Origin of the sequence: Arthrobacter sp. UNC362MFTsu5.1 (assembly GCF_000685965.1) — a bacterium.
Classification (GTDB): Bacteria; Actinomycetota; Actinomycetes; order Actinomycetales; family Micrococcaceae; genus Arthrobacter.
In genome coordinates, this window is the sequence record NZ_JMLE01000023.1 from 1 (window position 1) to 55741 (window position 55741).

Genomic DNA, 55741 nt, shown 5'->3' on the forward strand with positions numbered 1-55741 from the left:
GATGCCTAGCTTCGGCTCAGCCCGCTTGCCGATTTCACTTCCTGACGGGGGCTTGCTAGGCTAGTACCCGCTTCATTCCTCCTTAGCTCAATTGGCAGAGCATTCGACTGTTAATCGAAGGGTTGCTGGTTCAAGTCCAGCAGGAGGAGCGCACAGTCCCCGTTCCGGGTCACCGGGACGGGGACTTTTTTATACCCGGGAGGGGTATTGGGCTGCGCTGCCGGAGCCGATTTCACATTGGGGCAAAACCTTTGCTAATGTCATACCTGCTTCATTCCTCCTTAGCTCAATTGGCAGAGCATTCGACTGTTAATCGAAGGGTTGCTGGTTCAAGTCCAGCAGGAGGAGCGGACAGGCCCCGCGGCCGGCGAGCAGCCGGCTGCGGGGCCTTTTTTATTGCGGGTTAGTCAGACGAAGTCCATCTCCACCTGCAGGAAGCGCTCCGCCTCTGCGATGGCGGCCCGGAAGGCCTCGTCCTCGGTGGGTGACTTCCGCGGCTCGCGCGGGTGCCATTCGTGCGGCGCTGAGTGCACCCTGGTGAAGCCGCTGTTGGGCGGGGCGTAGAAGATGCCAAACCGCTGTACAGGCCATTCAGGGGATGTCTCAGGGGCCACCAGGAGCGCGGCGTTGAACGCCGGGTTGAACCACTGGGCGATGGGGCGGCGCCGGTCCTCCGTGAAGAGCCCGGCGGCATACAGCGCTGCCGACTGCGGGCTTGTCTGGGAGCATAGCCGTTCCCACCACAGGGGCAGGATGCCGGCGTCGTCGCAGCGCTGCCATGTGGCCGGAAGGGGCGGGTGATGCTTCTGCCAGTCGGGCACAGAACAACTTTATCGCGCGGGCAATTGCCGGAACAGGGCCACTCAGCCCGTGCCCTGCCTCTGGAGGAGATTGCCCGCCGGGGCGTTCGTCAGGGCCGGTTCCACGGACCGGGGTTGACCCGGAAGAGCAGCGCGGAGCCGGCGATCGCCCCCAGGATGATGCCCATTGCCGGGTTCCCCATCGCCCGGCCGGCGAAGTAACCGGCGACGCCGCCGATCACCGCGCCGAGGAACAGTCCCCTGCGGTTGCGGTGCGGTCTCTTGGCCATGGTTCCAGCCTACCGGGGTGGATCGGGGGCACTCGGTGGATGGCGAGAGCTCAGTGGATCGAGGGCACCGTGCGCGGGCGCACCACCAGCCATAGGGCAGCTGCTGCCAGCAGGATGCTCGTGGCCTGGACCCCGCCCATGACGGTCGCCGAGATGTCGCCGAACCAGCCCACCACGGGGGACACGATGCCGGCCATCATGAACGTTGCCGCTCCCAGCAGTGACGCCGCGGTTCCGGCCTGGGCGCCGTGCTTGGACAATGCCAGGACCTGGACGCAGGGGAACGTGAAGCCGGTGCCGAGGATGTAGAACCAGAGCGGCACCATCACGCCCCAGAGCCCGAAGCCGAGCTGGTCGAAAATAACGATCAGCACGGCCATTACAAACATCCACGCCGTCGAACAAGCCAGGATCCATTGCGGCGGTACGCGCCGGATCACCCGGGAGCTGGTCTGCACGCCGGCCACGATGCCCAGCGAATTGATGCCGAAGAGCAGGCCGTACTGCTGGGGTGTGAACCCGTAGACGTCCTGGAACAGGAACGGGGACGCGGACAGGTAGGCGAACAGGCCGGCGAAGTTCATGCCGCCCAGCAGCAGCAGGCCCACGAAGATCCGGTCCGAAAAGAGCAGCTTGTAGCGCTGGCCCGCCGTCAGGCCTGACGTGCCCCGGAGCTCGCGGGGGAGCGTTTCGCGCACCAGGAGGATGGCGGCAATAATCACCAGCGTGCCGTAGCCGGCCAGGAAATAGAAAATGCCCGGCCACGGCATGATCAGCAGCAGCTGGGAGCCGATCACGGGCGCCAGGATCGGAGCCAGGCCGTTGACCAGAGCCATCCGGGAGAACATCCGCACCATGGCGTACCCGGTGAAGAGGTCCCGCACCATGGCCATGGCCACCACGCCGCCGCCGGCCGCACCGATGCCCATCAGCACGCGGAAGAGTCCCAGGGTGGCAAGGTCCGTGGACAGCGCCGCGCCGAGCGAGGCGGTGATGTGCAACGCGGTGGCAAGGATCAGCGGGAGCCTCCGGCCGAACTTGTCGCTCAGCGGCCCGACTACCAGCTGTCCCAGGGCGAAGCCGATGGTGGTGCCGGTCAGCGTGAGCTGGACTTCCGCCTCCGACACCCCGAGGCTCGCCTCCAGCGCCGGAAAGGCAGGCAGGTAGAGGTCGATCGTAAAAGGGCCCAGTGCCGTCAGGGCGCCGAGCAGGAGGATGTACAGGAGTTTCCGGTTGCGGCTCAGGGAGTCGCCCGGATTAGCGGGAATGCTCACAGGGACCAATCCTAGGGCCCTTGGATCATACTTTTACAGCGTTGGAGGGCGCGCCACGGCTTATTACCCGAAGGAGGTGCCGAAGCTGAATGATAGTTTTGACAACGGGGAGTGTGTGAAGCCGCGCAGGCCCCCGGAATCCACCGGAATCCGAATCAAAGATGGAACCAGTTAGGCGGGATCGATGAGCGGACGACACAGCGGCCGGACAACAGGCGGACTGAGTATTGCGGCGCTGCCCAAAACTCTGAGGCTTGTTGCCAAGCTGGCACCACGGCAGCTCAACGACGAAATTGCGCTCGCGAAGATCGAGATCAAGCGCAAGGGCATCCAGGTCGGGGTGGCTGCAGCGTTTTTCGCCGTCGCACTGGTGTTCCTCGCCTTCCTCGTCACCGGGCTCATCGTGGCGGCCATCATGGGGCTCGCCACCATCATGCCGGCCTGGCTTGCAGCCCTCCTGGTGTGCGCCGTGTTCCTTGTCATCGCCCTCATCGGAGCCCTGATCGGAATGCGCAAATTCAAGAAGGCCATGCCGCTGGTGCCCGAGGAGACGATCCGCGGCCTCAAGCACGATCTCGGCATCGCCAAGGAAGGCTCGGAATTCAACCCGGCCGTCCTGGATCCGGCCTCCGACGAGGCCAAGGCCGCCAAGGCCGCCAAGGAAGCGAAGGCAGCCCGGGAGAAGGCGGAGAAGGAAGCCAAGGAAGCGGCAAAGCCGGACCTTGGTCCCGCCCCCACCGAAGCTGAACTGAAGAGCCGCCTCGACAAGCGCCGCCGGCACCTCACGGGCGTCCGCGACGAGCTCGGCGAGGAGCTTGACGTCAAGACCCAGGCCCAGCTCCTGCTGGGTGCCGCTGAAGTGCAGCTGAAAGCCGGCAAGGAACGCGCGGGCCACAAGGCTGAATCCCTCAGCCGCTCTGCCTCCAGCCTCCTGAACCGCGCCGGCGAGAGCGAGCTGGGAACCCGCTGGAAGCCGCTGGCTGCCCTGGTCGCATCGGCCGCCGTCCTGGCCGTCCTTCTCCGCAAGCTCCTCAAGGGCTAGGACTTACCGGCACTGCCCAGGTAGCCGTAGCGGAAGGGAAGGAGGTGGGGGATGAAGTTCATTAATGCAGGTGCGCGTCCGGGCCAGCGGCACGTAGACAGTGACGCCGTCTTCACCATCCCCAACATCCTGACGGTGGTCCGCTTCATGGGTGTGCCCCTCTTCATCTGGCTGGTCCTGGGGCCAAAGGAGTACGCACTGGCCACGATCGTGCTGGTGGTCATGGGCAGCACCGACTGGGTGGACGGGTATATCGCCCGCCGCTTCAACCAGACCTCCAGGCTGGGCCGGATCATGGATCCGATTGCCGACCGGATGGCGCTCATTGCCGTGGCCGTCACCCTGGTGATCGCCGGCGTCGTGGAATGGTGGTACCTGACCGCACTGGTGGTCCCGGACGCCATCCTGATGGCCGTCTCGCTGTACTACTTCCACAGCCACCCGGACCTCCCGGTCAGCCGGATCGGAAAGATCCGCACTGCGCTGCTCCTGGTGGGCACCCCGTTGCTGGTGCTCGCCAAACTTCCCATCCCGCTGACTGACGTCTACTTCGTGGCGGCATGGATCTTCCTCGGCCTGGGACTGCTCGGCCACTGGGTGGCCGGCTACAACTATTTCCGCGCCATCATCCGTAAGGGCCGGCTCAGGATCTCGAACGACGGCGGACGCGGCTGATGGTCTGGCTCGCCGTCTTCCTGGCGGTGCTGGGCGCATTTTGCCTGGCCATCGGTGCGCAGCGCCAGGGCAGCGCCGTCAAGGCGGACACCGGCGGCCTTGCGCTCAGCTCGCACGGCCTCCTGCGGCTGATCCGCAATCCGCGGTGGGTTTTCGGGCTGTTGCTGCTGTGCGCCGGCATGGCGATGAACGCCGTCGCCCTCGTATCGGCGCCCCTGACGGTGGTGCAGCCGATCGGGGCCATCGCCCTGGTGATCACCACAATCGTCAATGCCAAGGACCAGGGACTAAGCATCAACCGCGCCACCGTGGTGGCCATCTCGGCGTGCGTCACCGGCTCGGCCGTCTTCGTCCTGCTGGCGGTGAACGTGACCCAGGAAAACCACCACGTAAGTTTCGACGACGAACTCACCATTGTGCTTCTGCTCACCCTTGCGGTGGGCCTCTTCGGCACGCTGGCCCTGGTGTTCAAACACCGGATGAGCGCTTTCATCTACATCCTCGGGGCCGGAGTGCTGTTCGGTTTCGTGGCAGTGCTGACCCGCATCATCGGCAAACACCTGCTCGACCCGAACGGGCTGGCCCTGCTCAACGTGCAGTGGTATTCGGTGGTGGCGATCGCCGCGGCGGGCGGGCTGGGTTCATGGTTCGTCCAGTCGGCGTACTCCGGCGGGCCGCCGGATCTTGTCATCGCCGGGCTGACGGTCATCGACCCCATTGTCGGCATCGCCATCGGCATCGCCATCCTCGGTGAACTGCGGCCCGATGTCCACGCCGTGCTGGCGATTGCCATGGGGGCGGCCGCTTCCCTTGCTATCGTGGGGGTAATCGCCCTCTCGCGGCACCATCCCGAAGTGACCAAGCGCAAGAAGGACGCGCGCAAGGCCGCAGGGCGGGTGTCTTAGGGCGGGTGATACCCAGACTTCACCAGAAGTCCCGGCGCGCTACTGCGCCGAGGGACAGCCGGCCGCCACAGCCAGCGCTGACCGCACCGTGACCACCAGGAGCTCTCCACGTGACCATGCCCGACAGCCAGCAACCACTCACCATCCTGATTGCTGCGGACACCTACCCGCCCCACGTCAACGGAGCCGCTCAATTCGGATACCGCCTGGCCAAGGGCATGACGGCACGGGGACACGACGTCCATGTGCTCGCGTGCCGGCCGGACAAGGGCAAGAGCTTCACCGAGTTCCGCACGGAGGGCACCGTGCACCGGATCCGCTCGCACTCAGTTCCCACGCACGAGTATTTCCGAATCACGTTTCCCTGGGAGATCAAGAAGGAGATCAGCCTCCTGTTTGACCGCGTCAAGCCGGACGTCGTGCACATCCAGAGCCACTACATGATCGGCGAACACGTGCTCTACGAAGCCGAACGGCGCGGAGTGCGGATCGTGGCCACCAACCACTTCATGCCGGAGAACCTGAACCCCTTCCTGCCGTTTCCGCAGTGGTTCAAGGACATCGTCGGGCGCATCTCCTGGAAGGACATGGGCAAGGTCATGGGCCGGGCCGACGTCGTCACGACGCCGACGCCGCTTGCCGCCAAGGCCATGCACCAGCACGCCTTCCTGCGCAAGGTCCTGCCGCTCTCCAACGGCATCGATTCGGCCGCTTATGAACTCCGGGAGGGCGAGGTGATGGAGCGCCACCCGCACCCCACCGTGCTGTTCGCAGGCCGCCTTGCCGAGGAGAAGCACGTCAACGTCCTGATCGATGCCGTGGCGAAGACTCCTGCCGAGTTGAACGTCCACCTGGAAATCGTCGGCGGAGGCGAGGTCCGCGCTGCCCTGGAAGCCCAGGTGGCACGGCTCGGGCTGGAATCGCGGGTGAAGTTCCTGGGCCTGGCCAGCGACGACGAACTGCGCGAGGCCTACATCAAGGCAGACCTGTTCTGCATGCCGGGAACCGCCGAGCTCCAGTCCCTGGTCACCCTGGAAGCCATGTCGGCATCAACACCGGTGCTGCTGGCGGACGCCATGGCGCTGCCGCACCTGGTGCGCGACGGTGAGAACGGTTACCTCTTCACGCCCAACGACAGCGACGACCTCGCCGCGAAGATCACCCGGGTGCTGAAGCTCCCGGCCGAGGATCTTGCGGCGATGGGCAAGGCCAGCCGCTGCATGGTGGAGCCGCACAGCATCCAGGGGACCCTTCAGACGTTTGAAGACCTCTATCGCGGGGCCACCTACGACGACAAAGTGGTGTAGTCCCCGGATGGGTCATCCCGCTGCGCCGCCGGCCGCCGGAAGGCTGGTGCGCAAATCAGGCCGCTACTATTGCTAGAGTGTTTTTGCCCCGGAACTGCGGAGGCTCCCGGCGGAGCCGCGAGTCCGCCAGTCCGCGGGGCGCACGGGGCTATAGCTCAGCTGGTTAGAGCGCGGGACTCATAATCCTAAGGTCCTCGGTTCAAGTCCGAGTAGCCCTACCTCCACGGGAGCCGTGGCCGATGCGATGACATCGGCCGCGGCTCCCTTTTTGCTGTCCTGCGCTTGCCCGGCACCTCGCCCTGCGGTATGTTACTCGTGAGTAACTTAACCGCCGGTGCGACGTCCGCGCCCGTGGTCGCTGCTGATCACACGTGAAGGAACAACATGTCCAAAGCTGCAATCGACATCAACAACCTGCCGTACGCCGATGGCGACTTCTTCGCGTTTGAGCAGCTGCTCAGCGGCAAGGAGCAGGACCGGCTGGCCGAGGTCCGGGAGTTCCTGGCCCGCGAGGTCAAGCCGATCGCCGTTGACTGCTGGAACCGGGCCGAATTCCCGATGGACCTGATCCCCAAGCTTGCCGAGATCGACCTCGTCAGCCCCGTCCGGCGCCAGGGCTACTCCAACCTCTTCGCCGGGATCCTGCACGCAGAGGCCACCCGCGCTGACACTTCCATCGCCACCTTCCTGGGTGTGCACGACGGACTCTTCACCGGTTCCATCGAGGCCCTCGCTTCACAGGAACAGCAGGAAGCCTGGCTGCCCGACATCTACTCGCTGAAGAAGATCGGCGCCTTCGGCCTCACCGAACCGCTGGGCGGTTCCGATGTTGCCGGCGGCACGCGCACCACGGCGCGCCGCGAGGGCGACAGCTGGATCCTCAACGGCGCCAAGCGCTGGATAGGCAACGCCACGTTCTCCGACTGGGTGGTCATCTACGCCCGCGACCTCGCGGACAACCAGGTCAAGGGCTTCCTCGTCGACACCACCACCGAGGGCTACAGCGCCACCAAGATTGAAAACAAGATCTCGCTGCGCACCGTCCAGAACGCCGACATCACGCTCGAAAACGTCGTGGTGCCGGACTTCTTCAAGCTTGCCAACGCCAACAGCTTCCGGGACACCAACAAGGTCCTGAAGGTGACCCGTCTCGCCGTGGCCTGGCAGGCGGTGGGCCAGCAGCTCGCCGCCTTCGACGTCGCCCGCCGTTACGCCGTGGAACGAAGCCAGTTCGGCCGTCCGATCGCATCCTTCCAGCTCGTCCAGAACCAGCTCGTGCAGATTCTTGGCAACGCTGTCAGCTCCATGGGCATGATGGTCCGCCTCTCCCAGCTTGAAGACGCCGGCGAGGCGAGGGATGAGCAGTCGGCCCTGGCCAAGGCCTTCACCACGGCACGGATGCGCGAAAGCGTGGCCATCGGCCGCAGCCTCCTCGGCGGCAACGGCATCGTCACGGACTTCGAGATGGCCAAGATCTTCTCCGACGCCGAAGCGATCTACTCCTACGAGGGCACGCATGAGATCAACACGCTGGTGACGGGTCGTGCAATCACGGGGATCTCAGCAATCGTGTAGCCGGTCCGGGCGGCCGTTCGCCAGCCGCCCGCCGCTGGTCCGCCGCGGCCCTTCATCCTGAGCCCCCTCCACCAACGGGAAGCAGGATGGAGGGCCGCAGGTCTGTCACCAGGGAGAGCGGGTTGAGGTACTCCTCGCCCCGCCGCACTCCCCAGTGAATGCACGGCAGTGACGCGCAGTGTCCCTGCACCACCGTCCCGACGACGTCGCCCTTCGACACCGCGGCCCCGGCCGCCAGGCTGCTTTCGACGGGCTCGAAACTGCTGCGCAGGCCGTTGCCGTGATCGATGGTGATCACGGGCCGGTCCACCACGACGCCCACGAAGCTGACGGTTCCTGACTCCGGAGCGGTGACCGGGCCGCCGTCGGCCGCTGCCTGCAGGTCCACCCCGCGGTGCCCGCTCAACCACGGCTTGTCCGGGGGATCGAACGCGCGGAGTACGGCCGGCCTGGGTGCCAAAGGCCAGTCCCAGGTGCCGGGGGCGGTGGTGCCGGGGGCTGCGGCAGGCGTGACCCCTGCGCCAACTGTGCCCGCTGCGCCAATTGTGCCCGCTCCGCCGGCGGAGGGTGTGATGGCAGAGACGGAGAGCAGGGCGGCGGCCGTGATGGTTCGGAATTTCATGCCTCCAGCCTGTTATCCCGATGCTGCGGCAGGAAGGGCTTTTCACCGCTATGTGGACAAGGCTGCGGTCCCGGAATTGGTCAGATTCGGGGGAGCTGCTGTAGTACACTTGACGGAGCAGTTTGCTGTGCCCTCAACTATGCCCGGCTAGCGGTTCAAGCCACTTTTGGTCGCTTGGTCCTCAACGCCGTTTAGTCAGCACGTCTCATTCAGAGGTGTGGGGGAGCAGTGGCTGACTACGCGTATCCAGCCCTCCACAGACGAAGCCTGAAACTTCTGCTGCGGGGGACTGTGCCTCCTGCGGTCCGTGCCTAGGCCCGGATGGGAAGCGCAGTGGATGCCAGGAGCAATGCCCATCCCGGGCGAAGCTAATCAACCGTCAACTATTGGCAGGGTAAGAGAGCCAGGGGCTCTCTCATGAATGACCTGCCGGAAGGAGCGTCGGCATGCCCGTCGTAACTATGCGCCAGCTGCTTGACAGCGGCGTCCACTTTGGACACCAGACCCGTCGTTGGAACCCGAAGATGAAGCGATTCATCTTCACGGAGCGCAACGGCATCTACATCATTGACCTGCAGCAGTCACTGTCCTACATCGACCGTGCCTACGAGTTCGTGAAGGCCACCGTTGCACACGGCGGCACCGTTCTCTTCGTCGGCACCAAGAAGCAGGCTCAGGAATCCATCGCCGAGCAGGCCACCCGCGTCGGCCAGCCGTACGTCAACCAGCGTTGGCTCGGCGGTATGCTGACCAACTTCCAGACGGTCTCCAAGCGCATCCAGCGCATGAAGGAACTCGAAGAGATCGACTTCGACGACGTCGCCGGTTCCGCTTACACCAAGAAGGAGCTGCTGCTCCTTCGCCGTGAACTCACCAAGCTGGAAACCAACCTTGGCGGTATCCGCAACCTGACCAAGGCACCGTCCGTGCTCTGGATCGTGGACACCAAGAAGGAACACCTCGCCGTTGATGAGGCCAAGAAGCTGAACATCCCGGTTGTTGCCATCCTGGACACCAACTGCGATCCGGACGAAGTCGACTTCCCGATCCCGGGCAACGACGACGCCATCCGCTCCGTCAACCTGCTGACCCGCGTTGTTGCCGACGCCGTTGCTGAGGGCCTGATCGCCCGCAACCAGCGCGCAACCGGCACCACGGAAGCACCGGAAGAGCCGCTGGCCGAGTGGGAGCGCGAGCTCCTCGAAGGCAGCAAGGCTGAAGAGGCTGCCGCTCCGGCCGCCGCAGAAGCTGCTGCTCCGGCTGCCGAGGAAGCCCCGGCCGCTGCCGAGGCTCCCGCCGCAGACGCGGACAAGTAAGACAAATAAATCCGGACTCCCGGTGCTGCCAGCAGCGCCGGAACTGCTGACAGGATGGCCGCTCACTCGGTGAGCTGCCGTCCTGTCAGTCCGTACACCACATAAAATTTCTAGACAGAGGGGTTCACATGGCGAACTACACTGCCGCTGATATCAAGGCTCTGCGTGAGCGCACTGGCGCCGGCATGATGGATGTCAAGAAGGCTCTTGACGAAGCCAACGGTGACGCCGAAAAGGCCATCGAGATCATCCGCATCAAGGGCCTGAAGGGCGCTACCAAGCGTGAAGGCCGCTCCACCGCGGAAGGCCTGGTTGCTGCCAAGGTCGCCGGCGGCGTCGGCGTGATGATCGAAGTCAACTGCGAGACCGACTTCGTTGCCAAGGCTGACAAGTTCATCCAGCTGGCCGACAAGGTCCTGGCCGTTGCAGTCGAGTCCGGCGCTGCCGACCTCGAGACCCTGCTGGCCACCGACGTTGACGGCAAGCCGCTGTCCGAGGTTGTCGTCGAAGAAGGCGCCATCCTGGGCGAAAAGGTTGTTGTCCGCCGCATCTCCCGTATCGAGGGTGCAACGGTCGACGCTTACCTGCACAAGACCTCCAAGGACCTCCCGGCCCAGGTCGGCGTCCTGTTCGCTGTCGACGGTGAAGGCGAAGCCGCCGCCACCGCAGCGCACGACGTCGCCGTCCACATCGCCGCGATGTCCCCGAACTACCTCTCCCGCGAGGATGTTCCGGCCGAGCTCGTCGAATCCGAGCGTCGCATCGCCGAGGAAACGGCCAAGGCTGAAGGCAAGCCCGAGGCTGCAATGACCAAGATTGTGGAAGGCCGTGTTACGGGCTTCTACAAGGGCGAGGTCCTCCTCGACCAGGCATTCGCCAAGGATGCCAAGAAGTCTGTCGCGCAGGTCCTCGAAGAGGCCGGCGTCAAGGGCACCGCGTTCACGCGTTTCCGCGTCGGTTCCTAGTTAGGCACGCAAAGGGGTGGTCACTTCGGTGGCCGCCCCTTTTGCATGCAACCGCTGCCTTAAGGGCTGCACCTATGGCCGGGGGGAATGACACCTTTGGCCATCCGGCACGATAACCTAGCTCAGAGCTCATTTACGGGAAGGCACCATGGAAACCGTCAACAATTCTGTCCAGTCAGAGAAGAGCCGGCGTCGCGTCCTCCTGAAACTCTCCGGCGAGGTCTTCGGCGGCGGAAAGCTGGGCGTGGACCCGGACACCGTCCGCGGGGTCGCCAAGCAGATCGCCGCAGCAGTACCCGACGTCGAGGTTGCAATCGTTGTGGGCGGCGGTAACTTCTTCCGCGGCGCCGAACTGTCCCAGAGCGGCATGGACCGGTCCCGCGCCGACTACATGGGCATGCTGGGTACCGTGATGAACTGCCTCGCCCTGCAGGACTTCCTGGAACAGGCCGGCGTCGAGACCCGCGTGCAGAGCGCCATCACCATGGGCCAGGTGGCCGAGGCCTATATCCCGCGCCGCGCCATCCGCCACATGGAAAAGGGCCGCGTCGTGATTTTCGGCGCCGGTGCCGGGCTGCCGTACTTCTCCACCGACACCGTGGCTGCCCAGCGTGCGCTGGAAGTCCACGCCGACGTCGTCCTGATGGCAAAGAGCGGAGTGGACGGCGTCTACACCGCCGACCCCAAGAAGGATCCGGGCGCTGAAAAGCTGGACCGGCTGAGCTACGACGACGCCCTGCGCCGCGACATCCGCGTGATGGACCAGACCGCCATGACCATGTGCAAGGACAACAACCTCACCATGGTGGTGTTCGGCATGGAAGGCGAAGGCAACGTGACCCGGGCGATCCGCGGAGAGCAGCTGGGCACCGTAGTCACCCCCTAGCAACAGCTAGGATGATTTGAGGAAGGCCGGCCCGCAGGGCGGGCCGCAAAGACGGAACGAACCGTGCATTCCGGCCAGCCGGAATGCACCAATTTCTGAGGAGAGACCGTGATCGAAGAGACCTTGCTCGAAGCCGGGGACAAGATGGACAAGGCAGTCGAGGTAGCCAAGGAAGACTTCGCCTCGATCCGGACCGGCCGCGCCACGCCAGGACTCTACAACCGGGTGCTGGTGGACTACTACGGTTCACCCACCCCGCTGCAGCAGCTGGCATCGTTCGCCGTTCCCGACGCGCGGACCATCCTGATCACCCCGTTCGACAAGACGGCCCTCCGCGACATCGAGCGGGCCCTCAGCGACTCCGAGGTGGGCGCCAACCCGTCCAACGACGGCAACGTCATCCGGATCACCATTCCGGAGCTGACCAAGGAACGCCGCAAGGAATACGTCAAAATCGTCAAGGCAAAGGGCGAGGACGCCAAGGTGTCCATCCGGAACATCCGCCGCAAGGCCAAGGAAACCCTGGACAAGCTGGTCAAGGACGGCGAAGCAGGCGAGGACGAGGGTGCGCGCGGCGAGAAGGAACTCGACGCCATGACCAAATCGCACGTTGACGGCATCGACGACCTGCTCAAGCGCAAGGAAGCCGAGCTGCTCGAGGTCTGATGGATCAGGCACAGCAGGCGCCCGGACCCAGGGTCCGGGCCCGGGGGAAGCAGCGCTCCAACCCAACGCCCAAGGCCGGCAGGAATCTTCCGGCCGCCACCGTGGTGGGTCTCGCAATGCTTTTCGCCGTCTTGGGGGGTCTCCTGTTCCTGCCGCTCGGATTTGTGCTGGTCACTACCACCTTCGCGGTGTTCGGTGTCTGGGAGATCTTCCGTGCCCTTGAAGTAAGCGGTACCCGCCTGCCCATCGTTCCAGTGATGGTGGGCACGGTGGGAATGCCGCTGGCCGCCTACTTCGGCGGTCTGGAGAGCCTGCTGTTTGCGCTGTTGGCCAGCAGCGTGGCGGTCCTGCTGTGGCGGACCATTGAGAGCGCCGCCGGATCGGCCCGCAGCATCTTTGCCGGCGTCTTTACGCTGGCCTGGGTGCCGTTCTTCATCAGCTTTGCGATCCTGCCGCTGCACGGGGTGGGCAGCGTGACGCCGGTGGGCCTGTGGCCGGGCGGCGTGATTCCGGCCGGCGCATGGCAGATCGCCACCATGCTCCTGCTGGTCGTTTCCAACGACACCTTCGGCTACCTTGTCGGCGCGTCCTTCGGGAAGCACCCCATGGCGCCCAAGATCAGCCCCAAGAAATCGTGGGAAGGGTTCGCCGGATCCATCGCCGGCGCCATTGCCGTGGGTGTCCTGGCCTGCATTTTCCTGCTGGACAAGCCCTGGTGGGTCGGCGTGGTGCTGGCCGTGGGCATGGTGGCCGCGGCCACCATCGGCGACCTCTCCGAATCCATGGTCAAACGGGAACTCGGCATCAAGGACATGAGCAGCATCCTGCCCGGCCACGGCGGCGTGATGGACCGCCTGGACTCAATCGTCTTCGCCTCGCCGGCAGCGTTTATCCTGTTCACAGCTGTTTCGGGAGCCTGAGGCATCCTGCCCGGCAACAGATCCGCACCTTAGACTGGTGCGGAGCAAAACAGCTGAACAGCACTGAAGGAAGCAAAGTGACAGTGGACATTCAACGGCAGATACCTGCGTCATTTGACCGCGTGCAGCGGAATGAATACGGCTACAACGCCAAGCAGGTGGATGAGTTCCTCCAGCGGGCGCGGGTTTCGTTCGAGAATCCGGGAGCGGCCGGCCAGGCCATCAAGAGCGCCGACGTCCGGGCTGTCTGCTTCGATCCTGTCAAGGGCGGCTACGCCGCGGCCGGTGTGGACGCGGCCCTGGACCGCCTGGAGGACGCCTTCGCACGGCGGGAGCGGGACGAGCTCATCGGCGCCCGCGGCGAGGAGGCCTGGCTCCGCGAAATCGGCAAGCTGTCCGGGCTGCTGCGGGGCAGGTTGCACCGTCGCGACGGTGAGCGGTTCCGCCGGCCCGCAGGCAGCCGGGGCCGGAGCTACAACACCGTGGACGTGGACAACCTGTGCCATGACCTCATCGGCTACCTCGAGGCGGACCAGCCGCTCAGCGTCGACAATGTCCGCCGCGCGGTCTTCCGTCAGGCCAAGGGCAAGGACGGCTACGAAGAAACCCAGGTGGACGCGTTCCTGGATCGCGTGGTCGAACTCATGGCAGCCATCGACTGACAGCTTCTCCTGGCGGCCCGCAACGTCCTTAGCGGTCTGAGTGTCCCTGCCGTTCGGTGGCCAGCGGTCGTTCCGGCGTGTGGAGCCTGGTCATCACCTTCGTGAGCGTCCTCGGCACGCGGCCCTTCGTGGCACGGGAGACCAGGACCATCACGGCGAACGCCGCCGGGACTGTCCAGGCCGCCGGCTGTGCAAGCCACTGCGGCATCGCGGCGCCGGACGCCGCCGGACCGGACAGGGCGCCCGCAACCAGGGCGCCGCCGCACAGCACGCCGCCGGTCACCATCCCGGCGATCGCTCCTGCGTCCGTGAGGCCGCGCCACCAGATCCCCAGCAACAGGGCGGGGCAGATTGTTGAGGCTGTGAACGCGAAGACGAGGCCCACGCTGCCGGCCAGGGCCAGGGAATCGGTCATAAAGGCAAAGCCCAGGGGAACAGTCGCCGAAATCAGCGCGGCCAGGCGGAAGCCGCGGACGCTCCCGCCCAGGACATCCTGGCTGATGACGCCTGCGAGCGAGACCACCAGCCCCGAGGTGGTGGACAGGAACGCCGCGAACGCTCCCGCCACCACGAGTGCTGAGAGCATGTCCCCGGCCGGGCCGCCGATCAGGCGGCCGGGCAGGAGCAGGACCAGCGCATCGGAGCGTTCGCCCTGGGCCAGACCCGGGGCGAACATCCGCCCGAGCAGACCGTACGCGGTGGGAAAGAGATAGAACACGGAGAGCAGCCCCAGCACGATCAACGTGGTGCGGCGGGCCGACTGCCCGTCCGGGTTGGTGTAGAACCGCACCAGGACGTGCGGCAGACCAAGCGTGCCAAAGAGCAGCGCCACCAGCAGCGAGATGTTCTGGTAGGGCCCGTTGGGGGCCAGCCCGGTGGGGTTCGTGTTGGCTTCGGCCAGGGCCGGTGTCCCGTTGCCCGCCAGCACGAGGGCGATGAACACAATGGGCACGGCCAGGGCTGTGAGCTTCAGCCAGTACTGGAAAGCCTGCACAAAAGTGATGGAACGCATCCCGCCCGCCACCACCGTCAGGCACACCACAATGACGACCGCCACGGACCCCACCCAGGACGGCAGTCCGGTGGTGATGCGGATCGTCAGGGCGGCGCCGTGGAGCTGAGGCACAATGTAAAGCCAGCCCACCACCACAACCACCAGGCTGGTCACGCGGCGGACCGCCCGGGAATCCAGCCGCACCTCGGTAAAGTCCGGGAGCGTATAGGCGCCTGATCGCCGCAGCGGAGCGGCAACGAAGAGCAGCAGCATCAGGTATCCCGCGGTGTAACCGATGGGAAACCAAAGCGCATCGGTACCGGACAGCAGGACCAGTCCCGCCACGCCCAGGAAGCTCGCGGCAGAGAGGTACTCGCCGCCGATCGCGGACGCATTCCACCAGGGCCGGACCGTCCGGGACGCCACGTAGAAGTCGCCGGTGGTGCGTGAAATCCGCAATCCGTAAAACCCGATGACGGCGGTGGCCACGGAAACACCAACCAGCGCCGCGATGCCCACCACCGGGTTCACCGCCGCCTCACCTGTCCTCCGCCAGGTCCCGGTACCGGGCCTCGTTGCGGCTGGCCGACCGGATGTAGAGCCACGCGCTGAGGCCGATCACGGGGTAGATCCCGGCACCCAGGAGCAACCAGCCGAAGGGGATGCCCGCGATGGTGGCCTCCGCGAGGCCCGGCACCAGCCCCAGCATGAGGGGAAAAGCCAGCAGGATCAGCAGGAAGCCGGCGGCCACCACCAGGGACAGGCGCAGCTGGGAACGGATCAGGGACCGGACGAACACCTGGCCCACGTCGGATTCCTCGGCGGCCACGCGGGAGTCCATCACCGGTTTGGCCTCGGAGCGCGGCGCCGTCACCTTGACGCGGGTCATGCCTGCGGCCGGATCCGGGTGGCTTCAAGTTTCTCCCGGACCGACGGCAGGTGGCGGCGGCTGATCGGCAGTTCGGCACCTGCCACGGTGACCGTGGGCCGGGCGGCGGCAAGCTTCATGTGGCTGACGTGATTGAGCGCAATGAGGTAGGACCGGTGCGTGCGGAGGAAGCCGGCCTCCGCCCACTGCTGTTCCAGGTCGGCCAGCGGGACCCGGATCAGGTAGCTGGCGTCCGCCGTGTGCAGCCGGGCGTAATCGCCCTGGGCCTGGACGTACGTGACGTCGTCGCGCCGGATCATCCGGGTGGTGCCGCCGAGGTCCACCGTGATCATTTCCGGCGTTGCGGCGCCGTCCTTCATGAGTTCACTGATGCGGCCCACCGACCTGGCCAGGCGCTCGGCGCGCACGGGCTTCAACAGGTAGTCGACGGCGGCGAGTTCGAACGCTTCCAGCGCGCAGTCCTCGTCCGCGGTCACGAAGACCACCGCCGGGGGCTTGCTGCTCCGGGAGATGGCCCGGGCAATGTCCAGGCCGGACAGGGCGGGCATGTGGATGTCCAGGAACACCGCGTCCACCGTCTCGGCATCGAGCACACGGAGGGCCTCTGCGCCGGAAGACGCCCGGTGGATGGCGCCGATCCGGTCGTCCCGGCCAAGCAGGAACGCCAGTTCCTCGACGGCGGGCAGCTCGTCGTCAGCGACGAGGACGTTAATCATGGTTCTAGATTATCCCTGTGTGCCGGATGGCGCTTTCACGCATCGTGGTGGGGCTGCGACTTGGGCACGCGCATGGTGATCAGGGTTCCCTCCCCGGGTGCCGTCTCGATGACCAGGCCGTTGTCTTCGCCGTAGACCTGGCGGAGCCGGGCGTCCACGTTCCGCAGCCCCACATGGTCCCCGTCGCTGTGCCCGGCCAGCATGGACCGCAGCTGTTCGGGATCCATCCCCACGCCGTCGTCCTCGATGGTTACTTCCGCGAACGCCCCGGAATCGTTCGCCGCAATGGTGATGTGGCCCGGACCCTCCTTGGCCTCCAGGCCGTGCCGGACCGCGTTTTCGACGAGGGGCTGCAGGCTGAGGAACGGGATCACGGTACTCAGCACCTCGGGGGCGATCCGCAGGCTTACCTGCACGCGGTCGCCGAACCGGGCGCGTTCCAGCAGCAGGTAGCGGTCGATGCAGCGGAGCTCTTCGGCGAGGGTGGTGAAGTCCCCGTGGCGGCGGAAGGAGTAGCGGGTGAAGTCGGCGAATTCCACCACCAGTTCCCTGGCCCGCACGGGGTCGGTGTTGATGAAGGACGCGATGGCGTTCAGGGAGTTGTAGATGAAGTGCGGGCTGATCTGGGCGCGGAGGGCCCGGACCTCGGCCTCCATCAGGAGGGTGCGGGAGGCATCGAGTTCGGCGAGTTCAACCTGGGCAGCCACCCAGTCGGCCACTTCGCCGGTGGCCCTGACCAGGCCGGCCCCTGCGGACGGCGCAAAAGCCGCCACAACGCCCACCACACGCGCGCCGGCCTTGATGGGGGCAATCACCACTGCGCGTTCGACGTCGGGCGTGATCGGGCCGGAGGCGGTGTCGCCGGCGAGCATCTGCAGCTCGCCCGCCGGGATCACCGCCGTGTGGCCGCCGTCAAGCACCTTGGCGGCGAGGCCCATCAGGGACGGTTTCAGTTCTTCGGCGGCGCCGTCCCAGGCGAGCACCCCCGAGGTGTCGGTGATGGCCAGGGCATCGCAGCCCAGGATGCTGCGGAGCTGCTTGCTCGCTTTCGCCGCGCCCGCGGGGTTCAGGCCGGTGCGCAGGTGCTGGCCGGCCCGGGAGGCCGCGTGCAGGGTCTTGTAGGTGGCCCGTTCCGCGTCGGTGCCGAGCTCCCGGAAGGACCGGAGGACCTTCAGGCCCACTCCGACGACGACGGCGATCGCCATGGCGATCACGGCGATCGCGGCGGCGGTGAACAACGGGGAGTCCGGCATGGTGCCCAGCGTAGCCTGCCCGGCGTAGCCGCGGTGCACCGTTTGGCGCAGCATCAGGACCGCTGAGCGACGGCCCCGCGGGCTTCTCTGGAATGTAAGCACCGTCACGGGGCACAGTGATTGCAGTCACATTGGCTGGGACTGTCTGTGGGGGACAGGGGCAGCAGGTGTGGACGGCAAGTCTCAATGAGGAGGAATGATGGGTAACGATGCCCCAACTCCGGACGCAGCGGCGTCCGTGGACTTCAAGCAAGTCCAGTCGACCAAGCAGTTCCAGGAACTGCGCAAGCGTCACCGCAGCTTTGTCTTTCCGATGGCCGTTGCGTTCCTGCTTTGGTATTTCGCATACGTCCTCCTGGCCGACTATGCGGTCGGCTTCATGTCCACGAAAGTCTGGGGCAACATCAACATCGGGCTGATCCTGGGCCTGCTGCAGTTCGTTTCCACGTTCGCCATCACGGGCTGGTACGTGAGCTACTCCAACCGGCGGCTCGATCCCATCGCGGCAGAAATCCGCCACGAAATCGAGGGCCACGAGTTCGATAAGGAAGGCAACAAAATCAGCGGGGTAACCAAATGACGCTTATGATTCCCGCAGCCGTGGACGTTGCGGACCTCAAGGAAACCACCCTGCTGAACATGGGCATCTTCGGCCTGTTCGTGGCCGTCACCATGATCATCGTGATCAAGGCCAGCCGCAACAACAAGACGGCGGCAGACTACTACGCCGCCGGACGTTCGTTTACCGGCCCGCAGAACGGCACCGCCATCGCCGGCGACTACCTCTCCGCCGCCTCGTTCCTGGGCATCACCGGCGCCATCGCCATCAACGGGTACGACGGCTTTATGTACTCCATCGGCTTCCTGGTCGCCTGGCTGGTCGCCCTGCTGCTGGTCGCCGAGCTGCTCCGCAACACCGGCAAGTTCACCATGGCCGACGTCCTCTCCTTCCGCCTCAAGCAGCGCCCCGTGCGCATCGCGGCAGCCATCTCCACCCTCGCGGTCTGCTTCTTCTACCTCCTGGCGCAGATGGCCGGCGCCGGCAGCCTGATCTCCCTGCTCCTCGGCATCAGCGACTGGGGCGGGCAGGCCCTGGTGATCATCGTCGTCGGCGCCCTGATGATCATGTACGTCCTGATCGGCGGCATGAAGGGCACCACCTGGGTCCAGATCATCAAGGCCATGCTCCTGATTGCCGGTGCGGCCGTCATGACGTTCTGGGTCCTCGCCATCTACGGCTTCAACCTCTCCGACCTCCTGGGCGGCGCGGTGGAAACCTCCGGGAATCCGAACGTCCTCAACCCGGGCCTGCAGTACGGCAAGACCGAAACCTCCAAGCTTGACTTCATGTCCCTGGGCCTGGCCCTCGTGCTCGGAACCGCGGCCCTGCCCCACGTCCTGATGCGCTTCTACACGGTTCCCACCGCCAAGGAAGCCCGCAAGTCCGTGGTCTGGTCCATCTGGCTGATCGGCCTGTTCTACCTGTTCACCCTTGTCCTGGGCTACGGCGCTGCGGCACTGGTCGGCGCTGACACCATCAAGGCTGCCCCGGGCGGCGTGAATTCGGCCGCACCGCTGCTGGCGTTCCACCTCGGCGGGCCGCTGCTGCTCGGCTTCATCTCCGCGGTGGCCTTCGCCACCATCCTGGCCGTCGTCGCAGGCCTCACCATCACCGCGGCGGCATCGTTTGCCCACGACATCTACGCCAGCGTTATCGCCAAGGGGAAGGCCGACGCCGACACCGAGGTCAAGGTGGCGCGGCGCACCGTGGTGGTCATCGGGCTCCTGGCCATTGCCGGCGGCATCTTCGCCAACGGCCAGAACGTGGCGTTCCTTGTGGCCCTCGCCTTCGCGGTAGCGGCATCGGCGAACCTGCCCACCATCGTGTACTCGCTGTTCTGGCGCAAGTTCACCACCCAGGGCGCAATCTGGAGCATGTACGGAGGGCTGGGCTCGGCGATCATCCTGATTGCCCTGTCGCCGGTGGTCTCGGGTGCCAAGACGTCCATGATCCCGGGCGCCAACTTCGCGATCTTCCCGCTGAGCAACCCCGGCATCGTCTCCATCCCGCTCGCGTTCTTCCTGGGCTGGCTCGGTTCGGTGCTGGACAAGAAGCTGGAAGACACCACCAAGCAGGCCGAAATGGAAGTGCGCTCCCTGACCGGCGTAGGTGCCGAGAAGGCCGTGGACCACTAGCCCCTGCGGGTTGAAACGAAAACAGGAGCTTCCGCGAAAACCGCGGGAGCTCCTGTTTTTGTGTCTGAACCTTGTTTTGTGTCTGAAACCCTGGGATCAGGCCTTAGGCCGGAGTTTGATGTTGATCATCTTCATGTCCTTGTTGCCGTCGAAGCGGTAGGCCAGATCCACTTCCTTGCCGTCGCAGCTGATGACCCCGGCGACGTCGGCAGCGTTATTGCCGTTTTCCGTGCTGACCTTGAGGTCGTTGTAGCTCGGTTTGCAGGTACCGTCCAGCTCGAGGCTTTGGACGCCGGCCGCGAATTCTTCCTTCGAGAGCTTGTCCTGCAGGGCCGGGTCGAGGAAGTCGTCGTAGGCGGCATCGGTGTCACCGGCGATGACGAGCTGCGTAAAATCGTCCGCCAGCCCTTTGGCCTTGGCAGTAGCGCCGCCCACGAGGTTAACCAGCAGCGCCACCCCCACGACGGCGAGGAGCACGACTCCGCCGACGATGCCCAGGATGATCCACAGTTTCCTGCGGTTCCTGGCCGGCGGCTGCTGGCCAGGAGCGCCGTAAGGCCCGGGGACGGCAGGGGCGCCGTACGGGGAGCCTTGGTACTGCGGATGCCCGCCCTGCGGCGTTCCGTACTGCGCAGTTCCGTATTGCGGGTGCCCGGCAAGCGGATCCGTGGACGGCGGCGGTCCGTACTGTGGCTGTCCGTGCTGCGGCTGCCCGTAGTCGGGAGTCCCGTAGTGCGGAGTCCCGAAATGCGGAGCGGGCGGCTGCTGGCCGGAGGGCTCATGCGGCGGAAGGGGCGGCTGTCCGGGAACTTCCGGTTGGGGGACGCCCGGCTGCGGGGTGCCTTGCTGCGGCGCGGCGCGCGGCGGGACGGGAGGCGGCTGCTGCCGCCGACGGCCCCCGCCGGGGCCCGGTTCGGCAGGCTGGTACGGTTCCTGAGGATTGCTCAAGATCAAGCCTTTCCGGCAGCCGGCCTGGCCACTGCCTGATTGCACGGGCCGTTCACGGCCGCGATTCATTCAACTGCACCCAGCCTATAACCCCGCGCCCATAGCCCGGGCCCGCGTTACCCCTCGGCGTAGCCCCGCTCGAGCAGCGGCTGGACCCGGAAGGGGATCAGCTCTCCCATGGCGAGGGCGGTGTCCGTCCGGTCCACTCCTTCACAGGCCAGGATCTTGCCGTTGATCCGGAAGAGGTCCTCGGCGTCCAGCGCCACCACCCGCAGCAGGAGGTCGGCCGAACCTGTCAGTCCGTAGCCTTCCAGGATTTCCGGGATGCCGGCGAGATCCACCGCCAGCTGGCCCAGTTTCTGCTGCTGCACATGGACGGAGATGAACGCCATCAGCGGGTATCCAAGTGCGGCCGGACTGATGCGCCGTTCGAAGGACAGGAAGACGTGCTTCTTCTCCAGCTGGGCCAGCCGGGCCTGCACGGTGTTGCGCGAGAGCCCGAGCTTCTGGGCCAGAGCCACCACTGTCCGCTTCGGGTCCTTGGCGAGGGCGGAAAGGAGTCGCGTGTCGGTGCCATCCAAAGCTTGCATAATGCGCAAGATTAGCACGACGGATACCGCACGGGCAGTGCATTCTGCTCAGTATTATCTATGGTGGTTGTACCCAATGAGCATTGTGAGTATCGTCACAATTATCCGGGGCAACGGCGCCCGGGCGGCTGGCGTGCACGGGGATCACGAGTTTCCTGAGCGCCGGTGACACGACGTATGAAGGTTGCGTGCAACTGTGTTTACAGACGAGTTGGGTCAGGGCGGCAACGCCGCCGGTGGCCCGGACAACAGTGCAGGACATCACAGCGGGACGGGCGAGAGCCGGGTCCAACTCATCACCCCGGGGGGTGAACGCGTCAGCCATCCGCAATACGACGCCTGGGTCCGGGATGTCACTGATGAGCAGCTGGGTTCCCTCTATGAGGACATGGTGGTCATCCGGCGGATCGATACCGAAGCCACCGCCCTCCAGCGGCAGGGGGAACTCGGCCTGTGGCCGCCGCTCCTGGGGCAGGAGGCCTCCCAGGTCGGTTCCGCGAGGGCTCTCCGCGACGATGACTTCGTGTTTTCCAGCTACCGCGAGAACGGTGTCGCTTACTGCCGCGGCGTGGACCTGGCCGACATCCTCACGGTGTGGCGGGGCAACGCGTCGTCGGGCTGGGATCCGTACACCGTCAACATGGCCACTCCGCAGATCATCATCGGAGCCCAGACCCTTCATGCCACCGGCTACGCCATGGGCATCCAAAATGACGGCGCAGACTCCGTGGCCATTACGTACTTCGGCGACGGCGCCACCAGCGAGGGTGACGTCAACGAGGCCATGGTCTTCGCCGCCAGCTTCCAGTCCCCGGTGATCTTCTTCTGCCAGAACAACCACTGGGCCATTTCCGAGCCGGTCCGCCTGCAGTCCCACATCAGGATCGCCGACCGTGCTTCCGGGTTCGGGATTCCCAGCGTCCAGGTTGATGGCAACGACGTGCTTGCGGTGATGGCGGCCACCCGCGAGGCAATCGAACGGGCACGCCACGGCGGCGGACCGACGTTCATTGAAGCGGTCACCTACCGGATGGGTCCGCACACGACTGCCGACGACCCCACCCGGTACCGGGATGCCAACGAACTGGAAGACTGGGCGGCCAAGGACCCGATTGCCCGGGTGAAGGGCCTGCTGGAACGCAAGGGACTCCTGACCGAGCAACTCGAGGCCCAGGTGGCTGCCAAGGCCGACGCCGTTGCCCGGGAGCTGCGGGCCGGTTGCATCAACATGCCGGATCCCCAGCCGCTGGACATCTTCAAGCACGTCTACAGCACCCCCAACTCCTGGCTGGACCGCCAGGAGGACCACTACTCCCGTTACCTGGCTTCCTTCGGCGATCCCGAGGGTGCCAACTCTGAAGAAGGTGCTCGCTGATGACCCAGATGACCTTTGCCCGGGCAATTAACTCCGGCCTCCGCAAGTCCCTCGAAAACGACCCCAAGGTCATCCTGATGGGCGAGGACATCGGCACGCTCGGCGGTGTGTTCCGCGTGACCGACGGTCTGCAGAAGGACTTCGGCAAGCACCGCGTGGTGGACACCCCGCTCGCCGAGTCCGCCATCATGGGCACCGCCGTCGGCCTTGCCTACCGCGGCTACCGGCCGGTGGTGGAAATCCAGTTTGACGGGTTCATCTATCCGGCGTTCGACCAGATCGTGTCCCAGGTGGCCAAGCTCCATTACCGTACGCAGGGCCACGTCAAGATGCCCATCACCGTGCGCGTCCCCTTTGGCGGCGGCATCGGTTCCCCGGAGCACCACTCCGAGTCGCCGGAGGCGTACTTCACCCACACGTCCGGCCTCCGCGTGGTCAGCGTCTCCAACCCGCAGGACGCCTACACCATGATCCAGCAGGCGATTGCCAGCGACGATCCCGTGCTGTTCTTCGAGCCGAAGCGCCGCTACCACGACAAGGGCGAAGTGGATGAGTCGATCGATCCCGCCACCGCGCTGTCGATGGAGAAGGCCCGTGTGGTGACCGAGGGCAAGGACGTCACGCTCGTCGCCTACGGCCCGCTGGTCAAGACTGCCAAGGACGCCGCCCTGGCCGCTGCCGACGAAGGCGTGTCGATTGAGGTCATCGACCTGCGGTCGCTGGCGCCCGTGGACTTCGCCACGCTGGAGGCCTCGGTGCGGAAGACGGGACGGCTGGTGATTACGCACGAGGCCGGGCAGTCCGGCGGGCTCGGTGCCGAACTGGCCGCAAGCATCACCGAACGCTGCTTCTACCACCTCGAAGCCGCCCCGGTCCGGATCACCGGCTTCGACGTCCCGTACCCGTATTCGAAACTTGAAATGCATCATCTTCCGGGTCTGGACAGAATCCTTGACGGTGTGGACCGTGCCCTGGGCCGTCCCAACTCCCTCAGCGGGCTGGAAGGATGAGCGCCGCCATGATCAAGGAATTCAGGCTCCCGGACCTCGGCGAAGGGCTGACGGAATCGGAAATCCTCAGCTGGAAAGTGGCTGTGGGCGATACCGTGGCGTTGAACCAGGTCATTGCTGAAGTGGAAACGGCCAAGGCCGTCGTTGAACTGCCGTCACCGTTCGCCGGTGTGATCACCGCCCTCCACGAACAGCCGGGAACCGTGGTGGAAGTAGGTAAGCCGATCGTTTCCTTCGAGGTTGAAGGTGACGACGGCGGGCCGTCCACCGGCGGCGGCCAGGCTCCGGCCGGAGCCGCCAAACGGGAACCCAACCTCGTGGGGTACGGCGCCGTCGTCGAAAGTTCCGGCCGTCCGGCACGGCGCGCCCGTGCGTTCGCTGCGCCGGTCGAAACCGCGGCCCCGGCTGCCCCGGTGGTTGAACCGGTCGAAACCCGGACCCCGGCTGCGCCGGTGGTTGAGCGGGTCGAAACGCCGGCCCCTGCCGAACGCCCGCGGTCCACGCCGCCGGTTCGGAAACTCGCCAAGGACCTTGGCGTAGAGCTCACGGCAGTGACCGGCACCGGCACCGGCGGGCTGATCACACGCGACGACGTGCGGAACTTCGTTGGCGGGGGAGACCTCCCTGCGGCTGCCCGGGCCCTGGCCGGAGCGGGAGAGGGAACCGCCGCCGCGGGCGGGCGCGAAACGCGGACGCCGATCAAGGGGGTCCGCAAGCTCACGGCCGCGGCGATGGTGTCGAGTGCTTTCACGGCACCGCACGCCACGGAATTCCTGACCGTCGACGTCACGCCCACCATGGAGCTGCTGGCGCGGCTCAAGGCAAGCCGGGCCTTTGAAGGCTTCAAGCTGACACCGCTGACGCTCGTGGCCAAGGCGCTGCTGATTGCCCTCCGCCGCCAGCCGTCGCTGAATTCGCGGTGGGACGAAGCGAACCAGGAGATCGTGCAGTTCAACTACGTGAACCTTGGCATCGCCGCGGCCACCCCCCGGGGACTGACCGTGCCGAACATCAAGGACGCCGACCGGATGTCCCTGACTGAGCTGTCCACGGCGCTCACGGCGCTGACCGAGACCGCCCGCGCGGGCAAAACCAGCCCGGCCGAGCTCTCCGGCGGCACCGTCTCCATCACGAACATCGGAGTTTTCGGCATCGATGCCGGCACGCCGATCCTCAACCCGGGCGAAGCGGCCATCCTCGCTATGGGCGCCGTGCGGAAGATGCCCTGGGAATACAAGGATGAAGTGGCCCTCCGCCAGGTCATGACCCTGAGCCTGTCTTTCGACCACAGGCTGGTCGACGGCGAACAGGGGTCACGCTTCCTGGCGGATATCGGGGCAATCCTGGCGGACCCGGGCATGGTCCTGGCCATGGTCTAGTCTGCCGACCTCGGCAAACCGACGCCAGCAAAACTGCCGGCCGCCCCTTCCGAACGGAAGCGGCGGCCGGCAGTTTGATTCTGCGGCTGTCAGCTGAGCGGCTGAGGCGTCGCCGCCACCAGCAGGGCGGCGAGGGCCATGCTTTCCAGCAGGGGGCGGGCCGACTTGACCGCGACCCGCCGGCCATGGCTGCGGACCGAATGCGGTGTCGAGTTGATAAGGCCGAAGGCGGCGTGCGCGCGCATCCGGAGTTCGGCGGTATCGGTGCCCGTGTGCAGTGCCTGCAGCACCTCAACCCACAGCTCCACGTAGTTGCGCTGCAGGGTGCGGACCTCGGCCTGGTCGTCGTCGGAGAGGTTGCTGAAGTCGCGGTCCTGGACCCGGATGACGTCGGGATTGCTCAGGGCGAAGTCCACATGGAACTGCACCAGGCGGGCCAGTGCCGCGGCGGGATCACCGGCGTCTGCAACCACCCGGCGGCCGCCGTCCAGCAGTTCCTGGCTCACGCTGAGCAACAGTGCCCCGAGGACCGCCTGCTTGCCCGCGAAATGGCGGTAGACGGCAGGACCGCTGACCCCTGCCGCGGCACCCAGGTCCTCCAGCGAAACGCGGTTGAAGCCGTTGACGGCAAAAAGGGTGGCAGCGGAGGACAGCAGCGCCTGCCGCCGGCTTTCCTTCGCCTGGCTCCTTTGGGTCATTTGGCTGTTCTGGGTTGTTTGGACCCGCTCGCCCGCCGGGCTGCCGGGACCGCGCTCGATGATCGGCACATTTCCTCCTTGGAACTGCAAATCCTAGCAATGCGGGCGCGTGTTGGACATCACAGTTAATAGAGACTAACCTAAATCTCAGTTATGCGGTACTAACCGAATCGCTCAGGACGGCCTTGCCAGGCGTCCGGGAACGGAAGCAGTCAATGGAGACAATCGCCAGCCTGGTGGACACCGGCAGCGCCGCCTACGCCGCGAACCGCGAGGCCCAGCTGGGGCTGGCCCGCGAGCTAAAGGAACGCCTCGCCACAGCAGCGCTCGGCGGCCCGGAGAAGTCCCGGGAACGCCATGTGGCACGCGGCAAGCTGCTGCCCCGTGAGCGCATCGACCAGTTGCTTGACGACGGCAGCCCCTTCCTCGAGATCGCGCCCCTCGCGGCGAACGGCATGTACAACGATGACTCGCCGGGGGCCGGTGTCATCGCCGGGATCGGCCTGGTGCACGGCCGGCAGGTGCTGGTCATCTCCAACGACGCCACGGTCAAGGGCGGCACGTACTACCCGATGACGGTGAAGAAGCATCTCCGGGCGCAGGAAATCGCCCTGGAGAACCGGCTGCCCTGTATCTACCTCGTGGATTCCGGCGGGGCGTTCCTGCCCAAGCAGGACGAGGTCTTCCCGGACAAGGAGCACTTTGGCCGGATCTTCTTCAACCAGGCGAAGATGTCCGCGGCCAAAATCCCGCAGATCGCCTCCGTGATGGGCTCCTGCACGGCCGGCGGCGCCTACGTCCCGGCCATGAGCGACGAAACCGTGATCGTCCGCAACCAGGGCACCATTTTCCTGGGCGGCCCGCCGCTGGTGAAGGCCGCGATCGGCGAGATCGTCACGGCGGAGGAACTCGGCGGCGGCGACGTCCACTCGAAGATTTCCGGCGTCACTGACCACCTGGCCGAGAACGATGAGCACGCCCTCCAGATCGTCCGTGACATTGTCTCCACCCTGCCGAAGCCGGCCGCGCCCGTCTGGGACGTGGACACCGCCGTCGAGCCCGCGGCTGACCCGGACGAGCTCTACGGAACCGTCCCCACCGACGTGAACGCCCAATACGACGTACGCGAGGTGATCGCGCGGCTGGTGGACGGCAGCCGTTTCCACGAATTCAAGAAGAACTACGGCACCACCCTGGTCACCGGTTTCGCCAAGCTGCACGGACACCCGGTGGGCATCGTGGCCAACAATGGCGTGCTGTTCAGCGAGTCCTCGCTCAAGGGCGCCCACTTCATCGAGCTCTGCGACCAGCGGGGCATCCCGCTGGTCTTCCTGCAGAACCTCTCCGGCTTCATGGTGGGCAAGGACTATGAACAGGGCGGCATCGCCAAGAACGGCGCCAAGATGGTCACCGCCGTCGCCACGGCACGCGTGCCCAAGCTGACAGTGGTGATCGGCGGCTCCTTCGGTGCAGGCAACTACTCCATGTGCGGACGCGCCTATTCGCCGCGGTTCCTCTGGATGTGGCCGGCGTCGCGGATCTCCGTGATGGGCGGCAACCAGGCCTCCGGCGTCCTCGCCACCGTCAAACGCGACCAGTACGAGGCCCGCGGCGAGGAATGGTCGGCCGAGGACGAGGAAGCCTTCAAGGCCCCGATCAAGCAGCAGTACGAGGACCAGGGCAGCCCGTATTACTCCACCGCGCGCCTCTGGGATGACGGCGTCATCGACCCCGCGGACACCCGCACCGTCCTGGGACTGGCGCTCGACGTCGTCTCCCGCACCCCGCTGCCGGAGACCTCCTTCGGCCTTTTCCGGATGTGACAGCCATGACTACTCCTTCAACTCCCCAGCAGCCGGCGCCGGCCGCGAAGCCGCTCTTCGGCACCGTCCTCGTCGCCAACCGCGGCGAGATCGCCTGCCGTGTGATCCGCACCCTCCGCGACCTCGGCATCCGGTCTGTGGCCGTCTACAGCGACGCCGACGCCGGTGCCCGCCACGTGCGCGAAGCCGACGCCGCCGTGCGCATCGGCCCCGCCGCGGCAGCCGAGAGCTACCTCAAGATCGATGCGATCATCCAGGCGTGCCGCGAGAGCGGAGCCGATGCCGTGCACCCGGGCTACGGCTTCCTCAGCGAGAACGTCGACTTCGCCCGCGCCCTGGAGAAGGCGGGCATTACCTTCATCGGCCCCGGCGTTGAATCCCTCAACGTCATGGGGGACAAGATCCGGTCCAAGAACCACGTGTCCGGCTACGGCGTGCCCGTGGTTCCGGGCATCGCAGAGCCGGGCATGACTGACGCGCAGCTGATCGACGCCGCCGCCGGAGTGGGCTTCCCGCTGCTGATCAAGCCGTCCGCAGGCGGCGGCGGCAAGGGCATGCACATCGTGGAGCGCCCCGAGGACCTGGAAGCCACCCTGGCCACCGCCCGCCGGGTCGCAGCCAGCGCTTTCGGTGACGACACCCTGTTCCTGGAACGTCTCGTGACCACGCCGCGCCACATCGAGGTGCAGGTCCTCGCGGACAACCATGGCAACGTCATCCACCTGGGGGAGCGCGAGTGCTCCCTGCAGCGCCGCCACCAGAAGGTCATCGAGGAAGCCCCCTCGCCGCTCCTGGAATCCCTCCCCGACGGCGCCGCCGTCCGTGCGCGGATCGGCGAGGCAGCCTGCAACGCGGCCCGCAGTGTCCACTACAGCGGTGCCGGCACCGTCGAGTTCCTGGTCTCGGACAACGCGCCGGACGAGTTCTTCTTTATGGAGATGAACACGCGACTGCAGGTGGAGCACCCGGTCACCGAAATGGTCACCGGAATCGACCTGGTCGAATGGCAGGTGCGCATCGCCGCCGGCGAGGAACTCACCGTCCGCCAGTCCGACGTCGTTCTCAACGGGCACTCGGTGGAGGCGCGCGTCTACGCCGAAGTCCCGGAACGGAACTTCCTGCCGTCCACCGGGACTGTGCTGCAGCTCGACGAAGTGCCGGGCCCAAGGCAGCGCCCCGGCGCCCCCGCCCGCAACGAAGTCGAGACAGCAGGTGGCCGCATCCGGGTGGACTCGGCCCTGTTGGAGGGGCTGGAGATCTCCTCCAGCTACGACCCCATGGTTTCCAAGGTCATCGCGTGGGGGCAGGACCGCACTGCCGCCCTGGACACCCTGGACCGCGCGCTTGCCGACTACACGGCACTGGGCATCGACACCAACGTCGAATACCTGCGCCTGCTCATCAACGACGCCGACGTCCGCGCCGGGCGCCTCGACACCGGCCTGATCGAACGGAAGATGCCGGACTTCAGCTTCCGGCGCGCGGGCGACGCCGAACTTATTGTCGCCGCCTTGTACGCCCTGGACCAGGCGGAAGAACAGCTCCGGAGCGGACCTGCGGCCGGCCCGTGGCGGCGCCGCAACGGTTGGCGAATCGGCGCCGCGGCGCCGCGGCGGATCAGTCTGGGAACCTCCGACGGCGGCGTCGCCACGGTGGAGGTGAGCCGGCCTGCGGCAGGGGAACCGGCCACTGTGCGCGTGAACGGAGGGCCGCAGCTCACGGCCCTCCTCCAGTACCCGGGTCGCCAACGTCCGGTGCTCACCCTCAACGGCGAAGTCAGCAGGTATGGGCTTGTACCGGTGCACACCGGTCAGCCCGCCCAGAGCTGGCTCGAGCCCGATCCCCGCGTCCTGTCGGAAGTCTTCCTCGGCAACGACGGCTGGTCCTGCCGCCTGGAAATCCTCACCCGCGAAACCCGGCTGGCACGGGTTCTGGCGGCGATCGAACGCGAGGAAGGCGCGGCTGATCCGGCGGTGCGCTCGCCGATGCCAGGCACCGTGGTGTCCGTCTCCGTCAGCAACGGCGACACCGTGCAGGCCGGCCAGGTCCTGGTCTCGGTGGAGGCTATGAAGATGGAGCACCAGCTCGTGGCGCCCCTCGACGGCACGGTCCACATCAGCGCCAGGTCCGGTGACCTGGTCAAGGCAGACCAGGTGCTTGCCACGGTCCACCCCGCCGAACTGCCTACGGCGGAGAACGCAGCCGAGGACGCGGTGGAGGAATCCGTCATCGCCATGGGCGCGGCGGACTAGCACCCCCGCTTCAACACCAAATACATCAAACAGACCCGATTCACAGTTCAGACAAGGAAGTCCCAACATGGCTGATTTTGAGCTCAGCGAGGAATACCAGGACCTCAGCAACACCGTCCGCGAATTCGCCGACGAAGTGGTGGCGCCGGTGTCCGCCAAACACGACGAGGAACACAGCTTCCCGTACGAAGTCGTCAAGCAGATGGCGGACATGGGGCTCTTCGGCCTCCCCTTCCCGGAAGAGTTCGGCGGCATGGGCGGGGACTACTTTGCCCTCGCCCTGGCCCTGGAGCAGCTGGGGCGGGTGGACCAGTCCGTGGCCATCACGCTGGAAGCCGGAGTTTCACTGGGTGCCATGCCCGTGTACCGCTTCGGCACCGACGCCCAGAAGGAGGAGTGGCTGCCGTCGCTGGCCTCGGGCCAGGCGCTCGCCGGCTTCGGCCTGACGGAACCCGAAGCCGGTTCCGACGCGGGCGGAACGAAGACCACAGCCCGGCTCGAAGGGGGTGAGTGGATCATCAACGGCAACAAGGAGTTCATCACCAACTCCGGTACGGACATCACCAAACTGGTCACAGTCACGGCCGTCACCGCAAAACACGAGCGCGGGGACGGCAGCATCAAGAAGGAAATCTCCACCATCCTGGTGCCCACCAGCACACCCGGATTCAAAGCGGAGAAGGCGTACAACAAGGTGGGCTGGAATGCCTCCGACACCCACCCGCTCACGCTCAAGGACGTCCACGTGCCGGAGGCGAACCTCCTCGGCGAGCAGGGCCGCGGCTACGCGAACTTCCTGTCCATCCTGGACGAGGGCCGCATCGCCATCGCCGCCCTGGCCACGGGAGCGGCCCAGGGCTGCGTGGACCTGTCGGTGAAATACGCGAAGGAACGCAGCGCGTTCGGGCAGAACATCGGCAAGTACCAGGCCATCGCATTCAAGATCGCCCGCATGGAAGCCCGGGCCCACACGGCACGGCTTGCCTACTACGACGCCGCGGCACGGATGCTTGCCGGGAAGCCGTTCAAGACGCAGGCGGCCATCGCTAAGATGGTCGCAGGCGAGGCAGCCATGGACAACGCGCGGGACGCCACCCAGGTGTTCGGCGGCTATGGCTTCATCAACGAATTCACCGTGGCGCGCCACTACCGCGACTCCAAGATCCTTGAGGTCGGCGAGGGCACCACGGAGGTCCAGCTGATGCTGATCGCCCGCGAACTCGGCCTTTAGCTTCCCCGTCGGGGAGCCACCAGGGGCCCGAACCAGCGCGTGTAACCAGGAAGGATCGATGATGATTGACAAGGTTGTTGCCAGTGCCGAGGCCGCGGTTGCCGATATCCCCGACGGCGCCTCGCTCGCCGTCGGAGGCTTCGGGCTGTGCGGCATCCCGGTTGCACTGATCGACGCCCTCCACCGGCACGGGACCACGGACCTGGAAACCGTCAGTAACAACTGCGGGGTGGACGACTGGGGGCTGGGCATCCTGCTGAAGGACGGCAGGATCCGCCGCACCGTCAGCTCCTATGTCGGGGAAAACAAGGAGTTCGCCCGCCAGTACCTCTCCGGCGAACTCGAGGTGGTGCTGACCCCGCAGGGGACGCTCGCGGAGAAACTGCGCGCCGGCGGCGCCGGCATCCCGGCGTTCTACACGCCCGCCGGCGTCGGAACCCAGGTGTCCGACGGCGGCCTGCCGCAGAAGTACGACGCCGACGGCAGCATCGCGATCGCCTCCGCGCCCAAGGAAGTCCGCACGTTCAACGGCGCGGACTATGTGCTGGAGGAGTCGCTCACCCCGGATTTCGGACTCGTCCACGCCTGGAAGGGCGACCGGCACGGAAACCTCGTATTCCACGCCACGGCCATGAACTTCAACCCGCTGTGCGCCATGGCCGGCCGGATCACCATCGCCGAGGTGGAGGAACTGGTGGAGCCGGGCGAACTGGATCCCGAACACGTCCACGTTCCCGGCATCTTCGTCCAGCGGGTGGTCCTCGCACCGCAGGGCGAGAAGCGCATCGAAAAGCGGACGGTCGCAGTGTCCGCCGGCGCCGCCGGAGCACCAAAACAGGTAGCAGAGCAGGCAGGAGCATAGCCGTGGAATCGATCAACACGCCGGGCGCCCCGCCCCGCCCCGAAGCCGTCCGCCACGAGTACCGGCCGTCCGCCGTCGGACATCCCGAGGGCACCAGCCCCGAAACGAAAGGCTGGACCCGCAACGAACTGGCCGCCCGGGTGGCCCGCGAACTCCACAACGGGCAGTACGTCAACCTCGGCATCGGGATGCCCACGCTGATCCCCAACTACATCCCGGCGGGTATCGAAGTGGTCCTGCACTCGGAAAACGGCATCCTGGGCGTGGGGCCGTATCCCGCGGAGGACCAGGTGGACCCGGACCTGATCAACGCCGGCAAGGAAACCGTCACCGTGAACAAGGGGGCCGCGTTCTTCGACTCCGCGACCTCCTTCGGCATGATCCGCGGCGGCCATGTGGATGTGGCAGTGCTCGGCGCCATGGAAGTGGCGCAGAACGGCGACCTGGCCAACTGGATGATCCCGGGCAAGATGGTCAAGGGCATGGGCGGCGCCATGGACCTGGTGTTCGGGGCCAAGCGTGTGATCGTGATGATGGAGCACGTGGACCGCAGCGGCAAGCCCAAGATCGTCCAGCAGTGCACGCTGCCGCTGACCGGCAAGGGGTGCGTGGACCGGATCATCACCGACCTCGCCGTGATCGACGTCGTCACCGAAGGCGGTTCCTCCCGCCTGGTGCTGCGCGAACTGGCCCCCAACGTGACAGCCGAGGAAGTCGCCGCGGCCACGGGGGCGGAACTCTTCGAAGAAGACCAGGAACTGACCGTATGACCAGTGCTGAGCCGGAACAGAGTGCTGAGGAGGCTTCGACGGGCTCAACCACCGCCGGCCCGCGCGTCGTCGAACAGCGGGGCCTCTACTTCGAGGAGCTGGAAGAAGGGGTGGTCTACGCGCACCGCCCGGGCCGGACGGTGACCGAGACGGACAACGTCCTCTTCACCACCATGACCATGAACACCCAGGCCCTGCACCTCGACGCCGCCTGGAGCGCCGGGCAGCCGTTCGGGCAGCGGCTGATGAACTCGATGTTTACGCTGGCCACCGTGGTGGGGCAGTCCGTCCCGCAGCTGACCCAGGGAACCATCATTGCCCAGCTGGGACTGACCGACGTCTCGTTCCCGCACCCGCTGTACCACGGCGACACCCTGTACACGGAGACGGTCATCACCGGCAAACGCCTGTCCTCGTCCCGTCCCGGGCAGGGAATCGTGACTATGCGGCACACCGGCCGGAACCAGGACGGCGTGGTGGTGGCGCTGGCCTCGCGCAGCTGCCTGATGTGGACGCGCGAGGCGCACGAAGCCGCCGAAAAGAGGACAATCTAAGCATGACTTTCCTGATGGGTCCCGCCCTGCTCTTCTGCCCTGCCGACCGTCCCGAGCGCTACCAAAAGGCCGCAGAGCGTTCCGACGCCGTGATCGTGGACCTGGAAGACGCCGTCGCCCCTGCCGACAAGCAGCGCGCCCGCGGCGCCATCCTCGCCCAGCTCGGCGCCACCGGCGACGTCCCGGAACTGGATCCCAGCCGGACGATCATCCGGATCAACCCGGCCGGCACGGAGGAGTTCGAAAAGGACCTGCACTGCCTCAAGCACACCCCGTACCGGCATGTGATGCTCGCCAAGGCCGAGAACGCCGGCCAGCTGAAGGCGCTGGAGGGCTACAGCGTGATTGCGCTCTGCGAGACGGCCGCCGGAATCATCAACGCCGCCGCCATCGCCGCCGAACCCAACGTGGTGGGCCTGATGTGGGGTGCCGAGGACCTGCTCGCATCGCTCGGCGGTACCTCCAGCAGGAACGACGACGGCGGGTACCGGGCAGTGGCGCTGCACGCCAGGTCAACAGTGCTGCTTGCGGCGGGGGCCTTCGGCAAGGAGGCCATCGACGCGGTGTACGTCAACATTCCGGACCTGGACGGGCTGGCAGCCGAGTCACGCGACGCCGTCGCCTCGGGGTTCGGGTCCAAGGCCTGCATCCACCCCAGCCAGGTTGCCGTGGTCCGGGGCGCCTACGCTCCCGCGGAATCCGACGTCGCAGCCGCCAAGGAACTCCTCGAGGCCGCCGCCGCCGCCGGGAGCGGCGTGTTCCAGTTCAACGGAAAAATGATCGACGGCCCCATCCTGAAGCACGCGGAATCCACCCTGCGGCGCGCCGTCCGCTAGGAACGCCCCGCAAAGCGCAAAGCGCAAAGCCACAGGCCGGGAGTCGTTGGACTCCCGGCCTGTGGCTTTCCATGATGCTCCGGCCCGATAGAGCCGCAGGGTGCTAGCCGGCCTTCACCGCCAGCACCGGGCAGTCCGCCTCGAGCAGGATCCGCTGGGACGTGCTCCCCAGGATCAGTTTGCCCACCGGGGTGCGGCGGCGCAGCCCGATCACAATCAGGTCGGCGTTGTGCTCCTCCGCGGCGTCCAGTACCTCCGCGGCCGCATCGTGCCCGCGGACCGGCTGCTTGATCACGTGGTCAATGCCCTGCGTCGCGAGCCGGTCCTCGATGCTCTGGATCTCGGGCTCCTGTGCGTACCGGTTATCCACCAGCGCATCACCCTTGGACGAGTTGATGACCAGCAGCCTGCTGTTGCTCTTCCGCGCCTCGGCGATGGCCTGGGCCAGTGCCGCTTCGCCCTCGGGGGTCGGGACGTATCCCACCACGATCGTCATGGTTGCTCCTTGTTTCTGCTGGATGGTTCTGCTGAGTGCGGGTAAGGGGCGGGCAAAACGCCCGGCGGCTGTTCAGTCGCTGTAGTCGGCTGCGCCGGAGTTGGCGGGAAGCAGCGGGCGGCGCCCCGGGCGGGCCTTGCGCCAGAGCCGCATCAGCAGCGGCCAGAGGAGGATGACTGCCACGATGACGTAGATGCCGACGGCGATCGGCTCGCTCCACAGCCCGGCCGGATTGCCGGCGCTGAGCTGGAGGGTCTTGCGGAGCTGCCCCTCGAGCCGCGGCCCCAGGATTACGCCCAGGATCAGCGGCAACACGGGGAGTCCGAAGCGCCTCATCATGAAGCCCAGCGCACCAAGCACCAGCAGGATGACCAGGTCGAACGCCTGCAGGTTCACCGAGTAGGCGCCCAGCGTGGCGAAGAACAGGATCCCGGCGTACAGGTACGGCCGCGGGAGCTGGAGGAGCTTCGCCCACAGCGGCGCCAGCGGAAGGTTGATGATCAGGAGCAGCAGGTTGCCGATGAACAGGCTGGCAATCAGTGCCCAGACCAGCGGTCCCTGGCTCGCGAACAGCTGCGGACCGGGCTGGATGCCGTAGGACGTGAATGCTGCCAGCATGACGGCGGCAGTCGCGTTGGTGGGCAGGCCCAGGGCGAGCATGGGGGTCAGCGTGCCCGCAGCCGCGGCGTTGTTCGCCGCTTCCGGCCCGGCAACTCCTTCGATGGCGCCGTGGCCGAATTCCTCCGGGTGCTTGGAGAGCCTTTTCTCCGTGACGTAGGAGAGGAACGTGGGGATCTCGGCGCCGCCGGCGGGGAGTGCTCCGAACGGGAAGCCGAAGGCTGTACCGCGGAGCCACGGCTTCCAGGACCGCTTCCAGTCCTGCTTGCCCATCCACGGGCGTCCCACCGGAATGACGTGCAGGGGCGTGCGGCGCAGGTGCGCGGCCACCCACAGGGCTTCACCGACGGCGAAGATGGCCACGGCCACCACCACGATGTCCAGGCCGTCCGCCAGGAGCGGCATGCCGAAGGTGAGGCGTTGCTGGCCGGTGACCGAATCCATGCCCACCAGGCCGATCGCCAGGCCCAGGCCCAGGGCCGCGAAACCGCGCAACCGGGAAGAACCCAGCACGGCGGTGACGGCCAGCAGGGCGAGCACCATGATCGCGAAGTAGCTGGGGGAGCCCAGGCTGACGGCGAACTGGACCACGATCGGCGCGCAGACGGCGAGCAGCGTGGTGCCGATGGTGCCGGCAACAAATGAACCGATGGCGGCGGTGGCCAAAGCCTGGGCCGCCCTGCCGGCTTTTGCCATCTTGTTGCCTTCGATGGCGGTGACCACCGACGAAGACTCACCGGGCGTGTTGAGCAGGATGGACGTGGTGGAGCCGCCGTACATGCCGCCGTAGTAGATGCCCGCGAACATGATGAAGGCGCTGGTGGGCTCCAGGGCATACGTGACCGGGAGCAACAGGGCCACGGTCATTGCCGGGCCGAGGCCCGGGAGGACACCCACGGCCGTACCGAGGACCACGCCGATGACGGCGTAGAGGAAATTCATGGGGGTCAGCGCGGTGGCGAAACCATCCATGAGGGAGGAGAAGACGTCCATTAGAGAATCCCTTCCAGCAGGCCGGCGGGCAGTGCGATGCCGAGGCCCAGGAAAAAGCCGTAGAAGGTCAGGATGGACAGGGCCAGGGAGATGAGGCCGTCACGGACATAGTGCCGTCCGCCGAGGGCCCACACGCTGCCCCAGAACAGCACGGTTCCGGAGATCACCCAGCCGGCCCAGTCGATGAGCAGGATATTCGCGATGAAGGCGCCCACCAGGGGGAGTACCGTCTTCCAGTCGGCGGGGTGGGCCAGGTCAACGTCCTCGCCGCCTTCCGCCTCGCCCTTGCCGCCGCGCAGCACGTTCACTGCCAGGAGCACGGCGCAGACGACGAGCAGGCCGGCCACGATGAAGGGGACTGTCCTGGGACCCACGGGGTCCGACTTGGAATAGGGTGTCGCCAGGCCGTTGGCGTCGAGGAACACCATCACCCCGGCCGCCCCGAGCAGGAGGGCGACCCCCAGCTCGGAGCGGCCTTTGAGCCGTGAGGCCAGCGTTGGTGAAGAGCTCACGCCAGGCCAAGCTTCGTGAGGACGTCCGCCACCCGCTTGTCCTGCTCGGTCAGGAAGGTCTTGAATTCGTCACCGGTGACGAAAGCGTCGGTCCAGCTGTGCGTCTTCAGCGTCTCCTTCCAGGCCTCGGTACCGTGCATCTTCTCGAGGGCTGCGATGAGGGTTGCCTTGTCGGCGTCGCTGATTCCCGGAGGGGCAACGATGCCGCGCCAGTTGGTGAACACCAGGTCGATGTTGGATTCCTTCAGCGTGGGGGCGTCAACGCCGTCCAGCCGCTCCGCGCCGCTGGTGGCGAGCACACGGACTTCGCCCGATTCAATCTGCTTGAGGTACTCACCGGCGCCGGAGGCCGCGAAGCCGAGCTTGTTGCCGAGGATGGCCGGGAGAAGGTCTCCGCCGCCGTCGTAGGAAACAAAGTTGACCTTGGTGGCGTCGATTCCCACTGCGCCTGCGAGCTGCATGGGCAGCAGGTGGTCGGGGCCGCCGGGGGAGGAGCCGCCGCCGACAGCGATGGAGCCGGGATCGGCCTTCCACGCCTTCACGAGGTCGTCGATGGTTTTGTACGGCGAGTCCTTGCTGACCATGATGGCGCCGGGCTCTTCAATGAGCTTGGCCAGCGGAGTGGTGTCCGTCAGCTTCGATGCTGACTTGTTGGTGTAGCTGGCGCCCACCACGCCCAGGCCCATCAGCATGGTGAGGTCGCCGTTGCCCTTTTCGTTGACCACGCGGGCCAGGCCCACGGTTCCGCCGGCGCCGGCGAGGTTGAAGACTTCGGTGTTGGTGGCGATCTTCTCGTCGTCGAGAACCTTCGCGGCTGCGCGGGCGGTGGTGTCATAGCCGCCGCCGGGCGTGTTGGGGACGAGGATCTGCAGCCCGGTGACGGGGCCGGCGGCAGCGCTGGAGCTGCCGCTCGTGGAGCTCTTGCCGGTGGCACCGCAACCGGTGGCCATCAGGGCGATGCCGGCGGCGACGGCGGCAATGCGCAATGCGCGGATCTGGCGCATGGTGTTCCTCTTCTCAGTAAAGTTCTTGGTCAAGCTGGTCAGCAAAACTGACTGGTGCATTTGATGCTAGGTGCGGAAGTGAGCGGCATCACTCTTGTGTACGCAGAGAAAGTTAAGTTCATTTCGTTCACGTTTCCGGCGCTCAACCGGAGCTCCTGCCAGTCTCACGGCGGGGCGGGCCGCGCATCCGCCCGGCAGGGCGCGCTGGGGTATAGTTCCGGTACCCACCCACCAGAGGAAAGAACCACAGTGACTCGACGAAGAGGAATGTCCCTCGCCGGGCAATATCTGGTCCTCCAGCTGCTGATTGTCCTGGCCGTCCTCGTCGCCGTCGTCGCGATCTCCCTCGCCCAGTCCGCAGCAGCGTTTGAGCGGATCGAGGGGCGCCGTGCCCTGTCCGCCGCTGAAGCGCTGGGCAGCAATCCCGCCGTCAGGGCGTTGCTTCCCTCCGCCGAACCGCGCGGCAGTGCGGCCCTGTCCGCGGTCGCGGAGTCGGTCCGCACAGTGTCCGGGTCCGCGCAGGTGGCGCTCGCCCGGACTGACCGTACCGTGGTGGCGTCGTCGGATCCCGGACTTCTCGGCCGTCCGCTGGAACTTGGCCCGAGCAGGGTGATGGAGGGCCGCGCCTGGACGGGCGTGGTGGGCGGAACAGCCACCCCGGTCCTTTCGGCCCACGTACCGGTCCTTGATGATTCCGGGAAAATGATCGGCATCGCGTCCATCAGCCGGAACTACCCGTCCACGTGGGAGCGGCTGGGGGACGCGGTGCCCAACCTGCTGACCTACCTTGGAGTGGCCAGCGTCCTGGGGGTTGCCGGCTCCCTGCTGCTGGCCCGCAGGGTCAAGCGGCAGACCCTTGGCATGGAGCCCAGCGAAATCTCGGGCCTGGTGGAGAACCGCGAGGCGATGCTGCACGGACTGAAGGAGGGGGTGGTGGCGCTGGACCTCCACGGCCGGATCACGGTGGCCAACGACAGTGCCCGGGCGCTGCTGGGCCTGCCCGCGGACTGCGTGGGCAAGGACCTTGCCGGCCTGCCCGTTGAACCTGCGCTCAAGGAAGTGTTGACAGGCGAGCAGCCCGGACAGGACCAGATGGTGCTGGTGGGGGAGCGCCTCGTGGTGCTCAACCGGGTGCCCATCCGGTCCAGGGGCCGCGTGATGGGTTCGGTTGCCACCTTGCGCGACCGGACGGAGCTCTCATCCCTGGAACGCGAGCTCGGGGCAACGCGTACTGCCACGGACACGCTCCGGGCGCAGGCCCACGAATTCGCCAACCAGCTGCACGTGATCTCGGGCCTGATCCAGATCGGCGAGTACGATTCCGTGGTGCAGTTCGTCAACGGCGTCACCGTGGACCGGACACGCCTCAACGACGACGTGACCAGCCGCATCCAGGACCCGGCGCTCGCCGCCCTGCTGATCGCCAAATCCAGCCTCGCAGCGGAGCGTGGCGTGCCATTGCAGCTGGATCCCGGTTCGGTGCTGGCGCCGGTGGGCGATGAGCTTTCCCGGGACCTGGCCACGGTGGTGGGGAACCTCGTGGACAACGCTCTCGACGCCGTCACGGGAGTCGCCGAAGGGGCCGTCCGGGTCCGCGTTGAGGACACTCCCGAGGAAGTGGTGGTGACGGTCCGGGACACCGGCCCCGGCATTGACGGGGCAGCGGCCGATGAGATTTTCCGGCAGGGGTTCAGCACCAAGAAGCCCGGCCCGGCCGGCGGCCGGGGCTTTGGCCTGGCGCTCTCGCGCGTCGTCTGCCGGCGGAGCGGCGGCGAACTTACGGTGGCCAACGACGGCGGGGCCGTGTTCACCGCACGGCTCAAGCGGGCGCCGTTGAAACGGACGCCCGCACAAGGGGTGCCGGCTACGGGAAGGGTGGCCGGGCCATGATCAACGTCCTGATCGTCGACGACGACTTTATGGTGGCCAAAGTCCACGCCGGGTTCATCCAGCGCACGCCGGGATTCGCCGTCGTCGGAGTTGCGCACACCGGAGCCCAGGCCATGGCGGAGACCGCCCGGCTGCAGCCCGACCTGGTCCTCCTGGACATCCACCTGCCCGACATCAACGGCCTGGACCTCATGGCCAGGCTGCGGGAAGCGGCGCCGGAACTGGACGTGCTGGTGATCAGCGCCGCCCGCGAGGTGGAGACCGTCCGCCGCGCCCTGCGTGGCGGGATTGTCCACTACCTGATCAAACCTTTTTCGCAGGCGGACCTGCAGGAACGGCTGGAGCACTACCGCAGCGCCTACCAGGGACTCGACCTGTCCAAGGACGTGGCCGAGCAATCGGACGTCAACCGGGTCTTCGGGCTGGAAAGCGCGGAACGCGCCGAACGGACGGAACCGCGCCTGCCCAAGGGCTGCAGCCCGGAAACCCTCAGCCGTGTGGTCGCTGTGCTCGAGTCCGCCGGGGCGGACTTTTCGGCCGCCGAAGTCGCGGACCTGCTGGGCACATCGCGGGTCAGCGCCCGCCGGTATCTGGAATACCTCCACGACGAGGCGAGGGTCGACGTCCGCCTCAAGTACGGTGCCGGCCGTCCGGAGCGCCGTTACGCACTCAAGTCAGCGTGACCCCGGCGGCAGGGACAGCGGCGGAATGGCCTCGTAGAGCAGGGTCCTGATCCATCGCTGGCCCGTTTCGCGGTATTCCGCCCGGGTCGCGAAGCGGTACAGGTAGCTGTGGACGCGCACCCAACGCGGGCGGGCGCCGTCGAACGGGTCCTTGCGCAGGAGCCGCAGGACAGCTCCGTCGGCTTCGAGCAGCTTGGCCAGGAAGGCGTAGAACCACTCCTCGTGGACGGTGCGCAGGGGCAGGAACCACATCAGCCAGTCCAGCCGGAGGTGGTACGGAGCCCACTGGCGCGGCAGCCGGCGGACATCGCCCGGCTTCCCGCGGAAACCGTACTCGCGCCAGTCTGAACCGTCGTCCGGTTCGTCGTCGAGCGTGCCTTCCACCACAATCTCGATCCGCAGTTTGGTCACCGTGCCGAACGCCCCGTAGGTGTTGACCAGCTGCCACCGGTTGAAGCTGGCGTTCATCAGCTGCCGGTGCTGTAGCAGGTTCCGGACCGGCCAGTAGCTGAGCACCAGCAGAAGCACCGTTACGGCAAGCACGACGGCGAGCCACCACACCGGGGTCCGCGCACCGCCGTCGGCGGCACCGTAGGTGTGCCAGTCCAGCGGAATGACGGGGAGCACGGCGTGCGCCACCGGATCGCTCACTGCGGCGAAAGCCAGCAGGATTGCCATCCAGTTCAGCCAGGCGAAGTTTCCGCTGGCCACGAGCCACAGCTGGGTGAAGACGATGATGCCCGCGGCGATGCCGGCCAGCGGTTGCGGGGCGAAGAGGAAGAACGGCACCACCAGCTGCGCGAAGTGATTGCCCAGGACCTCCATCCGGTGCAGGGGCCTGGGGAGGAGGTGCGCCTGCCGGCTCAACGGACCGGGCATCGGCTGGGTCTCATGGTGGTAGTACAGGGCGGTCAGGTCGCGCCACTCGCTGCCGCCGCGGATTTTGATCATGCCGGCGCCGAACTCGAGCCGGAACAGCAGCCACACCAGCAGGATCAGGATGGTCCGGGGCGGCGGTGTCTGGTCCGAGCCAAGGAAGGCCACCGTGAAGCCGGCCTCCAGGAGCAGCATCTCCCAGCCGAAACCGTAAAAGGTCTGTCCCACGTTGACGATCGACATGTACAGCAGCCACAGTGCCAGGAAGGCGATCATCGGCAGCCAGGGCGGTCCCAGCTGCGGAAGTCCCAGGACGAGCGTGGCCGAAACGGCCATGCCGCACCAGCAGACGAGCCGCAGGAGGCGGTCCGAGTAGCGCCACAGGAACAGGCTGGGCCGGCGGCGCCGCCGGAAGCTGTCCAGGTAGTCGGGGACCGGGAGCAGCCCGCGCTCGCCGAGCAGCGCCGGGAACTGGTTGCGGCAGGAGAGGAACGCCACAAGGAAGATCGTCGCGACGCCGCGCTGCAGCACCTGCCGGGCAAATTCATACTCCGGCGCGTCGAACCATGCGGCCCACTCCACGCTGTTCACGTTACGCCTGCCGCGCACGGCGTCAATGACCCCCGGTACCTGCCCGCCGGAACGTCCGCCGGAGCGTCCGGCGGCGGCGGGACGGCCTGCGTGCGGGATACTTAACGGATGCAGCCACGCAGAATCGTTCTCCTCGGATCCACCGGTTCCATCGGCACCCAGGCGATTGACGTCGTCGACGGCGCCCCGCACCTTTTCGAGGTTGTGGCACTGAGTGCAGGCGGCGGGAACCTGGACCTCCTTGCCCGCCAGGCGGTCCATACGAAGGCCAGGGCCGTCGGTACGGCCAGCGGCGATGCGTCCGCCTTGCAGGAACTGATCGACGACGCCGCCCGCGCGGCCGGGGTGACCGGCTACCGCCCGGAGATCATCACCGGCCCGGACGCCTCCACCAGGATTGCGGAAATCGGGGCCGACGTGGTGCTCAACGGCATCACCGGCTCGATCGGCCTGGCGCCAACGCTGGCGGCCTTGAAGTCCGGCGCCACGCTGGCGCTTGCCAACAAGGAGTCGCTGATCGTGGGTGGCGCCCTCGTGAAGGCTGCCGCCCGGGAAGGCCAGATCGTCCCGGTCGATTCAGAGCATTCGGCCATCGCGCAGTGCCTCCGGTCCGGGACAGCCGACGAGGTGGACCGGCTCATCCTGACGGCCTCCGGCGGACCCTTCCGCGGCAGGACCCGCGAGGAGCTCCACAACGTCTCGCCGCAGGATGCCCTGGCGCACCCCACCTGGGACATGGGCCTGATGGTCACCACCAACTCCGCCAGCCTGGTGAACAAGGGCCTCGAGGTGATCGAGGCGCACCTGCTGTTCGACATCCCGCTGGACCGCATCGACGTGGTGGTGCATCCGCAGTCCGTGGTCCATTCCATGGTGCAGTTCGTGGACGGCTCCATCATCGCCCAGGCCTCGCCGCCGGACATGCGCCTTCCCATCGCCCTCGGGCTGGGCTGGCCGGACCGGGTGCCGAAGGCAGCCGCGGCGTGCGACTGGACCCAGGCGACCAGCTGGACGTTTGAACCGCTGGACACTGAAGCATTCCCCGCCGTTGGCCTGGCCAAGGACGCCGCCAAGCAGGGGAGCACCTACCCGGCCGTGTTCAACGCCGCCAATGAAGAGGCCGTGATGGCCTTCCACGCCGGCCGGATCCGGTTTACCGACATTGTGGATACCATCGAAGCGGTGCTCAGCGAACACCCAGGATCTTCCGGGCTGACAGTGGAGTCCGTACTGGATGCTGAAGCGTGGGCACGAGCGCGCACCCACGAACGTTTAGCAGTGAGCAGTCTCTAGGAAGCAGCAGATCTCAGCATGAGTCCCGTCATTCTCTTTATCCTCGGTGTCGTCTTTGTGGCGATCGGCATCGCAGTCTCCATCGCGCTGCACGAGGTGGGCCACCTCGTTCCGGCCAAGCTGTTCAAGGTGCGGGTCACCAAGTACATGATCGGCTTCGGCCCCACCCTGTGGTCCAAGCGCAAGGGGGAGACCGAGTACGGCATCAAGGCGATCCCGCTGGGCGGCTACGTGTCCATGATCGGCATGTACCCGCCGAACAAGGACGACGGCACGGTGCGTCCCTCCAGCACCGGCATGTTCCAGACCCTCGCCACCGAGGCGCGCTCCATGGCCCACGAGGAAGTGGGACCCGGCGATGAGAAGCGGGTCTTCTACCGGCTGCCGGTGTGGAAGAAGGTCATCGTGATGCTGGGCGGCCCTGCCATGAACCTGCTGATCGGGGTGGCGCTGACGGCCGTGCTCCTGATGGGCTTCGGGATCAGCACCCCCACCACCACCATCGCGGACGTCTCCAAATGCCAGGTCAAGGCCGGGGAAACGGTGGACCCGGATTCCGCCGACTGCAAGCTCACTCCAGCAGCTGCGGCGCAGCTCAAGCCCAACGACACCATCACCTCCTTCGACGGCAAGGCGGTGACCAGCTGGGAGGAACTGACAGGCTGGATCCGCGCCTCCGCGGGACGGGAAGTCAGCATCACGGTGGTACGCGACGGTTCGCCCGTCACCACCACTGTGACGCCGGTGCTCTCGGCGCGGCCGGTCATCGGCGCCGACGGGCGGCAGGCCGCCGATTCGAACGGGACCCTGCAGTACCAGGAAGTCGGTTTCCTGGGGATCGGTGCCCAGACCGCCCTGGTGGCCCAGCCGGCGTCGTCCGTGCTGCCCATGGCGGGGGAAAACATCCAGCAGGTTGCCGGCGTCGTCCTGAACCTCCCCGCACGGGTGGTGGGCGTTGCCAAGGCGGCCTTCAGCGAAGAGCCCCGCGATCCCAACGGGCCCATCAGCGTTGTTGGTGTGGGCCGCGTGGCCGGTGAAGTTGCCGCCATGGAGCAGGTTCCGCTGCAGTCCAGGCTGGCCGCCCTGGTGGGATTGCTGGCCGGACTGAACTTCGCGCTCGCGGTGTTCAACCTGGTCCCGCTGCTGCCCTTGGACGGCGGCCATGTTGCCGGCGCGCTGTATGAAGGAGCCCGACGGCGGCTGGCCAAGCTGTTCGGCCGGCCGGACCCCGGGGCGTTCGATATCGCCAAGCTCCTGCCCGTGACCTACGTCGTGGCTGCCCTGCTGATGGGCATGAGTGCCCTCCTGATCTACGCGGACATCGTCAAGCCCGTCAACCTGTTTGGCTAATCAGCCCATTCCGGCTTGGATTCCATAATCAGCTCTTTTTGACTGATGTTAATAAATCAGCCGAAAACGATTGATGTTTGGAAATCAGTCGATTATGTTTGCGGTATGTACGTTCTCACCATCGACCAGCGCGGCAGCACCGGGGACCGGGACCGCGTTCCCGGCCTGCTTGCCGAGCTCCACCGGAAGTCCACAGCCGGCCGGTTCGAACGTTCCGTCGGCGACGAAGTCCAGGGGGTGGTGGAAAAGCCTGCGGAAGTGGTGGACATCGCCCTTCATTGCCTGCGCAGCGGCCAGTGGTACGTGGGAATCGGAGTGGGGGCAGTTGACCTCCCGTTGCCGGCCAGCCCGCGGGAAGGATCCGGTGCGGCGTTCGTCGCCGCCCGGCTGGCAGTGGAAAAAGCCAAGTCCGCCGCCGCCCATGTTCCCTTGTCCGTGATTCCCGGCGGGCTGCGCCGCGGCGGTGCGGCGCCCCCGGAGGCAGGAACCGGCATCAGGGCCTGCGCGAACGCCGAGGCAGTCCTCCGGCTGATTGGCCGGCTGGTGCAGGACCGCACGGAGGCCCAGTGGAAAGTGGTGGACACCCTCCGCGCACTGCAGCAGGACGCGTCAGTCAGGCACGGCAGCCAGAAGCTGGCCGCAGCAAAACTCGGAATCACGGAGCAGTCGGTGAGCCGCGCCGTCCTGAGGTCCGGCTGGCAGGAAGAATGGGCGGCGAGGCCCGCCGCAGAGATGCTCCTGGCCGTGGCCCATGACGCCGTGCTGGAAGGAAACAGGTGAACGCCCTCTGGATTACCCTCGCCCTGCTGACGGCTGGTTTCGCCGGCTGGCCTGTCACCGCGCTGGTGTTCCGGTTGGCCCGGACCATCGACGACAAGGCGGACGCGGCCACGGCGGCAGAAGACCGCGCCGCCCGGGACCGTGCCGCCGACGAAGCTGCCAACGACCCCGCCGCCGATGTCACAGTGGACCGGGCCGCCGCGGACAGTGAATCAGCGGGCCGGGAAGCCGTCGACGGCGAGATCACCGTAGCCGGAGACGTGGCCGCAGACGCTGCCGGAAAGGTGCCTGCAGCGGCGGGCGCTCCGCCGGCACCAACCACACGGATCCTGCGCGGAGGAGCCATCATCGGCGTCCTGGAACGGCTGGCTGTGTGCCTGGCCATCCTGACGGGGCAGCCCGTGGCGATCGCCTACGTCGTGGCCATCAAGGGTCTGGGGCGCTTCGCGGAACTGAAAGAGACTCCTGTTGCTGCAGAGAGGTTCATCATCGGAACGCTGTCATCCATGCTGTGGGCCGCCGGAGTCGCTGCCCTCGTCAAGATCCTCTTCCTTAGCTGAACCGGATACATACTCCGGCGGGCAGGGCGATAGGGTATCCGTATGACTGTTTTTGCTGTTGAGTACGTATACGCCGCTGAGTCCACCGAAGCACGGAACGCCGCCCGCCCGGCACACCGGGAATGGACCGCTGCCCTTGCCGGTGAAGGCGCACTCCTGGCCAGCGGGCCTTACGGCGACGGAGCCGGTGCCCTGCTGATCTTCAAGGCCGCCGACGAAAACGCGCTGAACGGGATCCTCAAGCAGGATCCTTTCGCTGCCGCCCAGGTCATTGCGGGCACGCGCACCACGGAATGGAACCCGGTGACCGGCCTGCTGGCCGAGCACGCCGCTTAACCCGCCGGAACCACCCCACCATCGATACTTCGACCTAAATAGGAGTCCACGTGACCTCGGTCAGCCTGGGAATGCCGTCAGCACCGCCACCCGTCCTCGCACCCCGCAGGAAAACCCGCCAGATCAAGGTGGGCTCGGTGGGCGTCGGCTCGGATTCGCCCATCAGCGTGCAGTCGATGACCACCACGCCCACCACGGACATCAACGCCACGCTGCAGCAGATTGCTGAGCTGACGGCCTCGGGCTGCGACATCGTGCGCGTGGCCTGCCCGTCAGCGGACGACGCCGAGGCGCTGCCGATCATCGCGCGGAAGTCCCAGATCCCCGTCATCGCGGACATCCACTTCCAGCCCAAGTACGTCTTCGCCGCCATCGAAGCGGGTTGCGCGGCGGTTCGCGTCAACCCCGGCAATATCCGCAAGTTCGATGACCAGGTCAAGGAAATTGCCCGTGCCGCCAAGGACCACGGCACGTCCATCCGGATCGGCGTCAATGCCGGATCGCTGGAGCCCGGAATCCTCAAGAAGTACGGCAAGGCAACTCCCGAGGCTTTGGTGGAGTCGGCTGTCTGGGAGGCATCGCTGTTCGAGGAGCACGGCTTCCACGACTTCAAGATCTCCGTGAAGCACAACGACCCCGTGATCATGGTTGCCGCGTACGAGATGCTGGCCGAGCAGGGCGACTGGCCCCTTCACCTGGGCGTCACCGAAGCCGGGCCTGCCTTCCAGGGCACCATCAAGTCCGCCACGGCCTTCGGCGCCCTCCTGTCCCGGGGAATCGGCGACACCATCCGTGTTTCCCTTTCGGCTCCTCCGGTCGAGGAAATCAAGGTGGGCAACCAGATCCTGCAGTCGCTGAACCTGCGTCCCCGCAAGCTCGAAATTGTTTCCTGCCCCTCCTGCGGCCGCGCCCAGGTGGATGTGTACACGTTGGCCGAGCAGGTGACGGCCGGCCTGGAAGGGATGGAGATCCCGCTGCGTGTTGCCGTGATGGGCTGCGTCGTCAACGGACCGGGCGAGGCCCGCGAAGCTGACCTGGGCGTCGCCTCGGGCAACGGCAAGGGACAGATCTTTGTGAAGGGCGAGGTCATCAAGACTGTCCCCGAGAGCGAAATTGTTGAGACACTGATCGAAGAGGCCATGAGAATCGCTGAAGAGATGGGGGAGGCCGATGGCGAAGATGCTGTCAAGGGTAGCCCCGTGGTTAGCGTCTCGTAGGGAGACCGCAGGATCCGGTATCTCAATCCGGGTCCTGTCCGGTCCGGACACTGCCACGCTGCGGGAGTTGGCCAGGAGGGACGTTGTAGCCAACGTCTTCATCCTGTCCCACCTGGCGGCCACGGGAACAGCCGCGCCCACCATGGGCGGGGCCAGCATCTTTGGCGTGTTCGACGGCGACACCCTGGTGGGTGCGTGCTGGGCCGGAGCGAACCTCGTTCCGGTGCAGCTGGACCCGGACCTTGCCGGGCTCGTGGCCGAGCACGCACAACGCTCCGGCCGCCGGTTCGCTTCCATCTTCGGCCCCGCCGAAACGGTCCTGGCCATGCATGAACAGCTGGAACAGCTGGGGCAACCGGCGCACGAGGTTCGCGCGGACCAGCCGCTGATGACCATCGCAGGCCCGCCCGGCGTGCCCGCTAACACGGAGCTGGGTGTCGGCCAGCTCGCCGACTTCGACAGGATCCTGCCCGCCTGCGCCGCCATGTTCGAAGAAGAAGTGGGATATTCGCCGTTCCTGGGCGGCCGCGAGTTTTACAGCAGGCGCGTGGAAGGCCTCATCAGGCAGGGCCATTCCCTTGTCCACCTCGATGGGGACGGCCAGGTCATGTTCAAGGCCGAACTCGGCGCCGTCACCCCTGAGGTGACCCAGGTCCAGGGCGTCTGGATGAACCCCTCCTTCCGCGGCCTCGGACTCAGCGCCGGCTACATGGCCGCCGTCGTTATGCTGGCGCAGAAACTGGCGCCCATCACCAGCCTGTATGTCAACGACTACAACGCCCGGGCGCGGGCCACCTACGAGCGGGTGGGCTTCCACCAAGTGGGCACCTTCGCTACAGTTCTGTTCTAGCTGGCCCCAACGGCCGGCGTTCGAACTTATTGGGGGATAAATGAATACGTCCGTTGTGCGCTTTTTCGGGGCTTCTGCCCTCCTGGTGCTTGGCCTGTCCGCCTGCGGCGGTCCTGCCGCCCCTGCTGGCGCCGGGGCGTCCCCGGAAACGTCCGCCGCATCTGTCACCCCCAGCCCCACGCCAACGGAAGCGGCATTCACCATGCTGACCTCCGAGGAACTCGCGGAGATCGCCGGAGCCGTGAAGGACTCAGGCAGCGTACCCCTCTCCGTCTTGCCTGCCGACAAGGTTTCGCAGGCGCTCGACCAGATGATGTCCCTCATGACCGACGTGCAGGTGGAGCCGGCCGAGTGCAATTCCATCGCCACCGGGACGGCGATCAAGCCGGACAGCAACACCACCATGGCGGTGGGTGCCTCCACTTCGTCTACGGCGGAACTCACCCAGACGCTCTCCCTCGTGTCAGGCGTGGCGAAGGAAGAACTGGACCAGACGCTTGCCCGTCGCAGCAGCGAGATCGAAGACTGCAGCAGCATCAGCATGAACATCCAGGGAATGTCCATGACAGCCGAGACCACCCGGCTTGACAGCGGTGCCGGCACCGAGGGCGCGATTGCCATGCAAACGGACGTCACCTTGCCTACAGGCGGAACCCAGAGCACCGTGATGGCCTTCGCCGTCAAGGGCGGAGTCCTGATCTCGGCGCAGGCCACAGGGACCGGCGTTACGGAGTCCGACCTCGCGGCTGCGGAAGCCATGCTGGACCAGGCAGCCGCCCTGATCGACTAGCGGAACGGCCGCCGGGGAGAACGCGGTAACACAGAGTCAACTGTCGAAAACTGCGTGACGACTCTTGTAATGGTGCCGTGAATCACATAGGTTCTTCCTAGCCGCGCCGATGGGGTGCGTGCGGTCTCAGGGGGAAATCAGCAGATGGCACTGGACGTTGACCTTCCCAGCAGGCACGCCTAGCGCTTCCTCCGGACTTCTGGGTCCGACGGGCCGTAAGAGCCACGCCAAAACAGGATGACCAGCCGGCAACGGCCAGGGGCTTCCTTTCAGTTCTGGCGTGGCTCTTCTCCGTCCGGCGCGGGAACGCGCGGGGGTGAGGGGCATTGGCTCCGGCGGCCGGGAACCCGGCACCCGCCGCGCCACGGTAGATTAGTACCCAGACGAATTTGCCCAGCCCGTCATCTGAACAGGCACCTCCCAAGAAACGGATTCCTACCCGTGGTCCTTCGACTATCCAAGCTGTTCCTGCGCACCCTGCGCGAAGATCCCGCCGATGCCGAGGTGGCGAGCCACCGGCTCCTGGTCCGTGCCGGGTATATCCGCAGGGCAGCGCCGGGCATCTACACCTGGCTGCCGCTTGGCCTGAGCGTGCTGCGCAAAGTGGAGAAAGTCATCCGCGAGGAAATGACCGCCATCGGCGCCCAGGAAGTCCACTTCCCGGCCCTCCTGCCCAAGGAGCCCTACGAGGCCACCAACCGGTGGACCGAGTACGGCGAGGGCATTTTCCGGCTCAAGGACCGCAAGGGCGGGGACTACCTCCTGGCGCCCACGCACGAGGAAATGTTCACCCTGCTGGTCAAGGACCTGTACTCCTCGTACAAGGACCTTCCGCTGAGCATCTACCAGATCCAGAACAAGTACCGCGATGAGGCCCGGCCGCGCGCCGGCCTGCTGCGCGGCCGCGAGTTCATCATGAAGGACTCCTACTCGTTCGACGTCGACGACGCCGGCCTGGACGCGAGCTACAACGCACACCGCGCCGCCTACCTGAAGATCTTCGAGCGCCTCGGCCTTGAAGTGGTTCCGGTGGCCGCCACGGCAGGTGCCATGGGCGGCTCCCGGAGCGAGGAGTTCCTGCACCCCACCGAGATCGGCGAAGACACGTTTGTGCGCTCCGCCGGCGGCTACGCGGCCAACGTGGAGGCCGTGACCACCGTGGTGCCCGCGGAGATCGACTTCACCAACGCGCCTGCCGCAGAGATCCGGGACACCCCGAACACTCCCACCATCGACACGCTCGTGGACGCAGCCAACCAGCTGGTTCCCCGCGACGAGAACGACGGCGGCGCCTGGACGGCCGCTGACACGCTGAAGAACGTCGTCCTCGCCATCACCCTTCCCACCGGGGAGCGGCAGATCGTCGTCATCGGCGTGCCCGGTGACCGCGGCGTCGACCTGAAGCGGGTAGAGGCCAACATCGGCGCCTACCTGCCGGTCGCCGGCGAGATCACCGTTGAGGCCGCCGGCGAGGAAGACCTTGCCCGCAACCCCCTGATCGTCCGCGGCTACCTGGGCCCCGGCATGTCGCTGAGCGCACCGCTCCTCGGACTCGAAGGTGCCGCCAAGCTCCTGTACCTGGTGGATCCCCGCGTGGTCAGCGGCACCGCCTGGGTCACCGGCGCCAACATGGCCGGAAAGCACGTCTTCGGCCTCGTGGCCGGCCGCGACTTCGGCTGGGACGGCGTGATCGAGTGCACCGAAGTGCGTGCCGGCGACGAGGCCCCGGACGGATCCGGTCCGCTGGAGACCGCCCGCGGCATCGAGATGGGCCACATCTTCCAGCTCGGCCGCAAGTACGCCGAAGCCCTTGAACTGAAGGTCCTGGACCAGAACGGCAAGCAGGTGGTGGTCACCATGGGTTCCTACGGCGTCGGCGTTACCCGCGCCGTCGCGGCCCTGGCCGAATCCAACCACGATGCCAAGGGCCTGGTCTGGCCCCGCGCAGTGGCTCCCGCCGATGTCCACGTCGTGGCTGTGGGCCGGGGCGAGGAAATCTTCGCGGCGGCCGAGAAGCTCTCGCTCGAGCTTGAAGCCGCAGGCCTCGAGGTCATCTACGACGACCGCCCCAAGGTGTCCCCGGGCGTCAAGTTCGGCGACGCGGAGCTCGTCGGAGTGCCCACCATCCTGGCTGTTGGCCGCGGACTGGCGGACGGCGTTGTGGAGATCAAGGACCGCCGCAGCGGTGAGGCGGAGAACGTGGCCGTGGAGAAGGCCGTTGACTATGTGGTCAACGCCGTCCGCAGCAAGTAACCCTGCACGGCTGAAGGAGTGATCTCGGGATTCGAGTCGCTGGAGCCCGCCACGCTGATCCTCATCATCGTGGCGGGCTTCGCCGCAGGGTGGATTGACGCAGTGGTGGGCGGCGGGGGACTGATCCAGCTCCCGGCGCTGCTGCTGGTGCCGGGCATCAGCCCGGTCCAGGCTCTCGCCACCAACAAAATGGGTTCCATTTTCGGGACCACCACCAGCGCCGTGACGTACTACCGGCGGGTCAGGCCGGACCTGCGGACCGCCATACCCATGGCAGTCATTGCGCTGGCCGGGAGCTTCGGCGGCGCGGTGCTGGCCGCCACCCTGCCGGCGAGCGTCTTCAAGCCCATCATCGTTGCGGCGCTGGTGGCCGTCGCGCTGTTTACGGCGTTCAAACCCAACATCGGCGACCTGACCTCGCTCCGCCACGACGGCCGGACCCACTACGTGGTGGCCTGCCTCATCGGAGCGGCCATAGGATTCTACGACGGCCTGATCGGGCCAGGGACAGGTTCATTCCTGATCATCGCGCTGGTGTCCGCGATGGGCTACGCGTTCCTCGAGGCCAGCGCCAAGGCAAAGATCGTGAACATGGCCACCAATGCCGGTGCCCTGATCTTTTTCCTGCCGCACGGCTCGCTGCTCTGGGGCGTGGGGCTGGTGCTGGGACTCGCCAACATGGCGGGCGGCTACCTCGGGGCGCGGACCGCGGTGAAGCAGGGCAGCACCTTCATCCGCAACGTTTTCCTCGCCGTCGTCGGCGCCCTCATCCTCAAGCTCGGCTTCGACATCTGGCAGGACACCTTCGCCTAGCAGGCTAGCCGACGGGGATGCGAAAGACCCTCCCGGCCGGGAGGGGCGCGGGCGTACCATGCTCCTATGTCAACAGGGGACGAGCCTTTCCGCGACGCCTTGGACGCAGCAGCCGGGCACGCCCGTGAATGGCTGGCAAGCCAGCAGACCCGCCGGGTAGGGCCCCGGGCCACGGCAGGGGAGCTGGAGGCCGTCTTCGGCGGCCCCCTGCCCCGGGCCGGCATGCCGGCAGAAGAAGTGATCGACTATCTCGCGGCCGAGGCGGAACCCGGCCTGATGGCCATGCCATCGGGCCGTTTTTTCGGCTGGGTCATCGGCGGCACCCTGCCCGCCGCCCTGGCTGCGGACTGGCTGGTCAGTGCCTGGGACCAGAGTTCCATGCTCCGTGCCGCCACGCCCGCCACGGCGGCCCTCGAGGCCGCAGCCGGGCACTGGTTCCTGGAGCTGCTGGGCTTGCCGGAAACGGCCGACGTCGGTTTCGTCACCGGCGCGACCATGGCCAACTTCGCCGGCCTGTCCGCCGCCCGCTGGCGCGTCCTCAAGAAGGCCGGCTGGGACGTGAACACCGGTGGCCTTGCCGGCGCACCGGCACTGCGCTGCATAGTCGGCCAGGAACGCCATGACTCGATCGATCTCGCCTTGCGGTACCTGGGCCTGGGAAGCCCCATCGTGGTGCCTTCGGACCGGCAGGGCCGCATGGATCCGGCGGAGCTGGACTGTGCACTGGACCGCGCCGCCCTGGACCGCTCCGGCCTGGACCGCACCGGTCCGGACCGCGCCTTGGTCCCGGCATCGGACGGCACCGCCGTGTCAGCCGCCCCGCCGATTGTGTGCCTGCAGGCCGGGAATGTGCATTCCGGCGCGTTCGATCCGTTCCTCCAGGCAATCACCGTCGCGAAGGCACATGGCGCCTGGGTGCACGTTGACGGGGCTTTCGGACTCTGGGCGGCTGCGGTGCCGGAACTTGCCGCCCTGACCGCAGGCCTCCACCTTGCTGACTCGTGGGCAACCGATGCGCACAAGACACTCAACGTGCCCTACGACTGCGGCATCGTGGCTGTGCGGGACACGGAGGCGCTTGAGGCCGCCATGAGCGTCGACCCCAGTTACATCATCCGGGATGCCGGCGCGGCAGCGGATCCCTTCCAGACCGTCCCGGAACTCTCCCGCCGTGCGCGCGGCGTTCCCGTGTGGGCGGCGCTGAAGTCCCTTGGCCGGGATGGCGTTGCGGCGCAGGTGCGCAATCTGGCGAGCCGCGCTTCGCAGTTGGCGGAGCAACTGTCGGCGCTGGACGGCGTGGAAATACTTAACGACGTCGTCTACACACAGGTCTCGCTGGCCTTCGGCGATGACGCCACCACGCGGGCCGTGACGGCCCGGATCATCGAGGACGGGCTGGTGTGGATGTCCGGTTCCCGCTGGCAGGGGCGGGATATCCTGCGTCTTTCAGTGAGCAACTGGACAACGGACGACGCCGACGTCGAGGCAGCCGTCGCGGCCGTGCGGAAAGCGCTGGCAGCAGTTCGCGGCTAGGCCCGGCCGCTGAACCACAGCCGCCTAGCCCGGCCCTGCTTCACCCGGGGCCGGGAGGTCATGCGCAGCTGGCAATCCGTCCAGGGTGCCTCCGGCCAGCGTGCTGGCCACCCAGAGCGAACGGGCCAGATCGCCGCCGTGATGGGGACGCGAGGCATAGGACAAGGCGTTCTCAACTTCGCGGGCAAGGCTCCACTGCCGGGCCGCCTCGGCATCCAGCCCGGCCGCCTCGCTGAAGTCGCGGCACCTCTCCAGCAGTCCCCGCCGGGGATTAGAGCGGGAGAGGTCCCGGATGCGGTTCCACAAGAGCGGGGCCACGGAGAACTCTGCCTCGCCGATCATCGGCTGCGGGTCGATGGCCGCAAAACCGCCCTGCGGCCGGGCCAGGATGTTCAGGAAATGGAAGTCCGTGTTGACCAGGACGTCGGTACCGGCGCGGCGGCCCACGGCTCCGCGCGTCTGGCAAACTTCCAGGGCAGCCTCCAGCAGCCAGCGCGGAAATGGCCGGCCGAGCTGCTCCCAGTCCGCCGGAAGATCATCGCTCCACTGCTCGGCGCGGGCCGCCACATGGTCGAATTCCTGCCACTCCGGGCGATGGTCCGGCCTCAGGCCCAACTGCCGTGTCAGCCCGCCCCAGACGGCTGCGGCCGCATCGAGCGGAACGTCCTCAAGGGAACGGCAGGCGTCCAGCCTTTCCAACAGCATGGAACACGTCCCGGCGTCGGATTCCAGGAGCCGCACCGCGCCGTTGCCGTCCCACAGCCGGAGGGCGAAACGCTCCACCCGGGCTTCGTCGTGCGGGTAGGCAACCTTGAGGACTGCGGGGGTGCCCTTCCGGGTTACCGGGACAACTACGGCTCCGTGGCCGTTCCAGGGGAGCTCACCGGGCGCCAGATCCACCTCAAGGTCCCACCGCTCCAGGCGTCCGCAAATCAGTCCCTGGAGTGAACCCAGCCACGCGCGTCCGCCGCTTGTCCTGCCGTACCGGCGGCTCAGGTCAGGCGGGATGGGGACATCGGCGAGTGCTTTCATCGGATCCAGCGTAACTGCTGGCCCGCCGGCAGTTGGCGGAAGGTCAGGCGACCACGCCGCTGGCCCCCAGCAGGTTGCCGATCCCGAAGGTCGCGATGAGGGCCAGGGCACCGCCGAGCACCACCCTGAACGCAGCCTTCGACTTCGAGCCTCCGCCGATCCATGCTCCGAGGGCGCCGGTCAATGCCAGCGCCACCAGCACTGCCGCGAACGTCAAGGGGACCCGGATCTCCTCCGGCGGCAGAAGGATTGCCAGCATGGGGAGGATCGCTCCGATCAGGAACGCGATGGCGGACGCGAAGGCGGCATGCCACGGGCTGACGATGTCGGTCTCATCGATGTGGAGTTCGGCGGAAAGGTGCGCGCCGAGGGCGTCGTGGGCGGTGAGTTCCTCGGCCACCGTGCGGGCCGTGGCGGCGCTGAGGCCCTTGCCCTGGTAGATGGCGGCGAGCTCCTCGAGCTCCTCCTCGGGCTGTTCAGCCAGTTCGCGTCTTTCTTTTTCGATGAGCGCCTGCTGGCTGTCCTTCTGGCTGCTGACGGATACGTATTCGCCCAGCGCCATCGAGATGGCGCCACCCACGACGCCGGCCGCACCGGCGATCAGGATAGGGCCTGAGTCCGTGGTGACGCCTGCCACGCCCACCACGATTGCCGCGACGGAGACGATGCCGTCGTTAGCGCCCAGAACTCCGGCACGCAGCCAGTTCAGGCGATGGGCGATGTCGTTGTGGTGCGGTTCGTTTTCATGCTGCGTTGCTGCTCCCGCGATGTCCATGGGTATAGCAAACCATCGGCCACCGCGGCCTGCCAGTAATACAAGGCTAAGAAAGGTAAGGCACGCTTAGGCGAGGCAGGTTCTATCCGGCGTCCGACGGCGCAGGCGACGCCCCCGGCGCTGTCGATTCCTGCGACGGGCTGTCCTCCGGGAGCTCCGGAAGCTGCGCTGTATCCACCACGATGCCCGGCAGGGGACCAGGGTCGGAGCCCCAC

The 55741-nt window shown here is 66.6% G+C and carries 55 protein-coding genes and 3 tRNA genes (1 of these 58 cut by a window edge); 39 read left to right on the forward strand and 19 right to left on the reverse strand.

The genetic code is table 11. From position 1 onward, the window contains the following. The first annotated feature begins 76 nt into the window (after positions 1-76). Positions 77-149: transfer RNA gene (locus tag BS38_RS0118310), tRNA-Asn, on the forward strand. Positions 150-275: 126 nt separating this feature from the next. After that, positions 276-348: transfer RNA gene (locus BS38_RS0118315), tRNA-Asn, on the forward strand. Between the two features lie 59 nt (positions 349-407). On the opposite strand, the gene BS38_RS0118320 is transcribed toward BS38_RS0118315, so the two are convergent. From BS38_RS0118320 to BS38_RS0118330, 3 genes are all read right to left on the reverse strand, one after another. Beyond that, complete coding sequence (locus BS38_RS0118320; protein WP_028272120.1) at positions 408-821, reverse strand: hypothetical protein; 414 nt, start codon at positions 819-821, stop codon at positions 408-410. Positions 822-910: 89 nt separating this feature from the next. Further along, positions 911-1090, reverse strand: a complete 180-nt coding sequence (locus BS38_RS0118325) for a hypothetical protein (protein ID WP_028272121.1) — start codon at positions 1088-1090, stop codon at positions 911-913. A 50-nt stretch (positions 1091-1140) separates the two neighbouring features. Continuing rightward, a complete protein-coding gene (locus BS38_RS0118330) occupies positions 1141-2364 on the reverse strand; it encodes a multidrug effflux MFS transporter (protein WP_028272122.1) in 1224 nt (407 codons plus the stop codon). A gap of 184 nt (positions 2365-2548) precedes the next feature. On the opposite strand from BS38_RS0118330, the gene BS38_RS0118335 reads away from it, so the two are divergent. The 6 genes from BS38_RS0118335 (at position 2549) to BS38_RS0118360 (ending at position 7868) form a co-directional block, all read left to right on the forward strand. Continuing rightward, the gene (locus BS38_RS0118335; RefSeq protein ID WP_028272123.1) at positions 2549-3406 is read left to right on the forward strand and encodes a phage holin family protein; all 858 of its coding nucleotides are present in this window, start codon (positions 2549-2551) and stop codon (positions 3404-3406) included. Between the two features lie 51 nt (positions 3407-3457). Beyond that, positions 3458-4081, forward strand: coding sequence for a CDP-alcohol phosphatidyltransferase family protein (locus BS38_RS0118340; protein ID WP_028272124.1), 624 nt, complete (start codon positions 3458-3460; stop codon positions 4079-4081). After that, positions 4081-4986 carry a DMT family transporter gene (locus tag BS38_RS0118345; RefSeq protein ID WP_028272125.1) on the forward strand — a complete coding sequence of 302 codons (906 nt, stop codon included), beginning with the start codon at positions 4081-4083 and terminating at the stop codon, positions 4984-4986. The genes BS38_RS0118340 and BS38_RS0118345 overlap by 1 nt, the downstream gene beginning before the upstream one ends. A gap of 110 nt (positions 4987-5096) precedes the next feature. Beyond that, the gene (locus BS38_RS0118350) at positions 5097-6293 is read left to right on the forward strand and encodes a glycosyltransferase (RefSeq protein ID WP_028272126.1); all 1197 of its coding nucleotides are present in this window, start codon (positions 5097-5099) and stop codon (positions 6291-6293) included. Positions 6294-6437: 144 nt separating this feature from the next. Then, a tRNA-Ile gene (locus tag BS38_RS0118355) sits at positions 6438-6511 on the forward strand. A 166-nt stretch (positions 6512-6677) separates the two neighbouring features. Beyond that, on the forward strand, positions 6678-7868 hold the full coding sequence (locus BS38_RS0118360) for an acyl-CoA dehydrogenase family protein (RefSeq protein WP_028272127.1): 1191 nt from the start codon (positions 6678-6680) through the stop codon (positions 7866-7868). Between the two features lie 52 nt (positions 7869-7920). On the opposite strand, the gene BS38_RS0118365 is transcribed toward BS38_RS0118360, so the two are convergent. Next, positions 7921-8490, reverse strand: a complete 570-nt coding sequence (locus tag BS38_RS0118365; protein ID WP_028272128.1) for a M23 family metallopeptidase — start codon at positions 8488-8490, stop codon at positions 7921-7923. A gap of 446 nt (positions 8491-8936) precedes the next feature. Here BS38_RS0118365 and rpsB point away from each other — a divergent pair, with 446 nt between their 5' ends. The 6 genes from rpsB to BS38_RS0118395 all read left to right on the forward strand — a co-directional run bounded on the left by rpsB (position 8937) and on the right by BS38_RS0118395 (position 13905). Further along, positions 8937-9806, forward strand: a complete 870-nt coding sequence (gene rpsB, locus BS38_RS0118370) for a 30S ribosomal protein S2 (RefSeq protein WP_028272129.1) — start codon at positions 8937-8939, stop codon at positions 9804-9806. Positions 9807-9934: 128 nt separating this feature from the next. Beyond that, positions 9935-10771, forward strand: a complete 837-nt coding sequence (tsf, locus tag BS38_RS0118375; protein ID WP_028272130.1) for a translation elongation factor Ts — start codon at positions 9935-9937, stop codon at positions 10769-10771. A 148-nt stretch (positions 10772-10919) separates the two neighbouring features. After that, the gene (pyrH, locus tag BS38_RS0118380; RefSeq protein ID WP_028272131.1) at positions 10920-11657 is read left to right on the forward strand and encodes a UMP kinase; all 738 of its coding nucleotides are present in this window, start codon (positions 10920-10922) and stop codon (positions 11655-11657) included. A gap of 108 nt (positions 11658-11765) precedes the next feature. Further along, complete coding sequence (gene frr / locus BS38_RS0118385) at positions 11766-12323, forward strand: ribosome recycling factor (RefSeq protein ID WP_028272132.1); 558 nt, start codon at positions 11766-11768, stop codon at positions 12321-12323. After that, entirely contained in the window at positions 12323-13243 is a 921-nt protein-coding gene (locus BS38_RS0118390) for a phosphatidate cytidylyltransferase (RefSeq protein WP_028272133.1), read from the forward strand. Before frr ends, BS38_RS0118390 begins: the two co-directional genes overlap by 1 nt. A 77-nt stretch (positions 13244-13320) precedes the next feature. Then, the gene (locus tag BS38_RS0118395; protein ID WP_028272134.1) at positions 13321-13905 is read left to right on the forward strand and encodes a DivIVA domain-containing protein; all 585 of its coding nucleotides are present in this window, start codon (positions 13321-13323) and stop codon (positions 13903-13905) included. 28 nt (positions 13906-13933) lie between these two features. Here BS38_RS0118395 and BS38_RS0118400 read toward each other — a convergent pair whose 3' ends face one another. The 4 genes from BS38_RS0118400 to BS38_RS0118415 are packed head-to-tail and all read right to left on the reverse strand — an operon-like array spanning position 13934 to position 17757. Continuing rightward, complete coding sequence (locus BS38_RS0118400) at positions 13934-15430, reverse strand: sodium/solute symporter (RefSeq protein ID WP_028272135.1); 1497 nt, start codon at positions 15428-15430, stop codon at positions 13934-13936. A gap of 7 nt (positions 15431-15437) precedes the next feature. Beyond that, on the reverse strand, positions 15438-15788 hold the full coding sequence (locus tag BS38_RS0118405) for a DUF485 domain-containing protein (protein ID WP_028272136.1): 351 nt from the start codon (positions 15786-15788) through the stop codon (positions 15438-15440). Further along, positions 15785-16504, reverse strand: a complete 720-nt coding sequence (locus tag BS38_RS0118410) for a LytR/AlgR family response regulator transcription factor (protein ID WP_028272137.1) — start codon at positions 16502-16504, stop codon at positions 15785-15787. Before BS38_RS0118410 ends, BS38_RS0118405 begins: the two co-directional genes overlap by 4 nt. Positions 16505-16539: 35 nt before the next feature. Further along, on the reverse strand, positions 16540-17757 hold the full coding sequence (locus BS38_RS0118415) for a sensor histidine kinase (RefSeq protein ID WP_028272138.1): 1218 nt from the start codon (positions 17755-17757) through the stop codon (positions 16540-16542). A 199-nt stretch (positions 17758-17956) separates the two neighbouring features. Here BS38_RS0118415 and BS38_RS0118420 point away from each other — a divergent pair, with 199 nt between their 5' ends. Both BS38_RS0118420 and BS38_RS0118425 read left to right on the forward strand, forming a co-directional pair. Then, positions 17957-18337 (forward strand): DUF485 domain-containing protein, encoded by a 381-nt coding sequence (locus BS38_RS0118420; RefSeq protein WP_028272139.1) that lies wholly within the window; start codon positions 17957-17959, stop codon positions 18335-18337. Continuing rightward, on the forward strand, positions 18334-19953 hold the full coding sequence (locus BS38_RS0118425; protein ID WP_028272140.1) for a solute symporter family protein: 1620 nt from the start codon (positions 18334-18336) through the stop codon (positions 19951-19953). The genes BS38_RS0118420 and BS38_RS0118425 overlap by 4 nt, the downstream gene beginning before the upstream one ends. 96 nt (positions 19954-20049) lie before the next feature. Here BS38_RS0118425 and BS38_RS26840 read toward each other — a convergent pair whose 3' ends face one another. Then, a complete protein-coding gene (locus tag BS38_RS26840) occupies positions 20050-20901 on the reverse strand; it encodes a hypothetical protein (protein ID WP_231511326.1) in 852 nt (283 codons plus the stop codon). Between the two features lie 116 nt (positions 20902-21017). Then, complete coding sequence (locus tag BS38_RS0118435; protein ID WP_028272142.1) at positions 21018-21491, reverse strand: Lrp/AsnC family transcriptional regulator; 474 nt, start codon at positions 21489-21491, stop codon at positions 21018-21020. Positions 21492-21687: 196 nt separating this feature from the next. Between BS38_RS0118435 and pdhA the strand changes: the two genes are divergently transcribed. The 3 genes from pdhA to BS38_RS0118450 are packed head-to-tail and all read left to right on the forward strand — an operon-like array spanning position 21688 to position 25255. Further along, positions 21688-22866, forward strand: coding sequence for a pyruvate dehydrogenase (acetyl-transferring) E1 component subunit alpha (gene pdhA / locus BS38_RS0118440; RefSeq protein WP_028272143.1), 1179 nt, complete (start codon positions 21688-21690; stop codon positions 22864-22866). Next, complete coding sequence (locus BS38_RS0118445; RefSeq protein WP_028272144.1) at positions 22866-23876, forward strand: alpha-ketoacid dehydrogenase subunit beta; 1011 nt, start codon at positions 22866-22868, stop codon at positions 23874-23876. The genes pdhA and BS38_RS0118445 overlap by 1 nt, the downstream gene beginning before the upstream one ends. After that, a complete protein-coding gene (locus BS38_RS0118450; RefSeq protein ID WP_028272145.1) occupies positions 23873-25255 on the forward strand; it encodes a dihydrolipoamide acetyltransferase family protein in 1383 nt (460 codons plus the stop codon). Before BS38_RS0118445 ends, BS38_RS0118450 begins: the two co-directional genes overlap by 4 nt. Before the next feature lie 89 nt (positions 25256-25344). Here BS38_RS0118450 and BS38_RS25625 read toward each other — a convergent pair whose 3' ends face one another. Beyond that, positions 25345-25953, reverse strand: a complete 609-nt coding sequence (locus BS38_RS25625; RefSeq protein WP_051629016.1) for an SACE_7040 family transcriptional regulator — start codon at positions 25951-25953, stop codon at positions 25345-25347. 215 nt (positions 25954-26168) lie between these two features. On the opposite strand from BS38_RS25625, the gene BS38_RS0118460 reads away from it, so the two are divergent. The 7 genes from BS38_RS0118460 (at position 26169) to BS38_RS0118490 (ending at position 34281) form a co-directional block, all read left to right on the forward strand. Next, positions 26169-27776, forward strand: coding sequence for a carboxyl transferase domain-containing protein (locus BS38_RS0118460; RefSeq protein ID WP_028272146.1), 1608 nt, complete (start codon positions 26169-26171; stop codon positions 27774-27776). Positions 27777-27781: 5 nt separating this feature from the next. Next, on the forward strand, positions 27782-30028 hold the full coding sequence (locus tag BS38_RS0118465; protein ID WP_028272147.1) for an acetyl/propionyl/methylcrotonyl-CoA carboxylase subunit alpha: 2247 nt from the start codon (positions 27782-27784) through the stop codon (positions 30026-30028). 67 nt (positions 30029-30095) lie between these two features. Next, positions 30096-31259 carry an acyl-CoA dehydrogenase family protein gene (locus BS38_RS0118470; RefSeq protein ID WP_028272148.1) on the forward strand — a complete coding sequence of 388 codons (1164 nt, stop codon included), beginning with the start codon at positions 30096-30098 and terminating at the stop codon, positions 31257-31259. Positions 31260-31320: 61 nt separating this feature from the next. Next, the gene (locus BS38_RS0118475) at positions 31321-32121 is read left to right on the forward strand and encodes a CoA transferase subunit A (RefSeq protein WP_028272149.1); all 801 of its coding nucleotides are present in this window, start codon (positions 31321-31323) and stop codon (positions 32119-32121) included. Positions 32122-32123: 2 nt separating this feature from the next. Beyond that, the gene (locus tag BS38_RS0118480; RefSeq protein WP_028272150.1) at positions 32124-32891 is read left to right on the forward strand and encodes a CoA transferase subunit B; all 768 of its coding nucleotides are present in this window, start codon (positions 32124-32126) and stop codon (positions 32889-32891) included. Beyond that, on the forward strand, positions 32888-33445 hold the full coding sequence (locus BS38_RS0118485) for a MaoC family dehydratase (RefSeq protein ID WP_028272151.1): 558 nt from the start codon (positions 32888-32890) through the stop codon (positions 33443-33445). The genes BS38_RS0118480 and BS38_RS0118485 overlap by 4 nt, the downstream gene beginning before the upstream one ends. Before the next feature lie 2 nt (positions 33446-33447). Next, on the forward strand, positions 33448-34281 hold the full coding sequence (locus BS38_RS0118490; protein ID WP_028272152.1) for an HpcH/HpaI aldolase/citrate lyase family protein: 834 nt from the start codon (positions 33448-33450) through the stop codon (positions 34279-34281). A 103-nt stretch (positions 34282-34384) separates the two neighbouring features. Here the strand turns inward: BS38_RS0118490 and BS38_RS0118495 are convergent, their stop codons facing one another. The 4 genes from BS38_RS0118495 to BS38_RS0118510 all read right to left on the reverse strand — a co-directional run bounded on the left by BS38_RS0118495 (position 34385) and on the right by BS38_RS0118510 (position 37904). Beyond that, positions 34385-34777, reverse strand: coding sequence for a universal stress protein (locus tag BS38_RS0118495; protein ID WP_028272153.1), 393 nt, complete (start codon positions 34775-34777; stop codon positions 34385-34387). A gap of 72 nt (positions 34778-34849) precedes the next feature. Then, entirely contained in the window at positions 34850-36388 is a 1539-nt protein-coding gene (locus BS38_RS0118500; protein WP_028272154.1) for a tripartite tricarboxylate transporter permease, read from the reverse strand. Next, positions 36388-36900 carry a tripartite tricarboxylate transporter TctB family protein gene (locus BS38_RS0118505; protein ID WP_028272155.1) on the reverse strand — a complete coding sequence of 171 codons (513 nt, stop codon included), beginning with the start codon at positions 36898-36900 and terminating at the stop codon, positions 36388-36390. Before BS38_RS0118505 ends, BS38_RS0118500 begins: the two co-directional genes overlap by 1 nt. Then, positions 36897-37904, reverse strand: a complete 1008-nt coding sequence (locus tag BS38_RS0118510; protein ID WP_028272156.1) for a Bug family tripartite tricarboxylate transporter substrate binding protein — start codon at positions 37902-37904, stop codon at positions 36897-36899. Before BS38_RS0118510 ends, BS38_RS0118505 begins: the two co-directional genes overlap by 4 nt. Before the next feature lie 267 nt (positions 37905-38171). Here BS38_RS0118510 and BS38_RS25630 point away from each other — a divergent pair, with 267 nt between their 5' ends. Both BS38_RS25630 and BS38_RS0118520 read left to right on the forward strand, forming a co-directional pair. Beyond that, entirely contained in the window at positions 38172-39794 is a 1623-nt protein-coding gene (locus BS38_RS25630; RefSeq protein ID WP_051629013.1) for a sensor histidine kinase, read from the forward strand. Beyond that, positions 39791-40477 (forward strand): response regulator, encoded by a 687-nt coding sequence (locus BS38_RS0118520; protein ID WP_028272157.1) that lies wholly within the window; start codon positions 39791-39793, stop codon positions 40475-40477. Before BS38_RS25630 ends, BS38_RS0118520 begins: the two co-directional genes overlap by 4 nt. On the opposite strand, the gene BS38_RS0118525 is transcribed toward BS38_RS0118520, so the two are convergent. Continuing rightward, complete coding sequence (locus tag BS38_RS0118525; RefSeq protein ID WP_028272158.1) at positions 40469-41935, reverse strand: lipase maturation factor family protein; 1467 nt, start codon at positions 41933-41935, stop codon at positions 40469-40471. The two genes, BS38_RS0118520 and BS38_RS0118525, sit on opposite strands and share 9 nt — an antisense overlap. A 117-nt stretch (positions 41936-42052) precedes the next feature. On the opposite strand from BS38_RS0118525, the gene dxr reads away from it, so the two are divergent. The 11 genes from dxr to BS38_RS0118580 all read left to right on the forward strand — a co-directional run bounded on the left by dxr (position 42053) and on the right by BS38_RS0118580 (position 53719). Beyond that, positions 42053-43237 (forward strand): 1-deoxy-D-xylulose-5-phosphate reductoisomerase, encoded by a 1185-nt coding sequence (gene dxr / locus BS38_RS0118530; RefSeq protein WP_028272159.1) that lies wholly within the window; start codon positions 42053-42055, stop codon positions 43235-43237. A gap of 18 nt (positions 43238-43255) precedes the next feature. Beyond that, complete coding sequence (locus BS38_RS0118535) at positions 43256-44587, forward strand: M50 family metallopeptidase (protein WP_028272160.1); 1332 nt, start codon at positions 43256-43258, stop codon at positions 44585-44587. A gap of 105 nt (positions 44588-44692) precedes the next feature. Further along, on the forward strand, positions 44693-45367 hold the full coding sequence (locus BS38_RS0118540) for a hypothetical protein (RefSeq protein WP_028272161.1): 675 nt from the start codon (positions 44693-44695) through the stop codon (positions 45365-45367). Then, the gene (locus tag BS38_RS0118545) at positions 45364-45927 is read left to right on the forward strand and encodes a hypothetical protein (RefSeq protein ID WP_028272162.1); all 564 of its coding nucleotides are present in this window, start codon (positions 45364-45366) and stop codon (positions 45925-45927) included. The genes BS38_RS0118540 and BS38_RS0118545 overlap by 4 nt, the downstream gene beginning before the upstream one ends. 42 nt (positions 45928-45969) lie before the next feature. Continuing rightward, entirely contained in the window at positions 45970-46263 is a 294-nt protein-coding gene (locus BS38_RS0118550) for a YciI family protein (RefSeq protein ID WP_028272163.1), read from the forward strand. A gap of 50 nt (positions 46264-46313) precedes the next feature. Then, complete coding sequence (gene ispG, locus BS38_RS0118555; protein ID WP_028272164.1) at positions 46314-47480, forward strand: flavodoxin-dependent (E)-4-hydroxy-3-methylbut-2-enyl-diphosphate synthase; 1167 nt, start codon at positions 46314-46316, stop codon at positions 47478-47480. Further along, the gene (locus BS38_RS0118560) at positions 47443-48330 is read left to right on the forward strand and encodes a GNAT family N-acetyltransferase (RefSeq protein WP_028272165.1); all 888 of its coding nucleotides are present in this window, start codon (positions 47443-47445) and stop codon (positions 48328-48330) included. The genes ispG and BS38_RS0118560 overlap by 38 nt, the downstream gene beginning before the upstream one ends. A gap of 40 nt (positions 48331-48370) precedes the next feature. Next, the gene (locus tag BS38_RS0118565) at positions 48371-49120 is read left to right on the forward strand and encodes a hypothetical protein (protein WP_156037178.1); all 750 of its coding nucleotides are present in this window, start codon (positions 48371-48373) and stop codon (positions 49118-49120) included. Between the two features lie 441 nt (positions 49121-49561). Continuing rightward, complete coding sequence (locus BS38_RS0118570; protein WP_028272167.1) at positions 49562-51373, forward strand: proline--tRNA ligase; 1812 nt, start codon at positions 49562-49564, stop codon at positions 51371-51373. 18 nt (positions 51374-51391) lie between these two features. After that, positions 51392-52186, forward strand: coding sequence for a sulfite exporter TauE/SafE family protein (locus BS38_RS0118575; RefSeq protein ID WP_028272168.1), 795 nt, complete (start codon positions 51392-51394; stop codon positions 52184-52186). Between the two features lie 66 nt (positions 52187-52252). Continuing rightward, positions 52253-53719, forward strand: coding sequence for a pyridoxal phosphate-dependent decarboxylase family protein (locus BS38_RS0118580; protein WP_028272169.1), 1467 nt, complete (start codon positions 52253-52255; stop codon positions 53717-53719). A gap of 24 nt (positions 53720-53743) precedes the next feature. Here BS38_RS0118580 and BS38_RS0118585 read toward each other — a convergent pair whose 3' ends face one another. The 3 genes from BS38_RS0118585 to BS38_RS0118595 all read right to left on the reverse strand — a co-directional run. Beyond that, positions 53744-54751 (reverse strand): aminoglycoside phosphotransferase family protein, encoded by a 1008-nt coding sequence (locus BS38_RS0118585; RefSeq protein WP_028272170.1) that lies wholly within the window; start codon positions 54749-54751, stop codon positions 53744-53746. Between the two features lie 43 nt (positions 54752-54794). After that, complete coding sequence (locus BS38_RS0118590) at positions 54795-55526, reverse strand: VIT1/CCC1 transporter family protein (RefSeq protein ID WP_028272171.1); 732 nt, start codon at positions 55524-55526, stop codon at positions 54795-54797. 82 nt (positions 55527-55608) lie between these two features. Next, positions 55609-55741, reverse strand: the final stretch of a protein-coding gene (locus tag BS38_RS0118595; protein WP_081818967.1) for a ferritin-like domain-containing protein. The gene runs 1121 nt beyond the window's last position; only the last 133 of its 1254 coding nucleotides appear in the window; the start codon falls outside the window, past its right edge; the stop codon is at positions 55609-55611.

Bases quoted from the DNA above. Each gene is read 5' to 3' on its own strand.
- BS38_RS0118325 (WP_028272121.1), bottom strand. From the start codon at position 1,090: ATGGCCAAGAGACCGCACCGCAACCGCAGGGGACTGTTCCTCGGCGCG.
- BS38_RS0118335 (WP_028272123.1), top strand. From the start codon at position 2,549: ATGAGCGGACGACACAGCGGCCGGACAACAGGCGGACTGAGTATTGCG.
- BS38_RS0118340 (WP_028272124.1), top strand. From the start codon at position 3,458: ATGAAGTTCATTAATGCAGGTGCGCGTCCGGGCCAGCGGCACGTAGAC.
- BS38_RS0118345 (WP_028272125.1), top strand. From the start codon at position 4,081: ATGGTCTGGCTCGCCGTCTTCCTGGCGGTGCTGGGCGCATTTTGCCTG.
- BS38_RS0118360 (WP_028272127.1), top strand. From the start codon at position 6,678: ATGTCCAAAGCTGCAATCGACATCAACAACCTGCCGTACGCCGATGGC.
- BS38_RS0118365 (WP_028272128.1), bottom strand. From the start codon at position 8,490: ATGAAATTCCGAACCATCACGGCCGCCGCCCTGCTCTCCGTCTCTGCC.
- rpsB (WP_028272129.1), top strand. From the start codon at position 8,937: ATGCCCGTCGTAACTATGCGCCAGCTGCTTGACAGCGGCGTCCACTTT.
- tsf (WP_028272130.1), top strand. From the start codon at position 9,935: ATGGCGAACTACACTGCCGCTGATATCAAGGCTCTGCGTGAGCGCACT.
- pyrH (WP_028272131.1), top strand. From the start codon at position 10,920: ATGGAAACCGTCAACAATTCTGTCCAGTCAGAGAAGAGCCGGCGTCGC.
- BS38_RS0118390 (WP_028272133.1), top strand. From the start codon at position 12,323: ATGGATCAGGCACAGCAGGCGCCCGGACCCAGGGTCCGGGCCCGGGGG.
- BS38_RS0118405 (WP_028272136.1), bottom strand. From the start codon at position 15,788: ATGACCCGCGTCAAGGTGACGGCGCCGCGCTCCGAGGCCAAACCGGTG.
- BS38_RS0118410 (WP_028272137.1), bottom strand. From the start codon at position 16,504: ATGATTAACGTCCTCGTCGCTGACGACGAGCTGCCCGCCGTCGAGGAA.
- BS38_RS0118415 (WP_028272138.1), bottom strand. From the start codon at position 17,757: ATGCCGGACTCCCCGTTGTTCACCGCCGCCGCGATCGCCGTGATCGCC.
- BS38_RS0118420 (WP_028272139.1), top strand. From the start codon at position 17,957: ATGGGTAACGATGCCCCAACTCCGGACGCAGCGGCGTCCGTGGACTTC.
- BS38_RS0118425 (WP_028272140.1), top strand. From the start codon at position 18,334: ATGACGCTTATGATTCCCGCAGCCGTGGACGTTGCGGACCTCAAGGAA.
- BS38_RS0118435 (WP_028272142.1), bottom strand. From the start codon at position 21,491: ATGCAAGCTTTGGATGGCACCGACACGCGACTCCTTTCCGCCCTCGCC.
- BS38_RS0118445 (WP_028272144.1), top strand. From the start codon at position 22,866: ATGACCCAGATGACCTTTGCCCGGGCAATTAACTCCGGCCTCCGCAAG.
- BS38_RS0118450 (WP_028272145.1), top strand. From the start codon at position 23,873: ATGAGCGCCGCCATGATCAAGGAATTCAGGCTCCCGGACCTCGGCGAA.
- BS38_RS25625 (WP_051629016.1), bottom strand. From the start codon at position 25,953: ATGACCCAAAGGAGCCAGGCGAAGGAAAGCCGGCGGCAGGCGCTGCTG.
- BS38_RS0118460 (WP_028272146.1), top strand. From the start codon at position 26,169: ATGGAGACAATCGCCAGCCTGGTGGACACCGGCAGCGCCGCCTACGCC.
- BS38_RS0118465 (WP_028272147.1), top strand. From the start codon at position 27,782: ATGACTACTCCTTCAACTCCCCAGCAGCCGGCGCCGGCCGCGAAGCCG.
- BS38_RS0118470 (WP_028272148.1), top strand. From the start codon at position 30,096: ATGGCTGATTTTGAGCTCAGCGAGGAATACCAGGACCTCAGCAACACC.
- BS38_RS0118475 (WP_028272149.1), top strand. From the start codon at position 31,321: ATGATTGACAAGGTTGTTGCCAGTGCCGAGGCCGCGGTTGCCGATATC.
- BS38_RS0118485 (WP_028272151.1), top strand. From the start codon at position 32,888: ATGACCAGTGCTGAGCCGGAACAGAGTGCTGAGGAGGCTTCGACGGGC.
- BS38_RS0118490 (WP_028272152.1), top strand. From the start codon at position 33,448: ATGACTTTCCTGATGGGTCCCGCCCTGCTCTTCTGCCCTGCCGACCGT.
- BS38_RS0118495 (WP_028272153.1), bottom strand. From the start codon at position 34,777: ATGACGATCGTGGTGGGATACGTCCCGACCCCCGAGGGCGAAGCGGCA.
- BS38_RS0118500 (WP_028272154.1), bottom strand. From the start codon at position 36,388: ATGGACGTCTTCTCCTCCCTCATGGATGGTTTCGCCACCGCGCTGACC.
- BS38_RS0118510 (WP_028272156.1), bottom strand. From the start codon at position 37,904: ATGCGCCAGATCCGCGCATTGCGCATTGCCGCCGTCGCCGCCGGCATC.
- BS38_RS25630 (WP_051629013.1), top strand. From the start codon at position 38,172: ATGTCCCTCGCCGGGCAATATCTGGTCCTCCAGCTGCTGATTGTCCTG.
- BS38_RS0118520 (WP_028272157.1), top strand. From the start codon at position 39,791: ATGATCAACGTCCTGATCGTCGACGACGACTTTATGGTGGCCAAAGTC.
- dxr (WP_028272159.1), top strand. From the start codon at position 42,053: ATGCAGCCACGCAGAATCGTTCTCCTCGGATCCACCGGTTCCATCGGC.
- BS38_RS0118535 (WP_028272160.1), top strand. From the start codon at position 43,256: ATGAGTCCCGTCATTCTCTTTATCCTCGGTGTCGTCTTTGTGGCGATC.
- BS38_RS0118540 (WP_028272161.1), top strand. From the start codon at position 44,693: ATGTACGTTCTCACCATCGACCAGCGCGGCAGCACCGGGGACCGGGAC.
- BS38_RS0118550 (WP_028272163.1), top strand. From the start codon at position 45,970: ATGACTGTTTTTGCTGTTGAGTACGTATACGCCGCTGAGTCCACCGAA.
- BS38_RS0118560 (WP_028272165.1), top strand. From the start codon at position 47,443: ATGCTGTCAAGGGTAGCCCCGTGGTTAGCGTCTCGTAGGGAGACCGCA.
- BS38_RS0118565 (WP_156037178.1), top strand. From the start codon at position 48,371: ATGAATACGTCCGTTGTGCGCTTTTTCGGGGCTTCTGCCCTCCTGGTG.
- BS38_RS0118580 (WP_028272169.1), top strand. From the start codon at position 52,253: ATGTCAACAGGGGACGAGCCTTTCCGCGACGCCTTGGACGCAGCAGCC.
- BS38_RS0118585 (WP_028272170.1), bottom strand. From the start codon at position 54,751: ATGAAAGCACTCGCCGATGTCCCCATCCCGCCTGACCTGAGCCGCCGG.
- BS38_RS0118590 (WP_028272171.1), bottom strand. From the start codon at position 55,526: ATGGACATCGCGGGAGCAGCAACGCAGCATGAAAACGAACCGCACCAC.